The following is a 56,743-nucleotide window of genomic DNA, read 5'->3' as shown; positions in this document are numbered from 1 at the left end:
ATCGGCCGCGGCCGCTTCACCGTCAGCCCGCTGGAGTACCTCACCCCGCCCGAGGGGTACCTGGTCCTCCAGACCATCCGCAGCCACGACCAGTACAACACCACGTTCTATGGCCTGGATGACCGCTACCGGGGCATTTCCGGCGGCCGCCGCGTGATCCTGATCCACCCCGAAGACCTGGAAGAACTCGGGTTCAAGGACCGGGACCTCGTGGACGTGGTCAGCACCTTCCGCGGCCACGACCGCCAAGCGGACAAATTCCGCCTGGTGGCCTACCCCACCGCAAAAGGCTGCGCCGCCGCGTACTTCCCGGAAGCCAACGCCCTGGTCCACAAGGAAAACGTGGCCCGCGAATCCAACACCCCCGGGTTCAAGGCGATGTTCGTCCGGTTTGTCCCCCACCTGGCCGAGACCGGTGAGACGGAAACGGGAAGGGTGCCGGAGCCGGCGACGGCGGGCTAGGGCGGCTGCCGCGGCCCTGGTTCCGGGGTGTCCAATTATGCTCGCTGATTGGCATCACTGGGCTGGTCTCAGAACTTGTATGCAAGCAGGTCGCACCAACGCTTGTAAGCTACCCGGCCTCGGTTCACTATGATCAAGATATGCCATCAAATTCCGCCCGAAGCAGCCGACGAACCGTCTTTGAGGAGCTACGACGTCGAGTCGTGACTCTCGAGTTGGCTCCCGGGACACCACTGTCAGAGAACGAACTGTCAGCTGAACTGGGCACCTCCCGGACCCCAGTCCGGGAGAGCCTGATCCTGCTGGCTCAGGAGGACCTGGTTCAGATTTTTCCCAAGGTGGGCTCCTTTGTCTCACGGGTGGACCCCGAACGCGTGGCCGACGCACAATTCCTGCGTGAAGCTGTGGAGTTGGCCTCCCTTGATGACATTCCAGCCAAACCGGATCCGGCTCAGGTCGAGACCTTGCGTGAAAATCTGGTTAAGCAGCAGCTCGCAGATGACGATCCTGAGGCGTTTTTCCGGTTGGATGAGGAGTTCCACCACGGCCTGCTCCGGCTCGCTGGCCACGAGCGCATCTGGCCGACCGTGGTGGCAGCCAAAGGCCACCTTGACCGTGCACGGCGTCTCGGCTTGACCGAGAATCCCTCGATGAAGGTTTTTCGGGACCAGCATACTGACGTGCTGGAGGCCCTGTTACGAGGAGACCGGGACCAGGCCCGGAGCTTGATGCGCGCTCATCTACGTACCGTCTTTGCCGATATAGAGCGTGTACGCCGCCGGTCGCCGGAGCTGTTTTCATCCAACTCGGGCGCCGTGCCGATCCGGCGGAGCGTCGCTGTGTGGGATTGATCCCTCGGTGATTGGGTGCCAAAGGTAGACCTCCGACCTGGTTTCTAGTCGGGGGTCTTATCGCGCACCAGTCGAATCCCTGATCGCCCGCCGGGTCGCGGGCAGCAGGCACCGCATGGTGGCTGTTCCCTGCCGTATGGGACAGGGCAACACATTCCTTGTGCCACTTGACGATAGCTCAGTCCTTCTGCCAAACTCTCCTTACATACAAGTGCTGTACTTCACAGTTTGAACTGTTTTCTTCGCAAAGGAGCGTCATGGATTCAAGGACACAGCCGCCTTCCCTTCCCCCCGGCAGCATGGCTGGCAGCCAGCTACGTGCGTTGGGGGCAGGTTCTTGAAGGCAGTTGTCGTTCATGGCGTGGCCGACCTTCGGGTGGATGACCTGCCGGAGCCTAAGCCTGATTCCGGTGAGGTGCTGATAGCCGTGGACTGGGGCGGCATCTGCGGCTCGGACCTGGCCTACGTGGCCAAGGGAGCTTCCGGGACCGCCATGCTGAAGCACCCGTTGATCCTCGGGCACGAATTCGCGGGCCGCGTCGTCAGTCTTGGCGATGGGGTGGAAGGCATCGAGATCGGGCAGCGTGCCGCCCTATCGCCCCCGACCCTGGTCGGCGACGGGAGGTTACCCGATCGGATCCGCGGCCGGATCAATCTCTACCCGAACGTTCGCTACTTCGGATCGGCCGCGCTCGATCCGCACACGGACGGCGGTTTTGTCGGACTCAAAGTTGTTCGTGCCGACCAGGTATTGCCACTGCCTGACAATGTAAGCACCCGGCTCGGAGCCGTCGTCGAGCCGCTGGCGGTTGCCTTGCACGCTGTACGGCGGGCAGGAGCGCTGCTGCCAGGGGGCGTGGCCGGGCGGGACATCCTCGTGAACGGCGCCGGGCCTATTGGCCTGCTCACTATGGCGGTGGCGAAGCACCTCGGAGCAACCTCTGTCACAGCAGCCGACCTGTCAGCCGCCGCCCTGGAGATCGCAACCAAGATCGGGGCGGACCGGACGGTGGACGTCTCCACGACCCCGCTGGAAGGCGAATTCGAACTGGTGATCGAAGCGTCCGGGGCTGCGGGGGCGCTGGGCTCAGTCCTGCATTCCACCGCTCGGGGCGGAGCCGTTGTTCAAGTCGGTAACCTCCCGGCCACGTCGGTCACAGCCGTACTGGGTGATTTGGTGACACGGGAAATCCTCTGGGGCGGCTCATTCCGATTTGTCCATGAGATGCCGGAAGCAATCGACCTGCTCGCCGCCGGCCTTCTGGTCGACCCGATACTCACCCATGAGTTCACCATCGACGAAGCCCACAAAGCGTTCGACGTGGCGGCTGATCGATCTTCCGGATCAAGCAAAGTGTTGCTGCGAATTAGCGGATGACACCCGCGTCACAAGACGCCGAACAAACACCAGCCAGTAAGGCAGCGGTTAAGGCCTAAGGCGTCAAACCGCTTAGAGACAAACCCGCCCATGCGCAAACAAAGGAGTTAACATGAAGCGTTTGGTAACTATCCTCACGGCAACTGCCCTGGCAGCATCACTTGCTGCCTGTGGTTCATCCGGGGCCGGTGATGCAGGTGAGACAAAGACCATCCGCATCGCCGACACCTGGGACGCAGGCCACCCGATGGCGGCCGCTATTGATGAGGTTTTCAAGCAGGAGATAGAAGCGGCCTCCGACGGCGCACTCAGCGTCGAGGTACACCACGGCGGCACGTTGGGCAACGAGGCTGACCTGTGGGACAGCGTGCGCAATGGCACCCTTGAGGTCGCCGTCGTCGGCACGCCTATGAACAAAGAGTTCTCCAAGATGCTGATCTCCGACTGGCCCTTCCTGTACCGCGACCTGGAGCACGCTCAGGCCGTGTGGACCGGCGAAATAGCCGATGAACTCAGCGAAGAGTTCCACGAGCAGTTCCCGTCAACGTACCTCCTGGGCTGGGGGCCGAACAGCGCGCGTACCTTCACCAGTTCCAAGCCACTGGAGTCCGTGGACGACTTCGAAGGACAGAAGTTCCGCATGCCCGGCAACCCCATCCACATCGGGCTCGCCGAAAACCTGGGCGCCAGCGCCCAGGTCATTCCGCTGGGAGAGCTTTTCACCGCACTCGAGACGGGCGTCGTCGACGGCCAGGACAACGGCATGGTGACAGTCATCAGCCAGTCCTTCCATGAGGTGCAGGACTACCTTCTTGAAACCAACCACATCATCGCGACGCTGGAGCTTGTGGTGAGCGCCCCGTTCATGGATGGCCTCAGCGAAGAGCACCAGCAAATTGTGCGCGACGCCGCCAAGAAAACCTCCGAAAAGGCGTGGAGCAACTACATCGCAAACGTGGATAAGGACCGCGCTCTCCTCAAGGAGAAGGGCGTGACCGTCACTTCGCTCTCGGAAGCCGACCGGCAGAAGATGATCGAGCGCATCGAGCCGTTGACCGAGACGCTCCTCAAGGACAACGAATGGGCCGAGGACCTCACCTCGCGGATTCGCGAAGTCAAGTAACCAAACAACGGTGAGGGCATCGGCAACAGTGCCCTCACCACTTCAAACAAGGAACGAAATTGACAAGATTCTTAGATTTCCTCTTCCGGGGGGTGGAGATCTTGATGGCCGTACTGCTGGCCCTCATGGTTCTCCTGATGTTCCTCAACGTGGTCCTGCGCTTCGCGTTCTCAACCGGCTTTGTGTGGTCGGAAGAGGTCACACGCTTGTCTTTCATCTACCTCGTTTACCTGGGCACTGTCGCCGCCTTCCGTGATAATCGGCACCTTGGTGTGGACACGCTGCTTGAACATGTCCCGCCGATGGTCCAGAAGGTTCTCTACGCGGTCGTCCAACTCATCATCATCTGGGTGATGTGGCTGCTCGTGCAGGGAAGCTGGGATCTTGCCGTGCAGAGCCGGAACGACGCGTGGGTTGCCACCCAATACCCGCGAGCGCTCATTATGGGGGCCGGTGTCGTCACCGGCATGGCCATCGTGCTCATCGCGCTGGGGAACCTGTACCGCTTGCTGATAATGAAAAGCCCTGTCGCTGAACTGCTTGCAATTAAAGACGACGAAACCAGTGCCGCCGGCACAAGAACCTCGATCGACTAGGAGTATCTGACATGAAGGTTCTTGCGCCCTTGTTCGGGTATCTCATCGGTTCCATTGCGATCGGTGTACCGATCGCGTTCGCGCTGCTTTTTGCCTCTGCCGCTACCGGCATGCAGATGGGCGGAAGTTCAGGCAACCCGCAGATCATGGCCGCGCAACTACTGCGCGGCACTGATTCAGTCGCCATGATGGCACTCCCGTTCTTCATCCTCACAGGTGAGTTGATGAACCGTGGCGGCCTCACACACCGCATCATTGCCCTTGCCAGCGCCACCGTCGGTCGGGTACGTGGTGGTCTCGGCTACGTCGCTATCCTCTCGGCCCTGTTGTTCGGCAGCCTGGTAGGTTCGGCTGTGGCGAGCACGGCAGCATTGGGGGCAATCCTCATCCCCATGATGGTCAAAGACGGCTACAACCGGGAACGATCTGCCGCGCTGATCGCCTCCTCAAACCTCGTCTCGCCGATCATGCCGCCATCGGTGCCGTTGATCATTTACGGTGCCGCCGCGGGCGTTTCCATCAAGTCGCTGTTCCTTGCCGGTATCGCTCCCGCTCTCTACCTGACGATTGTGATGTTTATCGTTTGGTACTTCATTGCGCGCTCGAAAGAGAACATCAGGTCCGAAATTCCCCGCGTAGGGGTCCGGGGACTGGCCAAGCTGGCTTACCAGGCGGTTTGGGCGCTGTTGCTCCCGGTCATTATCCTGTTCGGCCTGCGAAGCGGGGTGTTCACGGCAACGGAAGCCGGCGTGGTGTCCGTCGTATATGCGCTTATCATCGGCGTGTTCGTCTACCGGGAAATCAACATCAAGGAAGCTTTCGCAGCCTTGAGGTCCGCTGCCAAGGTGTCGGCCGTCGTCATGTTCCTCGCCGCTGCAGCGCAGGTTGCGGCTTACTACATGGCGATTTCCGGTGTACCGGCAGTGCTCACCCGTTCCCTGGGCGGGCTCGTCGACAACCCGACACTTCTGATGATCGTCCTCCTGATGTTCATTATTCTTCTGGGATTGGTACTGGACGTCGTGCCGACCATCCTGATCGTCACCCCGATCGTCCTGCCACTACTCAACGCCGCTGGAATCGACCTGATCTATTTCGGCATCGTCTTCACCCTGGCTAACGTCATCGGCCTGAACACACCCCCCGTTGGGCCCTCCTTGAATGTGGCTGCTGCCGTAGGAAACGTCAAGGTCGGTGCGATCATCCGTCCCACGCTGCCCTACCTCCTGGCACAAACGGCACTCGTCATAGTCATGGCGCTGATCCCTGAGCTGATCCTGACACCGCTCGGCTGGCTCGATCCCAAGTAACCCGTTCTCCGCCAAGACCGGGCCGGAAGCTGGCGACAGCAGCAACACGTCGGCCCGGGGCTTCAGTTGAGGCCTGGACCAGCAGCCTGTTTAGTTCCACTTCTCCATCCTCAATATCCGAAGGACCAACCAGTGAAGATCACCGACGCACGGGTCGTGGTTTCGTCACCCGGACGAAACTACGTCACGCTCATCATCGAAACCGAGGACGGCACCACAGGCATCGGCGACGCTACGCTGAACGGCCGTGAGCTGTCCGTGGCCTCATACCTGTCCGAGCACCTCTGCCCACTGCTGATCGGCCGAGATGCCCGACGCATAGAAGACGCCTGGCAGTACTTCTACAAGGGCGCCTACTGGCGCCGTGGACCGGTGACCATGACGGCGATCGCCGCGATCGACGTCGCGCTTTGGGACATCAAGGGCAAGGCTGCCGGTATGCCTGTTTATGAGCTCCTCGGCGGGGCTGCACGCGAGGGCGTTATGGTTTACGGCCACGCCAGCGGGTCCACCCTGGAGGACCTCAGTGCGGACTTCCAGCACCACCTGGACCTTGGCTACAAGGCCATCCGTGCCCAGGCAGCGGTTCCCGGCCTGGAGAAGACCTACGGCATCGCTCCCGTGGACGGCAAGCTCTACGAGCCTGCCAGCGGCAACGTCCCCCAGGAGGATACCTGGGAGACGACGGCATATCTGGACTTCGCACCCAGGATGATGGCCCACATCCGCGAAGAGTTCGGCTACGGGACCCACGTCCTGCATGACGTCCACCACCGCCTATCACCCATTGAAGCAGGCAGACTGGGCGCCTCCTTGGAGGAGTACCGGCCGTTCTGGATCGAAGATCCCACACCGGCCGAGGACCAGTCGGCGTTCCGCCTCATCCGCCAGCACACCACCACACCCGTCGCGGTGGGCGAGGTGTTCAACTCCATCTGGGACTGCCAGCAGCTGATTACGGAACGGCTCATCGACTACATCCGCACCTCCGTATCGCACGCCGGCGGCATCACCCACTTGCGCCGGATCTTCTCCCTTGCTGACCTGTACGGTGTGCGCTCCGGGTCGCACGGCGCCGGTGACCTGTCGCCGGCCTCCTTCGCTGCCGCGCTGCACGTGGACATGAGCATCCCCAACTTCGGGATCCAGGAGTACATGGGCCACCGGGAGCCGGCCAATGAAGTGTTCACCACGTCCTACACCTTCAACGACGGGTACATGCACCCCGGGGACACTCCCGGCATCGGCGTGGAGTTCAACGAGGAAGCCGCCGCACGCTTCCCGTTCGACCCGAAATACCTTCCCATCAACCGGCGGCTCGACGGATCGGTGCATGACTGGTGAGCAATACAGCGCAGCACCACTCCAAGCAAGAACCTTTCGATGTCGTCGTCATGGGGGAGATCCTGGTCGAGGTGGCCACTGACGTGGCCCTCGCCCATGGCGTACCCGCCCAGCTCGGCATCTCCGGTGACGCCCTCAACGTCGCCGCTGCAGCTGCTGCGGCCGGCGCCCGGGTGGGGCTCCTGTCCGTCCTGACCGATGATGACCTCGGCAAGGCGATCGCCGACCGGATCGTTGAACTCGGCATTTCACCGGACCTCCTGAAGTTCCGGACCGGTCAGCAGGGCGTCTACCTGGTACACAGCGACCCTGACGGACAGCGTGAGTTCTCCTACGCCCGCAGCGGCAGCGTGGGATCCAGCCTGAGCCCCGAAGACGTAGACCCTGCAGTTTTCTCGGCCGCCGGCGCAGTAGTTGCCGGCGGCATTGCCTGCGCCATCTCGGACTCTTCCCGGGCTGCAGTGCTTAAGGCCGCGGCGGTTGCCAAACGCTTTGTGTTTGACCCGAACTTCCGCCCCCGGCTGACTTCCGTTAAAAATGCGACGGCGGTGCTCCTGCAGCTGGCACCGCGAACGTTCCTGGTAACCCCGTCGTTTCCAGGTGAAACGTCAGCACTCCTGGGCTGCTCCACGGCAGCCGGGGCCGCCGCCAGATTGCGGGACCTCGGGGCAGTGAATGTGGCCGTAACCTGTGGAGCGAAGGGAGTCCAACTCGAAGGCGAAGGCCTGGACAGTATGTGGATCGATTCGATACCGGCCCCCGCGGTCGTGGACCAGACCGGGGCAGGCGATGCCTTCGTCGGCACGCTGACCGCACGTATTGTCCTTGGCGACACCCTTCCGGCTGCTGCCCGGTACGGTGCAGCAGCAGCGTCCCTGGCAGTAGGCGGCAAGGGCGGGACAGGGTTTATCCCCACCTTCGAACAGACCCGCGGCCATGCTGCCGGCCCGGCCGAGGGAGCAAAGTCATCACACGCCTAAGCGCAGCCTCTCTTGCCACGATCGGCAACCACCGTCCGCTGCTGACCCCCGGCACTCTCCGTCCCGGCATTGTTCACCTCGGCCTGGGGGCCTTCGCCCGCGCGCACACCGCGGTGTTCACCGAGAATGCCATGCTCGCGACCGGCTCCTCGGAGTGGGGGATCGTTGGGGTGACTCAGCGTTCGGACACGGTGGCACGCCAACTGGCACCGCAGGACGGGCTCTTCACCGTGGCTGAGCGGGGCAGCGGAGCCGCGCCTCACCGAGTGGTCTCCAGCCTTGTGGAGGCCATCTCCGGCAAAGACCACCCGGAGATAGTGGTGGACCGGATCGCCGCCGCCACGACGCAGGTAGTGACGTTAACGGTCACAGAAAAGGGCTACCGGATTGATCCCCACACGGGGTCGCTCAACACCGGTGATCCGCAGGTGCAGGCAGACCTCGCCGGCCACCCGCCGCAGACCGCCATCGGGCAGCTCACCCGAGGCATCCAACAGCGGGAGCGCACCGGTACTGGTCCGCTCACCGTCGTCTCCTGCGACAACTTGCCCGCCAACGGGGAGCTGACCGAAAACCTTGTCCGGGCCTTTGCCGCCGCCCTTCCTGCAGAAGAAGCAGGGCCACTGCTCGCCTGGCTGGACGCACACGTGACATTCCCAAACACCATGGTGGACCGCATGGTCCCGGCCACCACCAACGCCGACCTCGACACCATCGAACGCGAACTCGGCCTGCGCGACGAAGCCGCCGTGGTGGCAGAACCCTTCATGCAGTGGGTCATCGAGGACAACTTCGCCGGGGACCGCCCGGCCTGGGAGAAAGCCGGCGCGCTGTTCAGCAACGACGTCGCGGCGTGGGAGGCAGCCAAGTTGCGCCTGCTCAATGCCAGCCACTCCCTGCTCGCCTACCTCGGCCTTGCCACGGGCAAGGACACCATCAGCGACGCCGTCGCTGAGGACTCCTTCCGCACGGCATGCAGGCTGATGCTGTTCGAGGATGCACTTCCCACCATAAGCCTGCCTGACGGCCTGGACGGCGAAACCTACTGCAGCCAAGTCCTGGAACGTTTTGCCAACCCGGCCCTGGGCCATACCACCACCAAGGTGGGCAGTGACGGATCCCAAAAGATCGGCCTGCGGCTGCTGACCACAGTCCGCGCAAACCTCGACGCCGGACGGGAACCGCGGTGGGCTACGCTCGCCGTGGCCGCCTGGATGCACCACGTCGCCACCACTCCCCTAGAGGAACTAAACGACCCCCTCGCGGCGGAACTTCAGGCAATCCTGCCAGATGAGCGCTCTACCGCGACGGTCGTCCCCGCGCTTCTCACCATGCGAAGCATCTTCGACGAAGGGCTTGCGGCCAACACCACCTTCGCCGGGCTGCTCACTCACTGGTACCTCATCATCGAAACCTACGGCCTGGACGGGCTGAGAAACGAGATCAACAATGGCTAATGCCACCAGCGTCCTTCACGTATCACCCGTCATCCCGGTAGTGACCATTGACGAACCCCAGCACGCCGTTCCCCTTGCAAGGGCACTGGCCGACGGCGGCGTCGGCATCATCGAGCTCACGCTCCGCACTCAAAGCGCGCTGGAGTCACTGAAGCGCATTGCCAATGAAGTGCCGGACATCCTGTTGGGCGCCGGCACCATCCTCACGCCCGGCCAGGCAGACGCAGCGGTAGCCGCCGGAGCGCAGTTTCTGGTCAGCCCTGGGATGACCCCATCCCTGCTGGACCACATGCTGGACCTCGACGTCCCCATCCTGCCCGGTGTGGCAACAGTGGGCGAGGTCATGGCTGTGCTGGAACGCGGGCTGGACACCATGAAATTCTTCCCGGCAGGACCCGCTGGCGGCCCAGACTACCTCGCCGCCATCGGAGCGCCCATCCCCCAGGTGCAGTTCTGCCCAACAGGAGGTATCAGCCTGAACTCCGCACCGGGATATCTGAAACTGCCGAACGTATCCTGCGTGGGAGGCAGCTGGCTCACCCCCCGCAGCGCCATCGAAAACCAGGACTGGCAGCAAATTACCAAGCTCGCGCAGGGAACCGCCTCCCTCAGAATGGCGTGACGAGGGCTATCCGTGTAAGTGGCAGGTCGCAGCAGATCATAATGCCCTTACCGGCCAGGCTGATCAATGCGCTAGAATAGTAAGCACGCTGATGAATATCGGTTGGCAGGATCAAGACTTAAGGAGTTTCACATGAACTTGGGAAGCATGATCAGGAATGCCGCTGGAAAATTCGCAGGCAGGTCCGGCACCGGCGGTACGGTCCGCGGCACCGGAACGAACGCCACCGGGCGCACGCCCAACACCACAGGCGCCATGGGCGGACGCTCCGGCACTGGCGGCGTGGCCGGCAGAATCATGGCCATGCTCAATAGGCGGCGCTGACCCGGCAGTATCAGGACCGACTGCTCCTAGGCTGACAGCCGCTTAGACAACGAAGCCCCGTACGGCGTTGATGCTTTACGGGGCTTCCTTGTGTGTGAAGTCGGGTCGACTTTGATGGGCCACTCTTGGCCCGCCCGATGAAACCACCCGCGGCGACGCCTTCGCTGCGGGGTTATGGCTTTACACCCAGGGGAAATCTCACTCCGGTGAGATCTTCGGAAACGGTCCATAGGCGCTGCTGGGCGATCTGGTCGTGTGAGTCATGACTGGAGGTGACCAGCTTCGGGTATCCGCGAATTTCACCCCAGTTGCCGGGCCCGTAATACTGGCCGCCAGTGACGGCGGTGTCGGTGGCGGCGCGCAGAGTGGGGAGGGCGCCCATCTCGGCCTTTTGAGTGAGCAGCGGTGCGAGCCAGGTGACGGGTATCCGAATCGAGGCGGGCACGTTGCGGGTGAGTTCGGTGTTGGACACGCCAGGATGGGCGGCGACGGCAACCGTGGTGCCGTGTGGAGCGAGCCGGCGCTGCAGTTCGTATGTGAACATCAGGTTGGCGAGCTTGGCCTGGCCATACGCGGCGGCGCGGCTGTACGAACGCTCCCACTGCAGGTCGTCGAAGTGGATGGCGGCGCGGATGCGGTGCCCGGTGCTGCTGACCGTGACGATGCGGGAGCCGGGGACGGCCAGGAGCCGGTCCAGGAGCAGTCCGGTGAGCGCGAAGTGGCCGAGGTGGTTGGTGCCGAACTGCAGCTCGAAGCCGTCGGCGGTGGTCTGTTTCGGCGTGTACATCACGCCGGCGTTGTTGATCAGGAGGTCGATGCGCGGGTAGGCGGCGCGCAGGTCGGCCGCCGCGGAGCGGATTGAATGAAGAGAGGTCAGGTCGAGGGCCTGAACGGCGACGTCGCCGTTGATGCGGGAGGCTGCCTGCTTGCCCTTCCTGACGTCGCGTACGGCCAGGACCACCGATGCCCCGTGCTCGGCGAGCATCCGGGCGGTCTCGAAACCCAGTCCGGTGTTCGCGCCGGTTACGACCGCCACCCGGCCGTGCTGGTCGGGTATGTGCTGCTCGTTCCAGTCATTACTCATGATGCTCCTAAAGAACTGTCGGTCTGTTATTTAGGGCTACTCTAAGAGACTGCCGGTCTGAAGTCAAGGGACCGGTGGTCTTTAGGTAGACTCGAGGAGTGACATTCCAGCGGGCGCGAAGCGAGGAGCAACGGGAGATCCGCCGTCGGGCGATCTTGGAGACGGCCACAACGATGCTCCGCGAGATGCCCGTGGCCGAGGTGAGCCTCAATGAGCTCAGCCGGCGGGTGGGACTGGCCAAGTCCAACGTCCTGCGGTACTTCGAGTCCCGCGAGGCGGTGCTGCTCGAACTGCTGGACGACTTCCTGGGAAGCTGGCTCACCGAGCTGGCGGAGGAGCTGGACGCGGGCATCCAGGCGGGTGCTGCGCCGGAGGTCCGGGTGGTCCAGCTGGCCGAGATCCTGAGCGATTCACTGGCGGACCGGGTGGTGCTGTGTGACCTCTTCGGCGCGCAGGGTGGTGTCCTGGAGCACAACGTGTCGGTCGAAGTGGTCAAGCGGCACAAGCGTTCTTCACTCGCCAAACTTGCAACCATGACCGATCTCGTACTCCGCCATGTTCCCGAACTCGGCGACGGGGCACAACTGTTCTGCCTGATGAGCCTTGTCTCGGCGGGGGCACTGTCGGCTTACGTACCTCCGCCGCCCAGCCTCCTCGCCGCGTACGCGGACGAGCCTGAGCTCGGTGTGTTGCACCTCGATCTCCGTGATGCTCTACGGGAGGCCTTCACGTCGACGCTCATAGGTGCACTGCCTCGTACCTGAACCAAGCTAGATACACCCCGCCGTCAGCTCAGGGCGCGGGGAATGGTAGTGATCTGGATGGACCCCTCATCCTGCAGGCAGTTTTTCGGAAACTGCGTTGTTGCCGCTGAACGAAGCTCAACCCCGATCTTGGAACCAGTTTTGGTGTTGGACACGCTGAGCTGACCGCCGCTCGTCGGCGGAATAATGGTTTCAGCATCCGGAGTAGTAACCGTCACCTCCGCAGCAGAAGTGACGGTTTGGCTTGCGTTTGCAATGTTGTCGAGAGCCTGGGGCGCGGTTAGCGCCCCGTAGTAGCGGCAACAACGTCGTGACAGTTCCGTGCCCACATAGCAAAGCGACGGCGACACCCCGCTCTGAGCGGAGTGTCGCCGTCGTGGTTTCGACAGGCTCAACCACCGGAACCACCGGAGCTAAGTGTCAGCCCCGCAGCCGTTCCATACCCGGATCGAACAGCGGCTCCGCCGTCACGGTGGCGGCAACCCGCTTGCCGAAGTACTCAATTTCCACGGCGTCTCCGACGTCGACAGTGGTTGGCAGCCAGGCGTACGCAATCGGCTTGTGCACCGAGTAGCCGTACGCTGCACTGGTGACGTAGCCGGACGCGACGCCGCCGACGTACACCGGTTCCTTGCCCAATACGATGGAGGTTCCGTCGTCGACCGTCAGGCACCGCAGCGCCCGGGACGCCGGCTGCTCCTTGCGCTCGGCCAGGGCTTCGGCCCCCACAAAGCCTGTCTTGTCCTTGGCGATGGAGAAGCCCAACCCGGATTCGTACGGGTGGTGTTCGGAGGTCATGTCCGTGCCCCACAACCGGTAGCCCTTTTCCAGGCGCATGCTGTTGAAGGCGCCACGTCCGGCGGCGACGATGCCGTGCTCCCGGCCGGCCTCGTAGAGCAGATCCCAGAGCTTCAGGCCGTATTCGGCAGTGGTGTACAGCTCCCAGCCGAGTTCGCCCACGTAGGAGAGCCGCATGGCCGTCACCGGAATGCCGCCGACGAAGATCTGCTTGGTGCGGAAGTACTTCAGGCCGTCATTGCTGAGGTCGTCGTCGCTGACCTTGCCGATGACTTCCCGTGCCAGCGGTCCCCACAGCCCGATGCAGCAGGTGCTGCCGGTGATGTCGCTGACGTGCACCCACTGGGCCGGATCCTCGGCGGTTTGCTTCCGGGCCTCGACCCGCAGGTAGTCGTAGTCCACGTTGCTGTTGACGCCGAGCTGGAACGTTTCCTCCTCCAGCCGGGCGACGGTCACGTCGCTGCGGATGCCGCCGTCGTGCTCCAACAGGAGGCAGTAGGTGACGGCTCCGGGCTTCTTGGCGATGTTGCCGGTGCTGAGCCGGTGCAGCAGCGCCTGCGCGCCGGGGCCAACAACGGAGAGCCGCTTGAGCGGAGTCATGTCATAGAGCCCGACGGCGGTGCGCGTCTTCCACGCTTCGGCGGCGGAGATGGGGGATGAGAACATGGCGGACCACTCGTCACGCTCCGGCGTCTGCCAGTCGGCCGGCAGTTCCTCCAGCAGCGGCCGGTTGGCCTCGAACCAGTGCGGGCGCTCCCAACCGGCAGACTCCAGGAAGAACGCGCCGAGCTCTTTCTGCCGGACGTTGAAAGGACTCACCCGGAGGTCCCGCGGGGACTCCTTGGGCTGCAGCGGGTGGAGGATGTCGTAGATCTCCACGAAGTTCTGCTGCGACGTTTCGCTGACGTACGCGTCCGAGGTCTGGACCTCTTCGAACCGGGTCAGCTCGCAGCCGTGCAGGTCAGTGCGGGAGTGGCCCTCGGTCAGCATCTCAGCCATCGCCTTGGCGACGCCTGCAGAGTGCGTGACCCAAACGGCTTCAGCCACGAACAGGCCCGCAACATCCGGGGCCTCGCCCATCAGCGGTCCGCCGTCGGGGGTGAAGGAGAAGATGCCGTTGAAGCCGTCATTGATCTCGGTCTGGCGCAGGGCCGGCAGCAGGTCCTGGCAGTCCTCCCAGGACGGGGCGAAGTCCTCCAGGGTGAAGTCCAGCCGGGATGGCATGTTGTGGTCGGACATCTCCTCCGCACCAACGCGGGGCAGCTTGCCCATGTCCACCGGCATGGGCTTGTGCGCGTAGCTGCCGATGCCGATCCGGTTGCCGTGTTCACGGAAGTACAGGTCCCGGTCCTGGTACCGCAGGATCGGCTTTGTGGCCCCGTTGGGGAGATCGTTGACGCCGCGCAGTTCATCGAGCGGAGTGGTCTTGACGTACTGGTGCGCCAGCGGCAGCAGGGGCACCTTGAGGCCGGCCAGCTTGCCCAGCTCGCGGCCCCAGAAACCGGCGCAGGAGACGACGATGTCTGCCGGGATCACGCCGTCGGACGTTTCGACGCCGGTGACCTTGCCGCCGGCCTGTTCGATCCCCGTCACGGTGGTGGAGCCACGGTAGGTGACGCCGGCTTCGCGGGTCTTGGCAATCAGCAGCTGCACGGCGCGTGCGGCCGAGGCCAGGCCGTCGGTGGGCACCAGGAGACCACCCAGGACGCGGCGGCCGTCCGCCAGCGCACCCTTGTTCAGGAGCGGGTAGTGCTTTTCGCATTCGTCGGAATCAATCAGCCTGCCCTCAATGCCCCACGACGTCGCGTAGCCCAGCTTGCGCGAGAGGTCCTGCAGGCGGGTTTCGGTGGTGGCCAGCTCGAGTCCGCCCACCTGGTTGAAGCAGGAGATGCCGTCCGCGCTCAGGGCGAGGAGCTTCTCCACGGTGTAGCGGGCGAACTCGGTCATGGTCTTGGAGGGGTTGGTCTGGAACACCAGGCCGGGGGCGTGGGACGTCGAGCCGCCGGCAAGTTCAAGCGGCCCCTGTTCCACCACGGTGATGTTGTTCCAGCCGCGGTTGGCAAGTTCATCCGCGAGGTTGGTGCCGACGATGCCGGCGCCAATGATGACGACGCGAGGTGATGCGCTCATGAAATGTTTCTCCTGGTCTCGCGTTAGCGGAATACGACGGTGCGGGTTTTGTTGAGCAGGACCCGGTGCTGGCAGTGCCACTTCACGGCCCGTGCCAAAGCCTGGGTTTCGGCGTCCCTGCCGACAGTTACCAGGGCATCGGCGTCCAGGCTGTGGTCAACCCGGAAGACTTCCTGCTCGATGATCGGCCCTTCGTCCAGGTCGGCAGTTACGTAGTGGGCGGTAGCGCCCACCAGTTTGACGCCGCGGTCGTAGGCCTGGTGGTAGGGCTTGGCGCCCTTGAAGCCGGGCAGGAACGAGTGGTGGATGTTGATGGCACGGCCGCGCAGGTTTCCGCAGAGCTCGTTGGACAGCACCTGCATGTAGCGGGCCAGGACCACCAGGTCCGCGTCGTATTCCTCCACAAGTTCCAGCAGCTTGGCCTCGGCCTGGGGCTTGGTTTCTGCGGTGACCGGGACGTGGATGAAGGTCAGTCCGGCAGCCTCAGCCATGGGACGAAGGGTCTCATGATTGGAAACCACGACGGCGATTTCGGCACCCAGGCTGCCGGCCTGCCAGCGGAAGATCAGGTCGTTGAGGCAGTGGCCGAACTTCGAGACCATCACCAGCAGCCGCTGGGGCCTGCCGTCATGAATGGTGAAGTTCATCCCGAAGTCCTCGCCGATGGGCTGGAACGCTTCGGTCAGGACCTCCACGGTGTCCTCGACGTCGGGCTCTGCCGGCATTCCTGCTGTGAAGGCGGTGCGGAGGTAGAGGTTACCGCTGACGTGGTCGTCAAACTGCTGGTGCTCCACGATGTCGAAGCCGCGGTCAGCCAGGAACGTCGTTACTGCCCTGACGATGCCTGGCTTGTCCGGGCAGGACAGGGTGAGGACGAACTGGGCAATGCGGGTTGTGGCCGTTGCGGACGCGGCGCCCGCGGCGGCAGTGGCATTGCCGGGCGGGACGCTCTCAAGAAGTATGGTCACGGGGAGCTCCTAAGGTGCAGATGTGGTTTTGGTGGAAACAGCAGGCGTTTGGCCTGGGGTGGAATCGCCGGGGCAACGCTTGTCTTCGACGCAGTGTTCGTCGCATTCATGTTTGGTCACGAGATCGAACTGCACGCCGCCGTGTTCATCGACGCCGGCCCGGATAGCGCGATCAACAACAGATTCCGCCAGGCGATGACGCAGGGAAATGGGGTCGCGGCGCAGATCCCGAACCAAAGCGAAGCACAGCAGGAACATGACGACGGCGAAGGGCAGCGCTGAAACAATGGTGATGTTCTTCAGACCGTTCAATGCCGCACTCGGGTCGTCCCCGCCGGCCAGCAGCATGACAGCCGCAATGGCACCGGTCAGGACTCCCCAGAAGATAAGTACCCGCCTTGACGGCTCCAACCGCCCGTTGGAACTAAGTGAGCCCATGACGATGGAGGCCGAGTCAGCACTGGTGACGAAGAAGATACCGATGAGGACCATGGCCAGCAGCGCGATTCCGACGCCTGCCGCCACCGGGACGTCAAGGTTCCGAATCAAGTCAAACAACGCGCCCTGGAAGGAGATGCTCGGTGCGCCATCAACGATGTCGACCAGGCCGTCGCCAGTGTCGGAGGTGGCATCAGCCCGCTGCTGGATATCGAAAGCGGTGCCGCCAAAGATGGAGAACCAGATGACGCTGACGACGCTGGGCACCAGCAGGACTCCGGTGACAAACTGGCGGATGGTACGCCCGCGGCTGATGCGCGCGATGAAGATACCAACAAACGGTGCCCACGACACCCACCATGCCCAGTAGAAAATGGTCCAGCCGGACATCCATTCACGAAGCGCCTCGTCCCCGACGGCTTCCGTCCGGGAAGCCATGGACGGCAGATCGCGTACGTAATCGCCGACGGCGGAGGGAATCAGGTTGAGGATGAACAGAGTGGGCCCCACAAGGAAGACGATTGCCGCCAGCGCCAGGGCGAGCACCATGTTGATGTTGGAAAGCCACTGGATACCGCGGGCGATGCCCGAAGCTGCCGAGATCACAAAGAGCACGGTCAGCGCGGTAATGATCAAAACCAGCACCGGGGATCCGATTTCACCGACCCATCCGTTGAACTGCAGGCCGCTGGCGATCTGCAGGGCGCCGAGGCCCAGGGAAGCGGCCGTTCCGAAGAGGGTGGCGAAGATGGCCAGCATGTTGATGACCTTGCCCGCCGGCCCTTCCGCCCGCTTCCCAAAGAGAGAAGTGAACGCCGAGGAAATGAGCTGGCGCCGGCCAAGCCGGAAAGTGCTGTACGCCATGGCGATGCCAACCACCGCGAACATCGCCCAGGGATGGATGCTCCAATGGAATATCGAGGTTGCCATGGCAGTCTGGATCGCCTCCGGGCTGACTCCCTGGACTGTTCCGGGTGGCGGTGCGACGTAATGGTAGAGCGGCTCGGCAACGCCGTAGAAGACCAGGCCGATACCCATGCCTGCACTGAACATCATTGCGATCCAGGACAGAGTCCGGAACTCGGGCTTTTCACCGTCCCTGCCGAGCGGGATATTGCCGAAGCGCCCCAGCGCCAGCCACAGGACGAAGATAACAAAAAGGGATGCCAGGCTGACGAAGATCCAGCCGGTGTTCTCGATGACCCACCCCAGCGCGGCGGTGGAGGCTGTGTTCAAGGAAGCGGAACCCGCGAAGCCCCAGATGACAAAGGCCAGGGCCAGGGCACCTGTTACACCGAAAGTGACCTTGTCCAGGCCCTCGAGGGAGCGGCGGGGACGCCTTCCTGCTGAGAGATCCGTTTCGCTCTCGCGCAGTTCCTGCAGTAGCTGTTCGTCATTTTCGTGCACTTCGGGTTGTTCGGCGTCCTTATCGACGCCGGGAGTTGGGTCATCCACGCCGTCGTGGATAGCGGTACCGGTATTTATTGCCATGTCTAAGTCCTTAGTTCGGATTCATGGGCTGGTGCTGTGAGGTCTCGGCTGCGCCTTTGCAGCCGGAACGGGGGTCAGGCATCGATCATCAGGTCCGTCTGCGCGGTGGAGCAGCAGGGCAGGAACTTGCCTGCAGAGATTTCCCGTGCGCGGATCCCGCCCTGGTGGTTCATCTCGACCTCCCCGGAAAGCTTGACGACCTTACAGGAGCCGCACATGCCTTCCTTGCAGTTCGCGCCAATCCTGACGCCCGCCCGTTGGGCAACCTCGAGAATGCGCTCGGTGGGGTCGATCCGCACATTGATGCCGGTACGCATGAAGGACATGGTGAGGCTGCCTGTTCCCACCGTGTCGAAGCTCGAAGCATCAGGGGAACCGGCTTCCGGCTCTACGCCCGGGCTGTTGACGGAGGGCTCGGAGCCGGGTGTTTCCGGGCCGCTGATTTCCAGCGGCAGCCCCGAGGCCTGCAGAGTTCCACTGGCATCGTAGCCAGGCTCGTAGAGCCCGAACGCGGCGGGCTGGCTTTCAAAGTAGTCCTCGGCGGATTCAGCGATTTCCTCGGCGATTTCCTCCGCTACGTCGGCTGCAAGCGCCACCTCTGCCTGGTATTCAAGGAGCGTCTGGCGATCTCCCGAGAAAAACTCCATGTGTATGGAAGTTTCGTCGACACCGACCTTCTGCAGGAGCTCGGTGGCGGTATTCAGGTAACCCTCCGGACCACAGGCGTAGACCTGACGGCCATTGGCGTCGGGGGCTACTTCCTCGAGCATGGCCGCCGTCAGCCTTCCACTGAGCCCTTCCCACCCCTCCGGTACGCTGCGGCTGCCCAAGGAGTAGTAGACCTTGATGCGCGAGTCCACGGAGGCGATGTAGGCCAATTCCCGGTGGAAGGCAAAGCCTCCAGCGTCCGAGCCGTGGTAAAGCATCACAACATCGGCGCGCCCGGGCAGGGAGTGGATGGTCCGCACCATGGACATGATGGGAGTGATGCCTGCGCCGGCAGCAAGCAGGAGGTACCGTGCCCGCCGGTCGACGTCGGGCAGGTGAAATGCTCCCACCGGTCCCAGCATCTCAAGAACAGCGCCGGGTTTGACGTTCTCATGCACCCACGGCGAGACCAGTCCCGTGGGGTCGGACTTGACCGTGATGTTGAAGGTCCACGGCTGGGTGGGCGAACTGGACAGCGAGTAACTGCGGTCCACCGGTTCCCGGTCCTCACCGTTCACGGGGAATGCGACGTTCACGTACTGGCCCGCACGGAACGCCAGCGGCGCACCATCGCAGCGGCGGAACACGCAGGTCATCATGCCGCCGGCCTCTGGAACGGTCTCGACGCATTCGGCCATGAACTCCTGTGGACGCCACGGGCCCAACGCACGGGCTGCCCGGGCGGGCGTCTCGGTGCTTCCCATGACCCTGTTCCACGGCATCTCCAAACCACGAATACGCTGTGGTTCCTGGATTGCCGTTTCAGGAAGGAGCTCAATCATGCCAAGTGCTCCTGCACGCGCTGCACGTACCAGTTGATGAATGCCTCGACCTGGTATTCGCTCTTCATGTAGGGACCGGGCTCGTAAGCCGGGCTGCCGGCGCCCTGCTGGCACAGCTCCACGAACGCCTTGTCCTGCAGGTTCGTCTGCTTCCAGGTGTAGGTGAGCTTCTCCAGGTCGTAGTCGACGCCTTCCACGGCGTCATCGGCCACCAGCCACGTGGTGCGTACGAGGCTCTGGTGTTCATTGATGGGGAAAACACCGAACGTGATGACGTGGTCGCCGAGGAAATGGAACCAGCTGTTGGGCTGCAGGTGCATTGAGCAGCGGCCCAGGCGGAAGTCGGGCAGGTCGCCGAGCAGCTTCTTGGAAAGCCTGCGCCCGTCCGCGGAGAATGACTCACCCTCTCCATCGAGAGATTCCCGTGAGATGCGGATTCCCGCGATGCGCGTGTCAAGCTCCTCGACAATTTCGTAGGGAAGGCCGTAGCGGCGGCAACGCTCCTCGAGGGAGGACTGGGCCTCCTTGTTGCGGTCCCACACTTCCTCCAGGTGAGTCGGGATCAGGCCCTCCGTGAGGCCCCAGGTGGGGAAGAGGGAGCAGGCGAGCTCAGGGTGGCCGTCGCAGTGGTAGCACTCACGGTTGTTCTCCATGACGAGCTTCCAGTTGCCCTCCTCGATGATGTTTTGCTGGTACGCGATTTTCGTCGTCGAGAGATCGTGGGGCGCCAGGTAGGGTTCGAAGATTTTGGCGGTTTCGTCGAAGTCCGTCGGCGGTTCATCCGCAATGCAGACGAAGATGAGGCCGGCGACCTCGCGGCCGTGGGCGCGCTTGAGGGCGAAGCAGTTCTTGTCGAACTTCGCTTCCCCGGGGGCGGAGGCGTGGATCAGGTTGCCCTCGGGGGAATAAGTCCAGGAGTGGTAGCCGCAGACCAGGTTTCCGGTTGAGCCGGCAGCTTCGGTCAGGACGCGGGCGCCGCGGTGCCGGCAGACGTTGTGCAGGACGTTCACGCCGCCGTCGTCGTTGCGAAGCACAATCAGGGAGTAGGGTCCGTAGTCGACGGTGACGTAGTCGCCCGGTTCCGGCAGTTCGGCGGTGCTGGCGGCAAATATCCAGTGCTGGCCAAAGATTGCCTCCATGTCGATGGTGAAGATCGAACGATCCGTGTAGAAGGGGGCATCGAGGGAGTAGCCGGCGCGCCGGAACTCAAACAGCGCGGTGATTTCCGCCAGCTGCTCGGCCGGCAATGATGCAGCGAGCTTTCCGCGTGGTTTGAGGGGCACGTTCACTGAAGCAGTCATGGGTTTCCTCCCGAGAGGCGGGGTAAATGGGTGTTGCGTGTCAACCACGGGTGCGTTGGGTGCGAGCGGCGTGGTGGAAGAGCTGGTACTTATGAGATTAGGGTCACATCGGCTGCAAAAATAGCGCAAGTTATTGACGATAATCATGCAGAATAGGTGCATGATCGATGCGAGGCTCATCACTCTTCGCGTGTTTGCCCGGTGCGGCACCATAGGCGCGACCGCGGAGCTCACGGGCTATTCCCCCTCCGCCGTCTCCGCGCAGTTGCGGGAACTCCAGCGCGTGCTTGGCATGGAACTGCTGACGAAAGACGGCCGGGGCGTGCGGCTCACCTCCACCGGTCGTTTTATAGTGGCGGGCCTGGATCCCCTCATTGCCCAATGGGAGGGCCTGCGCGCCGCAGCCATGGAGGCCGGGGACCAGGTGCAGCCCCATTTTGGCCTCGGCGGATTCTCTACTGCAGCCGCCCAGCTGCTCGCACCGCTGGCGGCTACCCTGCGCTCAACACGCCCCCTCCTGGAGGTGCAGGTCCTTGAGGCTGATCCGGCCCGTTGCTTCGACTTGTTGATCGCGGAACGTATCGACCTCGCGGTGATTGTCGCCATGCAGTCCGACACCTATGGTGAGGATGATCCGCGATTCGAGCAGACAGTACTGCTGGACGACCCGCTGGACGTGATTGTTCCCGGTGACCATCCGCTGGCCTCACAGGAAACAGCGACGCTCGAAGAACTGGCATCCGAACCCTGGATCACGGAGGCGGCAGGTTCCACCTACCATTCCCTCTTCACCGCGGCGTTCACGGCAGTCGGGGTGACACCGCGAATCGCCCACGAGGCCGTTGAATGGGAAACCCAGATCGCGTTCGTGGGGGCGGGGCTGGGTGTCGGCCTGCTGCCGCGGTTGGCGCCTCTGCATGGTGCCGAGAACGTGGTCCGGCTACGTATCACCGGAAATGCAAAACCCACGCGGCGCATTATCGCCGCGGCGCGCAGGGGCAGCATCGCCTCACCCCTGATTCAGGAGTCGCTCCGCATCCTGCACGCTAACGCCAATCGAATCCTCACTTCCCGACTCGAAGAGGAGGATCTCTGAGCGCACTAGTGGCGGGCGTAGCCCAGCCGCGCGCTGATTTTCAGCCCGGCTTCCTTCAGTCCGATTAGGAGCCCCGGTTCGTTTTCCGGATCGAAGCGGAAGGCGGGTCCGGAGATGCTGACGGCCCCTACTACGGCGCCCACGTGGTTGTGGACCGGCACCGAGATCGAGTTGAGCCCGATTTCGAATTCCTCCCGCACTACGGCGTAACCCTGGCGGGCGACGTCAAGTAACTGGGTTTCAAGCTCTTTCCTGTCTGTGATGGTGCGGGGCGTGCGGACCGGCAGCCCGGTTTCCTTCAGGATTCGTGCACGGTCGTCCGCTGGCAGCCCCGCAAGCAGGACCTTGCCGCTGCTGGTCGCGTGCAACGGCGTCAAACTGCCCACCCAGTCATAGGTGGCGAGGGTGGAAGGGCCCATGGCCTGGTCCACGTTCACGGCGAAATTGGATTGCAGCACCGCAAGGTTGACGGTTTCCTTGAACTCCTCTGCCAAGGTCTCGAGCACCGGGCGTGCTTCCCTCACCAGGCTGAGCCTGCCGGGGATGGAACTGGCCAGCCGCAGGACGCCGAAGCCCAGCTGGTACTTGCCGCGGTCACTGTTCTGGTGGACCATCTCCCTGTTAACCAGCGAGCCCAGGAGCCGCGACACCGTGGACTTGTGGATGCCCATTTCCTCGGCGATTTCGCTCACTCCGGCATGGCCGTCCCGGGCCAGGATCTCAAGGACCGTCAGTGCCCGGTCTACTGACTGAACACCTCCGTGCTGGCCGGACTCTGCATCGACCTCGGGTTCACGATCATTGTTTGTTGCCATGACTAATACTCTCAAGGCGTTAGTGGCGGGTGAAATCAGTACAGGCCCTTGCTGGGCGAGCGCAGTCGCTTCCGTCCGCGACGACGCGCCGATCTTCCGGGGTAACATTTCCACCATCGAGGCCATCCTGCGCGCCGGCGAAGAGGTCGCCGTCGCCGGCGGAGCCATCTACAGCGCCGGAACCCCCATGAATGGAGGTTTCTTGTGATCAATGACGGGCGGTTTCTCCCCAAGATCAGTGCCCGCTTACTGCGGCAGCCGACGGTCTTCAAGGCATTCAGTTGAAGCGCGACATCCGTGGACCCTATCGAAAACCCGGGCGTAGTTCAACCGCAGGCGCCTCCCTGGACTTCAGCGATCCTGGTGCAGGTCCTCTTTTAACCATGTGTGTGGCCCCTCGACTCGATCGAGCTCATCCGACACAACGTAGGCGTGGCCTGCAAGCAAACCGGATTTGTTTCGGATTTCAAAGCTGTCGTCTGGGAGCTGGAGGAAGCTGATGCCTTCCAGGCCCGACCCGACAAGATGGTGAGTTCATCGCCGAAGAGCTCGTAGTGCAAGTCTTTACCCAGGCTGAGGATGAATTCACCTCCTACTCTTGCTTCCTGGTCCGCTCACGGAAAACCCGTGAGAAGGACGGCCACGCCTACTGCATTGCCTGCGATGGCTTCTTCTGCCCCCCAAAACTGCGGGGAAGCTCGAGTGAAAGAAAGCCCCGTCAGGGTTTCCTGACGGAGCTTTCTTTCACTCGCTGTTGCTGGCTATGGGCGGGGCTGCCTGCGCTGTCTGTGACGCTGAAGCCGAAGCTGCTGCACGTATCCCACAGTAATGACCCCGGTCAGCCAGATCTGCCACAAGGGACCAGAACCAAGGTCACTCCATGGGATCGTGCCCAGGCACAGGCCTATGACCAAGCCCAGGCCGAGCCATAGAACCGCTTGGACGGCCTTTGTGTTGGTTTGAAGTGCCGGTGCTGCGGCAGCGCCGGCCAACATGAGGCCGCACGCGGCCCAGCCGATCAGAAACACTCTTAGCTGCTGGTCTGCCGGCACACTGCCGCTGGGCCACAGGATCAGTGTGACCGCAACCGTGGCCAAAACGAAGGCCGCACCGAGAACGACATCCTTGCGCTTGGCCGGCTGTGTTGCCTGTTGGGCTGACAGTGACATGATCACTCCTTAGTAGGGGCCGCACCTGACGATCGGGTAGCAGGAAGAACGGTTGCAGCAGTTCAGGCTGACACACCACGGGCAACCCACTGTTGCACAGGCAATGCAGGTAGCCAGAAGGCCGCAAGCGAATGCACACCCGTAGCAGCACGATTGAACACATCCCCAGTTCTGCTCATCACACCTCCGGTACATGCAGTCGGGGCACCCGTTTGCCATCGGTGACATCTCATCGTTCCTGAGGGCGGAGACATCAGTGGCCACGCCGTCGTCAGCTTCTGCGATCAGCCGTGAGGTATCTTCCCCGGTGACCCGGAAGACCCTGGTAAGACGCCTGGTGGTACCCGCCTTCGTGGTGACATCGTATGTTGCAACGACGGTGTCACCATTGACGTACGAGACTGCCAGCATGCTGCCACCGCCCGCAAGTGCGTGACGGGCACCTTTGACGGTGGGAAGATCATTCATTTGCTCCGAGACCGCGATGCCCGCCACTTTTCCGCTGCGCATTGCCGAGGCCTCGGACCGGACCGAGGCAACCTGCATCAGCTGCGACATGTGCTGCGAGTTTGAAGCACTCTTCCATGCCGCAAGCGCCTGGCTCGCAGTCAGGTCTTCCTTGGAGACGCCTGAGAGCTGATCAAACCAGTGTTCGTTGCGCTGTTTCTTTCCGGGTGCGGCCACAGCAGCAGTGCCGTTGCCCGCCAGAATCGAAATGCCCAGCGCGACACCTGCTGCACTTTGCAGGAACACGTTCCTGCTCACTCCGTGTTCGGGGCCGCGGTTGTTCGCGGCGCTGCGCTGACGCAGTGATCCAAGTTTCTGCAGAATCCGCCAACTGCCGCGCAAGCCAAGCTGGGTTGTCAGCGAAATTCCCATGGCCGCGCCCGTCCTGGCCGTGACGTCACCCCTAGGGCTGATCTTAATCAGCGTTGGTGTCCAAGGCGCATTGGCGCCCAAGGCAGCTACACGCCAGGCGACCATCTCCGGCGAGGAGAGGCTCATGACTTCAAGTTTTCCACCCGTTGCCGTAGCGACGTCATCGGCAATTTTGCTGCAGGCCATACATCCGGCGTCAAAGCCAAGTATGAGTCTCATGCGTGTATCTTTCACAGTTCCCCCAATTCACTGTCAGGACCGCGCCAGTGCGGACCTGTTTTCAACACCATTTCGAATTATTACTAACTTGTCAAACGTCTTGACTGCCGACGCCTATGCCAACCGTGTGTAAGACCCTGCCTGGCCGTGACCGCGTAACCCATACGAGTGCCTCCAAGTTCGCGCTTGTTACATCGGCCGTGACGTACGCTCGAACCTGACTTCGGGCAATCATCGAAATGCCGTCAGAATAGGGTCAGGAATTCCGCTTCCTGCACTCCACTGGCGAACAGCATTAGATACCAATCTGACACCGGGCCGTAGACAGGCGGCGCGATCACCTGAGGCTCCACCCGGTGATTGAGCCTGTCGAAACCAGCCCGAAGGGATCTCGAAAAGCTCGATCACCGGGGGTTCGACGGGCTAACCACCGGCTGCCTACAGCACCGTGCGGATCGTTTCCTCGAACCCGGTGACGTGGTGCAGGGCCAGCTCCCCGGCTTTCTCGGCATCGCCGGCCGCCACGGCCCTGAGCAGGTCCACGTGTTCGGTGATGTGGCCGGTCACCGAGGGGACTTTATCCAGGACCAGGCACCAAATGCGGGTGGCCAGGTTGTCGTACCGGATCAGCGTGTCTTCCAGGTGCGGGTTGGCTGCTGCCTTGTAGATCAGCCGGTGCACCATGAGGTCGTAACGCATGAGCTCACGCGACTCCCCCATTCCGGGATCGAGTCCGGCGATGGCGTCTGCCACCTGCAGCAGCTCCCGGCGGATGGCATCACTGGCCCTGGTGGCGGCCCGCCGGGCAGCCAGCGGTTCCAGCAGTTCCCGGATCTCCGAAACGTCAGCCAATTCCGTGAAGTCGACGTTGGTGGCAAAAGTTCCGCGGCGGGGGTAGGAAACCACCAGGTGGTCCACCTCCAGCCGCTTGATTGCTTCTCGGACTGGAGTCCGTCCGAACCCGAACTCTGCTGCCAACTGCCCGTCGTTGAGGGGCTCGCCGGGGCGGATGTCCAGCATGATCAGCTTGTCGCGCAGTTGTCGGTAGGCAGCCTCCGCCTGCGACGGAGCTTCCTCCTCCGCGGGGGCCAGGGCAAGAAGTGCATTCACGGCGCTGCTCCGTTTCCTCGGTTCCCGTTCCTACTGCCTGCCGTCATCCGGTGGTCAGTTTGGCCGGGCTATTGACTCAACTGTGATCTCGATCATACCATTGAACCCAGACTGATATATCAGTTATCTGCAAAGTGGTATTTCAAAAGGAGCATCTGTGGTTGAGCAGCTGAACGAGAAACTTTCCGTGGTCGATCCCGAGGTCAGCCAGGCCATCGACAGGGAACTGGACCGCCAGCAGTCCACGCTGGAAATGATCGCCTCGGAGAACTTCGCTCCGTCAGCCGTGATGGAAGCCCAGGGATCTGTCCTCACTAACAAGTACGCCGAGGGTTACCCTGGCAAGCGCTACTACGGCGGCTGCGAACACGTCGATGTCGTCGAGCAGCTGGCCATCGACCGGGTGAAGGCACTGTTCGGCGCAGAGTTCGCCAACGTCCAGCCGCACTCCGGCGCACAGGCCAACGCCGCCGCCATGTTCGCCCTGCTGAACCCGGGCGACACCATCATGGGCCTGGACCTGGCGCACGGCGGCCACCTCACCCACGGCATGCGCATCAACTTCTCCGGCAAGCTGTACAACGTCATCCCGTACCACGTGCGTGAATCGGACCTCCGGGTGGACATGGCAGAGGTCGAGGCGCTGGCCCTGAAGCACCGCCCCAAACTGATCGTGGCCGGCTGGTCCGCCTATTCGCGGCAGCTGGACTTCGCCGAATTCCGCCGGATCGCGGACCTGGTGGATGCCTACCTCATGGTGGACATGGCCCACTTCGCCGGCCTGGTGGCTGCCGGGCTGCACCCCAACCCGGTGCCGTACGCCGACGTCGTCACCACCACTACCCACAAGACCCTGGGCGGCCCGCGCGGCGGCGTGATCCTGGCCAAGGAACAGTACGCCAAGAAGATCAACAGCGCCGTGTTCCCGGGCCAGCAGGGCGGTCCGTTGGAGCACGTCATTGCGGCCAAGGCCGTGGCCTTCAAGCTCGCAGGTTCGCCTGAATTCAAGGAACGCCAGGAACGCGTCCTGGAGGGATCGAAGCTCCTGGCCGAGAGGCTTCTCCGCGAGGACGTGGCCGCCGCAGGCATCTCCGTCGTCAACGGCGGTACGGACGTCCACCTGGTCCTGGTGGACCTGCGCAACTCGGAACTGGACGGGCAGCAGGCCGAAGACGCCCTGCACCGGATTGGCATCACCGTCAACCGCAACGCCGTCCCCTTTGATCCCCGCCCGCCCATGGTGTCCTCCGGCCTCCGCATCGGCACCCCCGCCTTGGCTACCCGCGGATTCGGTGCCGCCGAATTCGCAGAGGTTGCGGACATCATCGCGACGGCGTTGATCGCCGCTGCAGGCAACTCCACCAACGGCGGTGGCACCAACAGCAGCGGCACCACTGGCATCGGCACCCTTGACGGGGACACCGCCGTCGAACTTGGCGCCCGCGTGACCGCCCTTGCAGACCGGTTCCCCCTCTACGCCCACCTCTCCCGGGACCTCGACGACGCTGCGGCGTTGGGCGAGCTCGAAGACGCAATGATCGGAACAGCCCAGTGAGCACCGAACAGCTTCCGGAGCACCCGGACTTCCTCTGGCGCAACCCGGAGCCCAAGTCCTCCTACGACGCCGTGATTGTGGGCGGCGGCGGGCACGGCCTGGCCACCGCCTACTTCCTGGCCAAGAACCATGGGATGACCAACATCGCAGTCCTGGAAAAGGGCTGGCTGGCTGGCGGCAACATGGCCCGGAACACCACCATCATCCGGTCCAACTACCTCTGGGACGAGAGCGCGGCAATTTACGAGCACGCCCTCAAGCTCTGGGAAATCCTGCCCGAGGAACTCGAATACGACTTCCTGTTCAGCCAGCGCGGCGTGATGAACCTCGCCCACACCCTGGGCGACGTCCGCGAAAGCATGCGGCGCGTGGGTGCCAACAAACTCAACGGCGTGGACGCGGAGTGGCTGGACCCCCAGCAGGTCAAGGAACTATGCCCCATCCTGAACATCAGCGACAACATCCGCTACCCCGTGATGGGGGCGACCTACCAGCCTCGCGCAGGCATCGCCAAGCACGACCACGTGGCCTGGGCCTTCGCCCGCAAGTGTGACGAACTGGGCGTGGACATCATCCAGAACTGCGAAGTCACCGGCTTCGTCAAGGACGGCAACAAGGTGGTGGGCGTCAAGACCAACCAGGGCACCATCAACACCGAAAAGGTGGGCCTCTGCGCTGCCGGGCACAGTTCCGTGCTGGCTGAAATGGCCGGCTTCCGGCTTCCTATCCAGTCCCACCCGCTCCAGGCCTTGGTCTCCGAACTCCATGAGCCCGTACACCCCACGGTGGTCATGTCCAACCACGTGCACGTCTACGTCTCCCAGGCCCATAAAGGTGAACTGGTCATGGGCGCCGGCGTCGACTCCTACAACGGCTACGGCCAGCGCGGGTCTTTCCACGTGATCGAGCACCAGATGGCAGCCGCCGTCGAACTGTTCCCGATCTTTGCCAGGGCGCACGTGCTGCGGACCTGGGGCGGGATCGTGGACACCACCCTGGACGCCAGCCCCATCGTGGGTACCACTCCGGTGGAGAACATGTTCGTGAACTGCGGCTGGGGCACCGGCGGGTTCAAGGGGACCCCCGCTGCCGGACTGACCTTCGCGCACACCATTGCCACGGGCGCCCCGCACAAGCTGAACGCGCCTTTCGCGCTGGAACGGTTTGAAACCGGCGCCCTGATCGACGAACACGGCGCCGCCGCTGTGGCCCACTAGCCGCCGGCGCTATAGAAAGGCAAAGCACATGCTGCTCATCTCCTGCCCCAACTGCGGCTCGCGTGACGAGACCGAATTCCATTACGGCGGCCAGGCCCACGTCCCGTACCCGGAAAACCCGAACAACCTGAACGACGCCGAATGGGCGCAGTACCTGTTCTACCGGGACAACACCAAGGGCGCCTTCGCTGAACGCTGGCTGCACAGCACCGGGTGCCGGCAATGGTTCAACATGCTCCGCGACACCGTCACCTACGACATCCAGGCGATCTACCCGATGGGCGCACCCCGCCCGGACGCGGCCGGAACCGTCACTGCCGAAACCGGTACCGCCAGCACCGCCCCGGACAGCACCACCACCGGCACCGCCGCGCCCGACGTCTCCGGCACCAGTATCTCCGCAACCAGCACCAGCGCCAGCGCCACTGCCCCGGAAGGAGCAACCAAGTGACTTCCCAGAACGCCCGCCTCGCCGCCGGCGGACGCATCGACCGCACCATCTCGTGGCGATTCACCGTGGACGGCGAGGAGTTCACGGGTCACCCCGGGGACACCCTTGCCTCGGCCCTGCTGGCCAATGGCCGCGTTGCCGCAGGGAACTCCCTGTACGAGGACCGAGCCCGCGGCATCATGTCCGCCGGCGTGGAGGAAGCCAACGCGCTGGTCCGTGTTGAGCCCCGGTTCCCCGGACACGTGGCCGAGTCCATGCTCCCCGCCACCACCGTCACCCTCGTGGACGGCCTCAAGGCGGAGTGGCTCAATGGCCTGGGCCGCCTGGATCCCGAAGAAGACAAGGCGGAGTATGACAAAAAGTACGTCCACACCGACGTACTGATCATCGGCGGCGGCCCGGCCGGCCTGGCCGCCGCCCGCGAAGCCGTCCGCACCGGGGCCCGCGTCATGTTGCTGGACGACCAGCCCGAACTGGGCGGTTCGCTGCTGTCCGGGTCAACAACGCCGGAGCTAGCAGAGCAGATCGAAGGCAAGCCCGCCCTGGAATGGGTAGCCGATGTGGAAGCTGAACTGGTCTCCGGAGCAGAATCCACCGTCCTGAACCGGACCACGGCCTTTGGTGCCTACGATGCTAACTACGTCATCGCAGTCCAGAACCGCACCGACCACCTCTCCTCCCCCGCTGCCCCCGGCGTGTCCCGCCAGCGCATCTGGCACATCCGGGCCAACCAGGTGGTCCTCGCACCCGGGGCGCACGAACGCCCGCTGGTGTTCGAGAACAACGACCGTCCCGGCATCATGCTTGCCTCCGCCGTGCGCAGCTACCTCAACCGCTACGCCGTGGCGGCAGGCCAGCGCGTCGTCATCGCCACCACCAATGACAGTGCCTACGCCGTGGCAGCCGACCTGCGGTCCGCAGGAGTCAAGGTCGCCGCCGTCGTGGACGCCCGGCCGCAGCTAACCGCTACGGCCGCTGCCGCCGTCGAGAGCGGAACCCGGGTACTGATCGGCAGCGCCGTGGCCAACACGTCGGCCGGCTCCGCCGGAACAAGCACAGGCCGGCTGGACGGCGTGACCGTCCGCAGCATTAACGACGCCGGTGAACTCACCTCCGGTGTCGAGGACATCGCCTGCGACCTGCTGGCGGTTTCCGGTGGCTGGAGCCCGCTGGTCCACCTGCACTCCCAGCGGCAGGGCAAGCTGCGCTGGGACGATGAGCTGGCCGCCTTCATCCCCAGCACCGTGGTGCCGAACCAGCAGATTGTGGGTTCCGGCCGCGGGAGCTTCGAGCTTCAGGACTGCCTGGCCGAAGGTACCTCCGCAGGGGCCTCGGCAGCCATCGCCGCCGGGTTCACCTCCGGCACGCAGCCGACCCCGCTGGCCACACCGAAAACTTCTGCCCCCACCCGCCAGCTCTGGCTGGTCCCGGGTGAGTCCGGCACGCCCGATGACTGGCACCACCACTTCGTTGACTTCCAGCGCGACCAGTCGGTTGCGGACGTACTGCGGTCCACGGGCGCCGGCATGCGCTCGGTGGAACACATCAAGCGGTACACCTCCATCAGCACGGCCAACGACCAGGGCAAGACCTCCGGCGTCAACGCAATCGGCGTCATCGCCGCTGCACTGCGCCAGGCCGGTGAAGCCTCCCGCGGCATCGGCGAGATCGGCACCACCACCTACCGGGCACCGTTCACCCCGGTGGCTTTCGCAGCACTGGCCGGACGCCAGCGCGGCGAGCTGTTCGACCCCGCCCGCGTCACGTCCATCCATCCCTGGCACGTCGCCAAGGGCGCCCTCTTCGAGGACGTCGGGCAGTGGAAGCGGCCCTGGTACTACCCGCAGGACGGCGAAGATATGGATGCGGCCGTGCTCCGGGAGTGCGCCGCGGTCCGCGAATCCGTCGGCTTCATGGATGCCACCACACTGGGCAAGATCGAAATCCGCGGCAAGGATGCCGGCGAGTTCCTCAACCGGATCTACACCAACGCCTTCAAGAAGCTCGCCCCGGGCTCCGCACGCTACGGCGTGATGTGCACCCCTGACGGCATGATCTTCGACGACGGCGTGACCCTGCGCCTGGACGAGGACCGCTTCTTCATGACCACCACTACCGGCGGCGCCGGGAAGGTGCTGGACTGGCTGGAGGAGTGGTTGCAGACCGAGTGGCCGGAGCTCGACGTCCAGTGCACCTCGGTGACCGAGCAATGGACCACCATCGCCGTCGTCGGGCCGAAGTCCCGCGACGTTGTGGCGAAGGTGGCCCCGGAACTGGCAGCGGACGGCGGGCTGGATCCCGAGGCCTTCCCGTTCATGACCTTCCGCGAGACCACCCTGGCCTCCGGGGTCCGGGCGCGGGTCTGCCGGATCTCCTTCTCCGGCGAGCTGGCCTACGAAATCAACGTGCCGGCCTGGTACGGGCTGAACACCTGGGAAGCGGTGGCCGCAGCGGGGGCAGAGTTCAACATCACCCCTTACGGCACCGAGACCATGCACGTGCTCCGCGCCGAAAAGGGCTACCCGATCGTGGGCCAGGACACCGACGGTACCGTCACCCCGCAGGACGCCGGCATGGAATGGGTGGTCTCCAAGGCCAAGGACTTCATTGGCAAGCGCTCCTACGCCCGGGCCGACGCCCGGCGCGAAGACCGCAGGCACCTGGTGAGCGTGCTGCCGGTAGACCGGACTCTGAGGTTGCCGGAGGGCACTCAGCTGGTTGAAAAGGGCCGCTCCACCAACCCTGCTTACGGGCCGGTACCGATGGAAGGCTTTGTGACCTCCAGCTACCACAGTGCAGCAATGGGCAGGTCGTTCGGCCTGGCGCTGATCAAGAACGGCAGGAACCGCATCGGTGAGACCCTGGTGGCTGCCGCCGGGGACCAGCTGGTGGATGTGGTTGTCGGAGAAACCGTACTTTTTGACCCCGAAGGGACCCGCAAAGATGGCTGAAACAGCAGCTCCTGCAACCACCTATACCAAGAACCTCTCGCTCCGGACCAGTCCGGCGGCACCCCTGAAAGGCGCGTTTGAAGCCGGCTCGGTCAAGGGCGTCGTGGAACTGTCCGAGGTCCCCTTCCTGACCATGGTTGGCCTTCGGGTAGGACCTGGCACCGAGGCCGGACAGCGCATCGCTTCCGTCACGGGAGGACTTCCTTCCACGTGCGGCGGCGTAGCCGGCACCGATGAAGTGTCCGTGCTGTGGCTGGGGCCGGCGGAATTCCTGGTGGTAGCGCCCATGGAAGCCCACGAGTCCCTTGGCGGTGACCTGATCCGGGCCCTCGTCGAAGGACTCCTTGACGGCGCGGGCCAGGTGGTGGACCTTTCGGCCAACCGGACCACGTTTGAGCTGACCGGGCCAAAGTCCCTTGCCGTCCTGGAGAAGGGCTGCTCGCTGGACCTGCACCCGCGGAGTTTCATTACGGGTACGGCGCTGTCCACTGAGATCGGAAACATCCCGGTGGTGCTTTGGAAAACCGGCGATGAGAGCTTCCGGCTTTTCCCCCGCGCGTCGTTCGCTGATTTCCTGGGCCGCTGGCTCCTGGACTCCATGCGTGAGTATGCCTCCCCGGAAGTCCCCTAGATGGCACTCAGTGTCCTGGACCTGTTTTCGGTGGGTATCGGGCCGTCGTCGTCACACACAGTGGGTCCCATGCGGGCAGCAAAGCTGTTCGTTGACGGGCTCAAGGGCGACGGCCTCCTGAGTTCCACCAAGCGGGTCCAGGCCGAGTTGTTCGGGTCACTGGGCGCCACCGGGCGGGGGCATGGTTCGGACAAGGCCGTGGTGTTGGGCTTTACCGGCCTGGATCCGGAAACGGTAAACACCTTCACGGCCGATGACCAGGTGGCCGCGGCTGCCCTCGATGCTGAACTGTGGCTGGGCGGGGTTCACAGGGTTGACTTCAACTGGGACGAAGACGTGGTGCTGCACCGCCGCAAATCGCTTCCGGCCCACCCGAACGGCATGACCTTTCGGGCCCTGGATTACCGAGGGGCGGTGCTGAGCGAACGAAGCTTCTATTCCGTTGGGGGCGGCTTCGTAGTCGACGGGGACGCCGACGCCGATGATCGTGTGGTGGCTGACTCCACCGTCCTCCCCTATCCCTTTACCACCGCCGATCAGCTCCTGGAGATTTGCCGCACGGAGGGGATGTCCATCTCTGACGTCATGCTGGCCAACGAACTTTCCTGGCGGAGCGAAGCCGAGCTCAGGGAGAAGCTGCTGGCCCTGTGGGCGGTGATGCGCAAATGCGTGGACAACGGCTGTGCCGCGGAAGGAATTCTTCCCGGCGGGCTGAACGTCAGGCGACGGGCGCCCGCGTTGTTCCAGACCCTGACCGCGGACACCGGCGTCACCGATCCGCTGCGGGCCATGGAGTGGGTGAACCTCTTCGCGCTGGCGGTTAACGAGGAGAACGCTGCAGGCGGACGCATTGTGACCGCCCCTACCAACGGCGCCGCTGGGATCGTCCCGGCCGTCCTGCACTACTACGTAAAGTTCGTTCCGGGTGCCAACGACGACGGGGTGGTCCGCTTCCTGCTGGCCGCGGCCGCCGTCGGGATCCTGTTCAAGATCAACGCCTCAATCTCCGGCGCCGAAGTGGGCTGCCAGGGTGAGGTGGGCTCCGCCTGCTCCATGGCTGCTGCCGGGCTGTGCGAGGTTCTGGGCGGGACGCCTGCCCAGGTGGAAAACGCTGCCGAAGTGGGCATCGAACACAACCTGGGCCTGACCTGCGATCCTGTGGGCGGGCTGGTGCAGATTCCCTGCATCGAACGCAACGCCATCGCCAGCGTCAAGGCTATCAACGCTGCTCGCCTGGCCCTGCACGGGGACGGCAGCCACAAGGTGTCCCTGGACAAGGCCATCAAAACGATGCGTGAAACCGGTGCGGACATGAAGACCAAATACAAGGAAACTTCACGTGGAGGCCTGGCGGTAAACGTCATCGAGTGCTGAGGCCCAGTGCTGGTCAGCCTACAAAGTGGGGCATCAAGCACCTGCGTCAAGGGTGTGGCCGTGCGCGTTTCCCGTGCCGGCCCTCCACCAAGGGAACCTCGAGGCGTCACTGGTGTCAGTCCCCGGCCGTAAGCTGGGGATATGGCTAGCAACTGGGAACGCCTGGACCCCGCCCTGCGCCCGTCCGTCCAGGAAAACGTGGAACTCTACGAGCGGGTCCGCCCTGCCCTGAAGCTGGTTACGCGTGATGTCCTGCTGACCTTGCGGGGCATGCTGAAGGACACCGAGGTGACCCCGCTGTTCGTCACCGGCCGTACCAAAACAGTGGAGTCGTTCCGCGAGAAGATCTCCCGGACTGAAGAGCCCCTGGAGCCGGGCGGCCCGCCGGTGCTGAAGTTTCCGGATCCCTTCCGCACGCTTAATGACATGGTGGGCGTCCGCGTTATCACCAAGCTGCCCACGGAAAACGCCGTGGTGGCCAACCTGATCAAGCGGCAGCGCCAGCTGTTTGACTGCCGCGGTGACCGCGAGAAGGACATCGGTTCGATCGAGTCCGGCACCTACGGCTACTCCAGCCGGCACCTGATCCTGCGTACCATCCAGAACGAGACCGTCAAGGCGTACCAGCAGGTTTTCAATCCAGACATCGTGCCTAACGGCAGCTACTTCTTCGAGTGCCAGATCCGCACGGTTTTTGCGCACGCGTGGAGCGAAATCGAACACGACATCCGCTTCAAAGCGGAGGATCCCCGCGCCTGGACCCCGCACTTCGACCGCCAGTTCACCGCTACCGCCGCCATGCTGGAAACTGTGGAGGGTGCTTTCGCGGACCTTCACGAACGCTATGAAGAGGTCCGCAGCTACTGGGACATGGAAGGCGAGGGTGCCGCGCAGCTGACGCCCAACCGGATCCGGGATGTCTGGCGCACCCTATTGCCGCACGTGGACCGGAAGGTGGACGACGACTGGGGCTGGGCCGCCGAGCTCCTGGCAGCCCACGGACTCAACCAGACCGTGCAGCTGGCCGGCCTGCTCAGCGCCAACCGCATCACGGAAGTCCGCAGGGCCTTGGACCACCGCTACTCCCCCGGTCCGGACCGGCTGCTGGATGACCTCCTGCTGTGGCAGTACGGCACCAAGCACATTGAACTCACAGCGGAAGCTCCCGACGTCGTCCCCCACCCGCGGCGTGACAGTCTCCTGCGGCGGCTGAAGCAGATCGAGCGCTACAGGCTCACCAACGACTGATTTCCCGCTTCTTTGTCGCCAAGTTCCATTCCTTTACGGCCGCGGAGTTCTCAGGTGCGCCTGCGGCTCACCGACGCCGGCACAGCGAGCCCGAGCAGTCCCGCTGGGTGGTGGCTGACCGCGAGCGCACAGCAGTTGCACCCTGTCAGGGGAACTACCGGCTGCCGCGTCCGTCATCGTCGAGTTCGATTTCTTCCCTGCGAACTTCCTCGTTGACGGTGTGCTCCTCAGTTACGGCCTCCTTGCCCAGACGCACGCGCTCCACTGGAACGGTCTCCTTCTCAACGACGGGCCGTTCCTCGTGGAGGATGACCTCGTGTTCCTCCTCGCTGATGGCAGGTCCGTCCATGGCACGGCCCACGTTCGCGTCGGTAATCGGCTCGCGTTCCAGACGAACTTCTTCCCGCTGGACAGGAACGGTTTGGGTGACGTTCTCGGTGACCACATACTTGCGCAGCCGGGCACGTCCAACCTGCTCCTTGCGGGTCCCGACGTTGAGCCGCTCCTCCGAGCGAGTCATCGCATCATCGGTAGTAGGCCCAGAGGTGTCATGCCCCACCGTGCCCCTTGTGCCCGAGTAGTCCTCCGCTACGCCCTGGTCGGTGCCGGCGTAGGAGGTGTCGGCATAGGAGGTGCCGCCGGTGAGTCCGTAGTGGGTGTAAAGGCGGTCCTCCTCTTCAGGTTCCAGATGACCGTCCGGTGCAACGTTCGGTGCGTCCTTAACTTTGTCTTTGGTGTAGGGAACGACTATGTCGTTGCCGTCTTGAGTGGCGTCATCCAACGGGACGAAGGATTCGGAGGATCCGAAGAGCCCGGTTTTCACGGTGACCCACGTCGGTTCTGAGGTCGCGTCGTCGGCGTAGATCTGGCCGATGGAGCCGATCTTGCTTCCATCGGATCCAACGACGTCGCCGCCTGAGCTGCTCAGTGCGGAAAGGTTTTCAGTGTTGATCATGACGTTCTCCTTTGAACTTCGAAACATCGCTGGCTTGGAGGTGTGTCAGGCCAGCGGATTTTGTGGGTGAAAAGGGCACCCCCGGACGACGATGTCCCCGGAGCTTGCTCCGTCTCCGTCAGCTGTTAGCTGTTTCTACGCGCTGAGGGTGAGGATGATGCTTCGGCACTCATCATCGGGCCTAGGCTCCTGGTCTCGAAGCCATGCATAATGCCAATGAAACACGCTGAGACAGCCTAAAGCAAGCATGCTTACTAAATATGCTTACTGCCTCGCTCAGCGACACCCTTACGGTACGTAACCCACGCATTGAATTGGCTGCCATGCGCCAGTCGACCTGTGTTCTCAAATGTCATAGAGCCGTCATGTAACGGCAATGTCGGCAAGGGACACTGTCCATGTTGGACAATTGAAAGCCAACCTCCTAATGGCTCCAGCAAAACGGTCAGCGTCGACCCGCACCCACGCGGGCTAACACGAAGAGGCTCTATCCAATGGACATGAGAATAAAAGACCACTGGGACCGTCTCAGCCCTGCAACGCAGCAGTGGCTGACAGACAACCCCGGATGCGTGATCCTGCCGCGCACCATGGCCGAGAAGATCTCCCGAGAAGCCGGTATTAGCGTCGACACTGACCAGCACGGCCAGGTGACCCTCTCGCCGGCGGACAAAGACTTTATTCGGGCAAAGCAACGCATATGAGGGACGCTGCACTAGCGTCGTAATCCGGACCGACCCCTTCCCGCCGCCAGATAGGGAAGCCGGACCCCTGGCGCGACGCCTCCAGTGAGGCTAAAGTTGGAAACCGGTCCGGCCACCAGCCGCAGGAAAGCTGTGAAGTGCCCGGTAAGAATCTGGAGAGATCGGAGGTGGTTTTGATGAGTGGAGTTGCCGTGTGCCCCGTGAACAAAACGTCAACCACCCCCGTCCCCGGATTCCGCACCGCGTAGGGCACTGCCCGCGTACGCCTTGATGTGCCCAAGGTGTCCTGGTGCCAGGGGACTTGCCCCGAGGTATCACAGTGAAAAATTCTTCTGTCCAGCTTTCCTTCAACCCTGCCAATAACGCGCCTAAAACCGGCCTGGCGCTCTATGGCTACAACGCCGCCGTCGTACGGCTTTTTGACGATAACCCGCCACCTACTTGTGGAACCTCCGAAGAAACCCCGCGATGGGAAGCCGGCAGGGTGGTCCGCGTGGACCGCAGCCTGGTGCTGGTGGCGGCCGGCGACGACATCCTTCATCTGCCATACCCGCTGGATGCCGGCATTCCGGTGACCGGTGACTGGGTGTGGCTTGGGCCAAACCGGGCCGGCGAGCGCCAGATCGTTGACGTCCTGCCACGCCGCTCCCAGCTCACCCGGAAGCGTGCGTACGAGGACTCGTCCGAGGCGCAGGTGCTGGCGGCGAACATGGACGTTGTGGGCGTAGTGGTCCCCGTGGACCGCCCGCTCACGCATAACCGGCTCGAGCGGACGTTAGTAGCTGCCTGGGATTCCGGCGCCGTTCCGCTGGTGATCATCACCAAGGCGGACCTTGCGGACGTGGCCGATGACGTCGTCGGGAAGGTCATCCTGCAAGCTGCCGGGGTGGACGTGGTGACCACTTCCGCGGAACACGGCGACGGGATCGACGAGCTGCTGGCGCACGTTCCGGAGCACGGCACCCTGGTTCTTCTGGGGCCGTCCGGCGCCGGGAAGTCCACGCTGATCAATGCCCTGACCGGCTATGCGGTCCAGGACACCGGCACCGTCCGCTCCGGCGATTTCAAGGGCAAGCACACCACCACGTCCCGGGAACTGGTGCCGCTGGCCAACGGGACGGTGCTGATGGACACTCCCGGGGTGCGCGGCTTCGGACTGTACGACGCCGACCATGGGATGGAGGCCATGTTCAGTGATGTGGAGGAACTAGCAGCCCGCTGCCGCTTCTCCGATTGCGCCCATCAGTTGGAGCCGGGCTGCGCGGTGCGGGAAGCCATTGCCGACGGCGTCCTGGAGGAGCGCCGCTGGAACAGCTACCTGAAGATGCAGCGCGAACTGGCTGCCCTGGCCCGCCGGTCCGACGCGGCGGCGCAGCGGGCTTATCACCGGGAGTCGCACCAGAAGGTGGTTGTTGCAGGGAAGTCGCAGCGTGCCGCCGAACGTGGTGCAGCCGAACGGCAGGAGGAGCGCCGGGTCAAGCGGAAGCGCCGCTAGCTTTCTCCCCGTTGCACGGCCGGGAGCGGAGAATTCGGGGATTTCGATCAGGTAAGGCTATCCTAAAGATTCCCCAATTCTCTCCTCCCGCGCTGTCGGGTCAGTTCTAGGCGGTCCCCCGTGCTCCCAGTCAAAAGGTCCCGGCCCATCCTTGCCGTCGTCGCCCTCCTCACGTTGAGCGGCTGCGGCTTCAGCGCCGGGCAGCCGGCCCAGGAAGGCAGCACCGCCGCGGCCGACACCAGCCAACGCATTGTGGTGGACAACTTCCGGGCGCCGGTAGCTGATTGGGCCGTGGAATCGGACGCAGCGTACATTCTCTCGCTGTCCGGCTGCCTTGAAACCTTGACCAAGTTCGACCAGGCCAAGGGCGAGGTAGTGCCTTCGCTGGCCACCGGGTGGAAGCAGCACAGCCCCCTCGAATGGGACTTCACCATCCGTGAAGGCGTGAAATTCCAGGACGGCACCGCGCTCACCGCCGAATCCGTGGCCACGGCGTTGAACCACGTCCTTAAGGCAACCGTCCCGGCCCGTGCCTTCAACAGCAAGATCATCAGCTCGGTCTCCGTTCCGCAAGAGGGCACGGTGCGCGTCACCACGCCCACGGAAAGTCCGTTGGTCCCCTACCGGCTGGCCAGCGTCAATTCCGGGATCCTCTCCCCTGCCGCGTACCAGGGTGAGCGGACCAACCCGTTCGGGCACTGCACTGGGCCTTTTGTTCCCGTCTCCGAAGTTGCCCAGCAGTCCCTGACGCTGGACCGGAACGAAGACTACTGGGGTGGCGACGTGCAGCTGGCCGGGGCGGAAATCCGCTTCATCACCAACGGCGCCACCCGAGCGGCCCAGGTCCAGACCGGCGAGGCGGACATCTCCATGTCCATCCCGGCCGCCAGCCTGTCCTCCCTGGAAAATGCCGACGGCGTCAGCGTCCTGAAGGCCGATTCCCCGCGGACGGCCACTCTCTACATGAACAACGGCCGGGCGCCGCTGGACAACGTGGACGTGCGCACCGCAATCCGGGATGCGTTGGACCTGGAATCCCTCGCGGCCAGCGTCTACGAGGGCGCGGCGCTGCCCGCAACCGGAGTGTTCGCATCCTCGGAACCGTGGGCAGGCAAGACGGGCGGGGCCCCGAAGCAGGATCTCGACGGCGCCAAGAAGCTCCTTGCCGACGCCGGCTACACCGCAGACCGGCCCCTCGAAATCATCGCGATCGTGGAACGCGCCGAGTTCGCGGACGTCGCCGCCGTCATCCAGGACAACCTGAAGGCCGTAGGCATTCCGGTCTCCATCGTCACCAAGGAATACGCCGCGGCTGAACCTGACGTGCTGGCCGGCAACTATGACATGCTGCTCAGCCAGCGGAACCGCCTGATCGACATCGCCGATCCCGCGGGCTTCCTGACGGCGGACTACACCTGCTCGGGAAGCTACAACCTCAGCCACTTCTGCGACGCCGAATACGACCAGCTGCTGGCCAAGGCCGCCACCACCGTCGATCCGGACGAGCGCTACAGCCTCTACGCCCAGGCCGGGAAGATCCTGACCGACAAGGCAGTGAACGTGTGGCTGGTCAACGAACAGGCCACGGACGCGGTCCGCAGCAACGTGCTCGGCTATGTCCAGGATCCGTTGTCCCGCTATGTGCTGACGGCACAGACCGCGAAGACGGCTTCGTAACCGCCGCCTTCCGCGAGTATGTTCCCCTTCATCGCCAAACGGACGGCCACCCTGGTGGCCGCCGTTTTGGTGTCCTCTTTTGCGGTTTTCCTGATTCCGTATTTCACGCCCGGCGATCCGGTACGGACCATCATCAGGTCGCGGGTGTCCGGGAACATTATTGACGACGCCGATGTGCAGGCTTTGAGCCTCAGCCTGGGGCTGCAGGATCCGCTGGTTGTGCAGTATTTCCGCTGGCTGGGCAGGATCGGCGCGGGAGACATGGGACTGTCGCATGTTTCCCGCACGCCGGTGGCAGACCAGGTGCTTCCGGCGCTGACGGTGACCCTCAGCCTGGTGGCTGCCGCCCTTGCCCTTGCCGTCCTGGTTTCCCTCCCGCTGGGCATCGTGGCCGGTCTCCGGCACGGAAAGCCGGTGGACAGGGTGATCACCTCCGTCACTCAGTCCTTTATTGCCATGCCGGAATATTGGGTGGCTCCGCTGCTGGTCCTGGTCTTTGCCCTGAAGCTGTCCGTCCTGCCGTCGGCCGGCTGGAGCGGGCCCGAATCCATGGTGCTTCCGGCGCTGACCCTGGCGCTGCGGCCCATCAGCTACTTCACGTCCGCGGTCCGGGCGGGGATGATCGATGCGGCTTCGGCTGAACATGTTCCCGCGGCCCGAGCCCGGGGGTTGAGCCGGGCGCAGGCCGTGCTCCATCACGTGATTCCCAACGGGCTGGTACCGCTCTCCACGCTGGTTGCTGTCTGGTTCGCCGGGCTCCTGGGCGGTTCGGTGATCGTTGAGGTGATCTTCGCGGTGCCGGGCATGGGCAGGCTGTTGTTCGACGCCGTCGTGAACTCCGATATTCCGCTGGCGCAGGGCGGCGTGGTGGTGGTTGTGGCACTGGCCGTGCTGGTCACCACCCTGGCCGACTTTGTGCACCGGGCATTGACCCCCGCGGTGGAAGGCAGCTATGCGTAAGCCGTTCAGCACACACCACCTGGCCGCTGCGGTGCTGGCCGTGGTGGTCATCGCGGTGGCAATCGCGCCATGGATCTACCCCTATCCGCCTGCCCAGCAGAACCTGGCCGAACGGCTGGCCCCGGCTTCCGCCGAGCACTGGCTGGGAACGGACCACCTGGGCCGGGACACGCTAAGCAGACTGTTGGAGGGCGGGCGGTTCTCCATGACCGTGGCCGCGCTGGCAACCATGCTCACCTGCCTACTGGGCGTAGCCATCGGAGTGCTCAGCGCGCGGCGCCGCGGCTGGGTGGACGAGTTCCTGACCAGGACCAACGACGTCCTGCTCGCCGTCCCCGAGATGGTGGTGGCACTGTTCATCGTGGCGACGCTCGGCACCGGCTTCGGCCCGCTTTTGCTGGCGCTGACGGTCACCGGCTGGACGCCGTTCGCCAGGTTGAGCCGCACGCTGGCCTATGACGTCTCCAGCCGCGGCTTTGTGGAGGCGGCGCACGTGGTGGGCTGCTCGCCGTCGTTCATCATTTTCCGGCACGTCGTCCCGCACCTGGCCGGACCCATTTTGGGTCAGGCGACACTTCGGTTCGGCCACCTGCTGATCAGTGTGGGCGCCCTGTCCTACCTTGGACTGGGCGTGCAGCCGCCGCAGTCGGACTGGGGCTCCATGATGGCCGCCGCCCAGCCTTACACCGAGCGTGCGCCGCTGGGAATCCTGGCCCCCGGGCTCGCGATTTTCGTGGTGGCGCTCTGCGTCACCCTTATTGGCCAGCGCGCCGCTCGGATGGCTGCCGGGCCCCTCCTCCTGCCGACGGCGGACCGCACATGAAGCCGCTGCTGGAGATAACTGGCCTTAACATCGAAAATCTCCGGAACCTCCGGCCGGCCGCCGACGGTTCCGCACCGGCGTCGCTCATTCACGGGCTGTCCCTGTCCGTGGAGGCTGGCGAGTTTGTGGCGCTGGTGGGCGGATCCGGTTCCGGCAAGACCCTCACCGCACTCTCCGCCGTCCGCCTCCTGCCCCCGCAGCTGGCCATCACCGCCGGCACCGTCCGGCTGGGTGCCGTGGATGTCACGACGGCGGCGGAATCCGAACTGAACGCGGTGCGCGGCGGTGAGGCCGGAATGCTGTTCCAGCAGCCCAAGCGGGTCTTCAACCCGAACAGGACCATCGGGGCGCACCTGCTGGAACCGCTGCGGGTGCACCGCGGCCTGCGTGGGGCAGCTGCCAGGACTGCCGCCGTCGACCTGCTCCGGGAAGTGGGTTTCGCAGACGCACCCAAGGGCTTCCGATCCTATCCGCACCAGCTCTCCGGTGGGATGGCGCAGCGGGCCATGACCGCCGTCGCACTGGCAGGGCAGCCACGGCTGCTTCTGGCGGATGAGCCGACGTCGGCCCTGGACAAGGTGTTGGAACGGCAGGTATTGCAGCTGCTGGACAGGGAACGGCGGGACCGCGGCCTGGGCATCCTGTACATCACGCACAACATTGCCTCAGTGGCACTGTTTGCGGACCGGGTGCTGGTGATGGACTCGGGAGCCATTGTGGAGGAAGGCCCCACGGCGAGCGTCATTGCCGCGCCGAAGACCGCCTACACCCGCGAGCTCCTGGCCGCTTCGCAGTTGGCGCCCGAGACAGGCCGGAGGCCGAGGCCTGTTCCGCGGGAAGTCCTCACCCTCACCGGCACCCGCAAGCGGTTTGGCAGGGGTCGGCGCACCCATACGGCGTTGGACAACGTCAGCCTGAACCTGCAACACGGCGAGATACTGGGTGTATTGGGCCAGTCCGGCTCCGGCAAGAGCACCCTGGCCCGCGCCATCGTAGGGCTGGAGAAAACTGACGGCGGCTCCATCACCCGGCACCAGGACGCAGCCGGCAAAACGCCCCCGGCCACCGCCGTGCAGCTGGTTTTCCAGGAACCGCACGGTTCCTTCGACCCCAGGATGACGCTCCGGGCAAGCATGGAAGCGCCCTTACGACGGCAGCGTGACCTCACTCCCGCGGAACGAACCCGGCGGATCACCGAGGCGATGGCAGACGTGGAGCTGGACGAGTGCCTGCTGGACAGGCGTCCGGGCCAGTGCTCGGGCGGCCAGTTGCAACGGGCAACCATCGCCCGGGCCCTGCTGCTGGACCCCACCATCCTGATCTGCGACGAGGCAACCTCCGCACTGGATGCGCTGACCCAACGGACCGTCCTGAACCTGCTGCTGCGCCTGCAGCGCGAGCACAGCCTGTCCCTGGTGGTTATCTCGCACGACATGGACGTCATCCGGTACATGTGCGACCGCGTTGCCGTACTACTGGACGGCAAGGTGATCGAAGTGGCAGAAACCCAGGCGTTCTTCGCCGGGCCGTCCCATGAGCACAGCCGCGCACTGGTGGATGCAGCCATTCCCTGCCGCTGGGACCACCTGCGGACACTGATGCCTGACGCTTTGCGGACCTGACGTTTTCCGGTCCGCGCCGGGCTTTCGCCGGTGAGCTTAGGACGGACCAATGGACAAGCGCAGGAAAACAATACTCATTTCGTCACTGGCCGCAATTGCCTTCTCTGTTTTCGGCGTCATCTCAGCATTGACTGCAGACGGGCGCTGGTATTACATCGTCAGCGCCGTGGGCCTGCTGGCAGGCGGTGCCGCCTTCGCTGCCCAGGCAATCGTGGCATCACGCGGCGAGGGTAAGTCCGCCGTCGTCCCTATGGACGAGGCTACAAAACCGGACGCTTCGCGAACCTGACGTTTTCCCGGACACCATATAATCCAAACATGCCGATCACGCGTTTCGCCCGAAGCATCCACGCCCAGCCGTCAGCCCCTCAGCAGCGCGGAGGCCAGCGGTGAGCGGCGGCCTCGTAGCCCTGCTGGACGACGTCGCAGCCCTGGCCCGCATCGCGGCCGCCTCGGTGGATGACATCGCCGCCGGTGCCGCCAGGGCGGGCGTCAAAGCCGCCGGTGTTGTGATCGATGATGCTGCCGTAACCCCGCAGTACGTGTCCGGCGCGGACCCGTCCCGCGAACTGCCGATGATCAAGCGGATCTTCTGGGGCTCGCTCAGGAACAAGCTGCTGATCATCCTGCCGGCACTGCTGCTCATCAGCACTTTCATCCCGGGTGTGATTCCGTTCATCCTGATGCTGGGCGGAACCTACCTCTGCTATGAGGGTGCGGAAAAGGTCTGGCACAAGCTCCGGGGCCATCACGAAGCCGAGAAAGCGCCGGCCGTCGAGCGGGGCCCGCAGGCGGAAGCCAAGGTCATCAAGGGTGCCATCACCACGGACTTCATCCTGTCCTGCGAGATCATGGTGATCTCGATGAACGAGGTGGCCAGCGACTCCTTGTTGTCCCGGGCGCTCATCCTGGTGGTCGTGGCGATCATTATTACGGTACTCGTCTACGGCGCTGTGGGACTCATCGTCAAAATGGACGACATCGGCCTGCACTTGACCACCAAGGACTCCGCCGGTTCAAAGCGCTTCGGCGAACTGCTGGTCAAGGGGATGCCCGCCGTGCTGGCCGCCATCACCTTCATCGGAACCATCGCCATGCTCTGGGTTGGTGGCCACATCATGCTCCAGGGCGCCTACGACCTCGGCTGGCATGGCCCGTATGACCTGGTTCATGTCCTTGAACATCCATTCGTCGGGATTCCCGTGGTGGGCAGCTTCCTTGCCTGGCTGGTGAACACCCTGAGCTCGGCCGTCATCGGCATCATTTGGGGCAGCCTGGTCCTGGCAATTGTGCACCCGCTGCTGAAGGCACTTCCGTTCGGCAAGAAGGACGGCGAGCACGAGGAAGGCGCCGTCCGCGCCGCCATCGGAGGCTACCGGCCCAACAAGCCCGACGTCGACGCCGACTCCGCGCCCTAGCTCCGGACACTTCTCAAGAACTACAACCCAAGGTGCCCGTTAAGCTCCGCCAGTGACTTCACGGTGGTGTAGTTGTACCCCGTGCACTGCGGGTCAAAGCCACGGTCCAGCAGGACGGTGTTGGTGAAACCAAGATCGTGGGCCGGCATCAGGTCATAACGCGTGTGCGATGAGACGTGCAGGAACTGCTCCGGAGTGGCGTTCAGTTGCTGGAGCATGTACTCGAAGGCCTGGTAACGCGGCTTGTAGTACCCGGCCTGCTCGGCAGTGTAAACAGCGTGGAAGGCAGTTCCCAGCCGCGGCACATTGACGTCCAGGAAGCTGGTATCGGCATTGGAAAGGATCACCAGCTTGTAGTTCTCGCCCATGGTTTTCAGCGGTCCGGGGACATCCCCGTGCGCGCTCCAACCCAGCACCGCGGCACCAAATTGTGCGCCGGCGTCGGGGGTCAGCTCCAGGTTCCACTTCCGGCAGGTGCGATCAAAGGCGTCCTGCAGCACCTGCTCGTAGGCGTAGTACTCCCCGCATACCTGGTCATAGCGGTAGTTGCGAAAGTCCCGCAGGAACGCCGGCATAAGCTGCTCGGGGACCCGGCCGTTCAGGATGTTTCGAGTAGTCGGATCCTGCACCCAGTTGATCAGCGTGCCGTAGCAATCGAAGGAGATGTACTCCGGGCGGAAGGTCGTGGTTGCCATGGTCTGTCCTTGCCTGACGTGAGGGGTGTGCTGAACTGCATCAATTCTTCCCTACGTCCAACCACCTCCAGCCGATACGAGGCGGCACGCCAACGCCCGCACGGATGAAAGGGGCCGCCTGATGACCCCATCCCGCTGTCCTTCGGCATCGACCGGCTTCCGTTCAGCGGTCTCCGGTGATGCTGAACGTGAGGATGCAACGTTGTAGGGTTTAGTTGAGGGCTGCTTGGCCCGGTTTCATCGTCAGGGAGAGACATCATGGCAGCGACGCTTCACGACGTGGCGCGCGTCGCCGGTGTGTCGTTTAAGACCGTCTCCAACGTCATCAACAACCATCCGTACGTCCGGGACACTACCCGCGCCAAGGTTGAAGACGCCATCAAGGAGCTGGGATACCGTCCCAACCTGACGGCCCGGAGCCTGCGTTCCGGCCAGACCGGTGCCATCACGCTGGCGCTGCCCCAGCTGAAGCTGCCGTATTTTGCCGAGCTGGCCGACGCCGTGATTGAAGTGGCGGCGAAGCATGGCTTGGTGGTGCTGATCGAACAGACCGGCGCAGACCGTGACCGCGAGCTGGAAGTCATGGCCAGCCCGCGCCTGAAGATGTCTGACGGCCTGATCTTCAGCCCGCTCGCCCTTGGCCAGGAAGACGTGGACCTGATCAAGGCGGACGTGCCCATTGTCCTGCTGGGCGAGCGCATCTTCGACAGCAATTCAGACCACGTAACCATGCAGAACATCGCCGCCTCACGCGCCGCCACCGAACACCTGTTGGACCTTGGCCGGAAACGGATCGCCGTGGTGGGAGCCCATGAGGGTGAAGTGATCGGCTCGGCCGGCCTTCGCCTGCGCGGCTACCGCGAGGCCCTTGAGTCCCGCGGCATCCCGTACGACGACGCCATTGTGGCCTATGTGGTGGACTGGCACCGCTCAAACGGTGCTGCCGCCATGCACGAACTCCTGGACAGCGGCGTGGATTTCGATGCCGTCTTCGGACTTAACGACACCCTGGCGCAGGGCGCGGTGCGCGTGCTGCAGGAGGCCGGATTCCGGGTCCCGGACGATGTCGCCGTGATCGGCTTCGACGACCTCGACGAGACGCGCTACAGCTTGCCCACCTTGAGCACCGTGGATCCGGGACGGGTGGAGATCGCAGAGACCGCCATCCGGATGCTGCTGGAGCGCATCAAGAACAACGACGGCGGGCCGCCCCGGGAAATCGAGACGGCCTTCCGCGTGGTTGCCAGGGAATCTACGGGCGGCTAGCAACTCTCAAGTTTTCCGGCACCACCGTCTGAACGAACTCCAGGCTGGGGATCTCATGTGATTTCCGGATGCTTTGAAAGAGTTCGATGCAGCGCACCCCCGGCCAGTCGTCCGGAAGGCAGTGCCCGGGAAGACCCGGGTCAACATATGGGATCACCCGCCAACGGTCAATGCACTTCACATAAGTGGCGAATGTTCCAGCGCTGACAGGTACGGATCCGGTAGCCACGGAACTGTACTCAGCGATAAATTCACGGTGAAGGCTGGCAAGATGCTCCAGGTCCCACCACTGAGAGACTGTCTCCCTGAGGTCCCCCGTTACTTCCGGTGTCCTGGTCGTAAACAAAACTGCATGGCGCTGCAGGTCAAGCTCACGCAGTATCACATTGACTTCTTCCCGCAGGAAGTCCGGGCAGACCCAAAGGCCGGGAGCCACCGTACCGCAACCGATCCAACTAAGGTGGCGTCTGAGTTGATGCCGGCGCTCCCGCTGGGACTCCGGTACGGAAAATGAGATAAGGCACCAGGCGTCGTCAGGCTGCATGTTCCGGGGAAAATCAATCCGCCGATCCCCTCGGGAATACATCACGAGTGCTGAGTCTGTGAGGGCATAACCCTTCTGCCCGGCCCGTGCCTCCGCCGTTAAGACGCCCTTTTGTTTCAGCCGTGTCAGGGCAGTGCGGGTTAGTTCTACCGGGACGTCCAGAACCTCCATGAGATCAGTCAGGGACTTTGTTGGCATCCACCCACCGCACTGGCGAAGGTAAAGGCCGATGGTCGTACGAAGCAAGGAAACCACGCTCCCCGGCCGCGAGAAAGTGTCATCAAGAACCGGCACTACATAACCTCAGACAGGACCTCGCGGATGGCTGACATGCCCGCTTCGAGTTCGGTGTAGCTCGTGCTGAGAGGTGACAGGCCGATCCGCAACCCGTGCGGTGGACGGTAGTCAGGGATCACGCCCCTTTCCCAAAGCCGTGAAGTCACTTCAGCAAAAAGTGGGTGATTAACGGTGATGTGCGAGCCGCGCTCTTCAGGATCACGGGGACTGACCATCTCAGCCCCAAGGGGCGCCAGCCAATGGTCAGCCAGTGTGGCCGCGTGCTCAGTCAGCGCCACAGACTTCTCCCGGATTGCAGGCATGCCGGCCTCGGCAATCAGGTCCAGCATGTGTTTGAGCGGCTGCATGGCGAGGATAGGCGGCGTGCCGGTGATGAACCTGCGGATTCCCGCGGCTGGTTCATAGCTCGGTGACATGCCGAAGGGTTGGTCCGCGCCCATCCACCCCCAGATGGGCTGCTGCAGGCGGTCTTGCAGCCCGCTCCGGACGTAAGCAAACGCCGGTGCCCCGGGACCTCCGTTGAGGTACTTGTACGTACAACCCACTGCCAGGTCAACGCCCCAGTCATCGAGTTGCAGCGGGACAGAGCCGGCCGAGTGGCAGAGATCCCACAGCATCAGGGCACCTTCAGCCTTGACGAGTGCCGTGATGCTCCGGGCATCTGCCAGGAAGCCTGAACGGTACGCCACATGGCTGAGAACCACCGCTGCCGTCCGTGGTCCAAGGAGGCCCGCCAGGTCCTCCGCTCGGACGCCCGTGGCTGGATCCGGCTGAATCCAGCGGATTGTGGCTCCTCGTTCCGCCGCGATGCCTTCGGCGATGAACCGGTCCGTCGGAAAATTCTCCCGGTCCAGGATCAGCTCGTTCCGGCCCGACGGCAACGATGCATCCACGGCAGCCCGGATCAGCTTATAGAGCAGTACGGAGGTGGAGTCGCCGATGACAGTCTGGCCTGGGGCGGCGCCGAGCACGACTTCACCCAACTTGTCGCCGACGTTAGTCGGTTCGTCCATCCATCGCTCATCCCAGCTGCGAATGAGGCGCGATCCCCACTCCTTGTCGATGAATTCAGCCATGCGCTCCTGGGTGATGGCTAAGGGCCTGCCCAGGGAGTTTCCGTCGAGATAGGCCACCACTCGATCTTCTGCCGAGTCCAGAAAGTGGTCCCGGTAGCGCCTTAGGGGGTCGGACCTGTCCAACTCGGCTGCTGAGAGTTCGGTTGTGGAATTCATGCTTCATCTTTCATTTTCGTAGGTCGTTTCCGGCCGCTGTCAGTTGCCGATTTCGGTCCGCACAGCGTAGAGCTCGGGAAAAAATGTCAGGTCAAGAGCCCGCCTGAGGAAATCGACGCCAGAGGACCCCCCGGTGCCGGTCTTGAAGCCGATGGTGCGTTGAACCGTCCGCAGATGGCGGAAGCGCCAGGCCTGGAAGTTGTCCTCCAGGTCAACAAGGTCTTCGCATGCTTCGTAGTACCCCCACGGGGTCTCTTCCGATTCGTAGATCTCCTTGAAAACAGGGACCAACGACTCCTGGAAGACCCACGGCAACCTGACATCCCGGGTCAGGATGTCCTCACTTACCCCGTACCCTTCCCGGGCCAGTGCCCGCAGGAAGGCATCGTAGACGGTCGGTTCGTCCAGGAGGTCGGAAAGCATCTTGTGAGCTTCGGGCTCGTTCTCAAATACCTTGAGCATGTGGGCGTTCTTATTGCCGAGTATGAATTCGACAGCGCGGTATTGGAAGGATTGAAATCCAGACGCACTGCCCAGGCTTCCACGGAACTGGGCGTATTCGCGTGGCGTGAGGGTGCCCAGAACGGACCACTGTTCTGTGAGCGTGCGTTGAATGGCCTTGACCCGTGCCAGGCACTTCAATGCCTTACCCAAGTCGGACTCGTCCAAGAGTCGCCGTGACTCCCTCAGTTCATGCAGCATCAGCTTCAACCACAGTTCACTCGTCTGATGCTGAATGATGAACAGCAGCTCGTCATGGTGCTCCGGTTTGCTGAGCGGATGCTGGGACGTGAGTAGCCTGTCCAGGTCCAAGTACCGGCCGTAAGTCATTGTGTCGCGGAAATCGGTTCGTACGGACTCTTCGATATCCCGAACAGCAGTGCCAGGCACGTTTTTGGGGGTGGTCATGCAAAAAGAATATCACTAGTGTGACGGCCGTCAAAGGATTGAATTTGGAATTATCTGGCGATATCGTGTCTTCCAACGGTGCTGCCATTCTCGGCTTCTTTCCGGAAAGCACCGGCACAACCGGAAGCGGCGTGAGGATCGTGGGACATGATGGCACCAGTGCGAAGAGTAATTGCCTACGGACCCCACAAGGATCAATGGGGGGAACTGTTTTTGCCGGGACAACCCAGGCAACCCGGCCCGCCGGGCATTGTGGTTCTCATCCACGGCGGGTACTGGCGGGAGCGGTACACAGCTGAGCTTGGCGAGCCTGTGGCACTGGACCTTGCCGCCCGAGGCTTTGCGGTGTGGAATCTTGAGTACCGGCGCGCCGGTACCGATGGAGCCGTAGGGGCAGGCGGGTGGCCGGCAACGTTTGAGGACATCGCATCCGGAACAGACGCGCTCCAAGACATCGCTCAGGAGTACGGTCTGGACCAGGCCAGGGTAGCGGCCCTCGGACATTCCGCAGGTGGTCACTTGGCCGTGTGGGCAGCTGGCCGCCCTACTCTCCCGGACGGCGCTCCTGGGGCGAACCCCCGCGTACCCCTCATAGGCGTCGTCAGCCAGGCCGGGATTTTGGATCTCACTGCTGCCTGGCACATGGGCCTCAGCGCCGGTGCGGTTGAAAACCTGATGGAATCCACACCTCTGGAGAACGCAGAGCGGTACCTCGTTGCCGATCCGATCGCTCGTTTGCCCATCCACGTACCCGTCCACGCTGTCCACAGCCGTGAGGACGAGGCCGCCCCCTTCAGCCTCTCGGAGACGTACGTCGCAGCGGCCAAAGCCGCTGGGGACCCCGCAAGACTGCATGAGACCTCGGGTGACCACTTTGCGGTCATCACTCCGGGCGCGGCCGCCTATGAGGTCTGCCGGCAACTTGTCGAGGAAATGCTCCACCCCCTGACGACTCCCGCTTAGCTTCCTGCCCACGCTGCTTTCCACGTGGCGGGCAGGGAGTCTACGGTGGGCTTCCCGGCCAGACCAATACCGAACATGGCGGGCGCGGCGTGTACTTCAAGGACCCCGCGGGCCACGCCATTGAACTCATCACCAGGCCCTACCTGCAGTAAAGGCCCTGCTGACGGTACCTAGTTGACGGCGGGCGATCCGGGCTGGACATGGCGCCCCAATGCCTCCAGCGTCGTCTCAGGTGAGGTGTTGAAGCAGAAGGGGATTCCTGGGGCCATTGCGCTGCACGTGTTGATGATGCGCTCGAAGAGCTCGGTGTATTCAGGGATCATCCTGATGCCGCCGCCGATCATCACCAAGCCGAACTGATCTTGGGCGAACGCCGCACGTACCTGCGCTTCAGCTTCGTCCGGCGCGGTGCCAGTCAGGCATGAGACTGCGTCAAAACCGGCCGCGAGGGTGGCGCCGAAGCCGGCCTCTATCCGCTCGGTCATCGTGGCTTCATTGAGTTCAGGCGGCAGTTTGCTGTAGTCGAGGGCCTTGGCATGGATACCGATCATCAGGATTCGCGTCATGGTGCTCACTGTGCCACAGGTTCACATCGTCCGTGTGAAAGGAAGCAAGTCAGCGCGCTCTCACTGAGCGGTCAGCGCAGTGAGAATCTCGGACACGTTGGCCGGTAGCGGGCGGGTGCCGCTTCCCTCGCGGTAGAGCAACCCGCAGCCATCGAGTTCGGCAGTGAGCGTCATCCCGAGGTCGCGCCCGTCCTTGATCGGCCAGAGCTCCAGGAACGACGTCGATGAGGCATCACAGGAGCGCGGCACCGGGTCCGAGGCGGCAGCGTCGGCAACCAACTGAGCGATTTCGGCGTCGAGCATGCCGCCAGCGACGAATCGTCCCGTTCGAAGAGTGACGGACCCCGAAAGCGCCGGCGCCTCGCTCGGACCGGTCGCCCCCGATGAAGCAGGTTCAGACGCATAGCGGCACCACCGCATTGCGTCGAGGCTGGCCGGCACCGTGACAGTCAGCGGGCTGCTGGAAATCTGTGAAACTCCGTCAGGTCCGGCGAGCGGACCTTCCGACGGGATTGACAGGCGCGTGCCCTCAGCGAACGGAGCCTTCCACCCTGCAGGGCATCCGCTGTCGAGCGCTGCACGCGGTTCAACCAGTGTCCGCTTAAGTGTCACGGCCTCCAGCACGTTCAGTTTGGCGAGGGCTTCGCGCACGCCGGGCTTCGTCTTGCCGCAGCCGTCCCGAGGGTAGTGCGCATTGATCGCCCGCCCGCTTGCGTCCACGAGCCAGAGCGGGGGCACAAGCTCGGCGTCTGCCGTACACGGACCGGGCCAGGGCCCATCATCCGGCTCAGACAGGGCTGCAAGCAGGGCTGTCAGATCACCCTCCAGGGTCTCTTCGGTAGCACCAGTCCAGCGTCCCTCGGCGTCGTCGATGCTGGCCATCAGGTCACAACGCACAGCGGTGGTGGGCGTGAATTCCGCCGGCACCCGACCAGGATCCGGGGCATCAGGGTGTAGCGGGTCGGGCGAACTGGACGGATCGGGAGGGAGCATCCAGCCGCCCAGGTTCGGAGCAAGGCAGTCGTAGCCATCGACAACCTCCGCAGCATCAGCCAGGGGGGCGTTGCCGCCCGGAGCCGCGCATCCGCTCAGCAGGAGCGCCGTCGTTACGATGGCGACGGCTATCCGCCTGAAGGCCGCGAAGCTGACTGTGGATTCCAGAGGGTGCATGAGTCCATCATGGCGGGAGCCGTCAGGTAGGTCGATTGATAGGGCTCAATCGTTATGCGGCGACGGAAACCCCTGGCGCGTTCTGGTATCTCAGGAGACAGCTTCGATAGGGCTAAGCCTGTGAAAGGCCCGGTCCTGATAGACCAGCGAGTCTGAATCCGACGGGTTAGAGAGGACCTCCAGGACGCTGGCGGCCAGCAGCACCGAGCCGCCCAGTGCCACCCGGTGGACAATTTCGCAGCGGAGCGCCCACGGCGCCTCGCGAAGATAAGGCTCGCCGGTGGGCAGTAGCTCCCAGTCCATGCCTCCGGTGAACCGGGGTGTGCCGGGAATGGAGAAGATGCGGGCGAGTTCAAGCTGATCAGCACTGAGCAGATGGACCACCACGGTCTGCGCAGCCGCCACCTGCGAAGCTGACCGCCCGCCCGAAACCGAGAAGGCGAGAATCGGCGGAACGGCTGAAACTGATGCCACCGACGAAGCCGTCAGCCCAACGACTCCTTCCGTGCCCGTCGCAGTGATCACGGCCACCCCAGCAGGATGGGCGCGGAAGGCGGCCTTGAAGTGATCGGTGACAGGCAGAGACGAAGGAGAAGCGGAGAGCGGCATGGTGGACCTTAGTTCGATGGATCGACGCTCTTCACCCTAAAAGCTCAACCATGGTTGAGGTCAAATGCATCCATGCCGCGGGCCGCCAGGCGGTCGAGATAGGGTTCCCGAGAGCTCACGATGCATTCCCTCAGTCAGCCAGGATCGTGCCGTTACCCGAGTCGCTCGAACACCATTGTTGCCTGGATGCGGTCACCGCCGCCGATCATTCCCTTGCTCCCACTGCTCGCCGTGGTAATTGTGTGGAGCCGATAACCTTTCGCGGCCTGATCGTTGATGGCCTTCTCCAGGGAAGTCAGATTGCCCGAACCAGTTCCCCACATTTTCTCTTTGAGGATCACCTGCAAGACGACGTACTGCATCAAACGCCTCCTTCTGTTTTTCGAAGGAAACTATCACGCAATCTTTGCCTTGGACACCCAAAGAACTAAGCGACCAGAGGGCCTAGACGAAAGGGCCGCAACCCGCAGTAGTTCCCTGCGGATTGCGGCCCTGCCGCGCGTTCGCGGCCGTCCCCGTTCAGTCAGCCGAGCGCGACGGCGGACCAGGACACCGGGGGCAGTGTCACGGTGAGCGTGCCTTCCTGGAGGACGGCGCCGTCGAGTGTTTTCAGTCCTACGCGGTTCTGGTCCTGGAGGGTGTTCTTGGCGTAGACGTCCGCATCGTGCAGCGTCACAGCCTCGGTGATGACGGTGGCGTTGAGGTCCGCGACGTTGATGGTCACGTCGATGGCCTCGGTCTGGCTGCGGTTGACCAGGAACAGTGCAGATTCCCCGGTGGCGGCGTCGGTTGTGGCCACGGCGTCCACCAGCGGCGCCTCGCCGTAGACGGCGGTGGTGTAGGTGCCGGCGTCGATGCGGGGACGGAGGACTTCGCCTTTGGCCAGCCGGGACGTGACGGAGAACGGGAAGAACGTGGTCTGGCGCCAGGCGTCACCGCCCGGCTCGGTCATGATCGGGGCGATGACGTTGACCAGCTGGGCCAGCGAAGCGGCAGCTACCCGGTCGTGGTTCTTCAGCAGGGTGATCAGCAGGTTGCCGAACACCACGGCGTCGGCCACGGAGTAGGTGTCTTCCAGCTGCCGGGGCGCGTGGACCCACTCATCGTTGACTTCCTCGGAGGCCTGGTGCTCGTCCAGGTACCAGATGTTCCACTCATCGAAGGAAAGCTGGACCGTCTTTTTGCTCTTCAGCTTGTGCTTGACGTGGTCCGCAGTGGCCACCACGGTTTCGATGAAGTACTGCATGTCCAGGGACGATGCCAGGTAGGAGCCGAGGTCGCCGTTGCGCTCCTGGTAGTAGGCGTGGCAGGAAATGTAGTCCACGTGCTCGTAGGCGTGTTCCAGGACCACCCGCTCCCATTCACCGAACGTCGGCATCGAGGAACTCGAGGAGCCGCAGACCACCAGCTCCAGGTCTTTGTCCGCCGTCTTCATGGCGGACGCGGTGCGGGCGGCCAGCTTTCCGTAACTGTCAGCGGACATGTGCCCGATCTGCCACGGGCCGTCCATCTCGTTGCCCAAGCACCACATACGGATGTTGTACGGGTCCTTGGTGCCGTTGGCGATGCGCTGCTCGCTCAGGGCGGTCCCCGAGGGGTGGTTGGCGTACTCCAGCAGGTCAAGGGCGGCCTCGATGCCACGGGTACCCAGGTTGACGGCCATCATCAGCTCCGAGCCGGTGAGCTTGCACCAGCGGGCAAACTCATCCAGGCCCACCTGGTTGGATTCCAGCGAGTGCCAGGCCAGGTCGCGGCGGACCGGGCGCTGCTCCCGCGGGCCCACGCCGTCTTCCCACCGGTAGCCTGAGACGAAGTTGCCGCCGGGGTAGCGGATAGTGCTGGAGCCGAGTTCCTTGACGAGCTCAATGACATCCAGCCGGAAGCCGTCCTCATTGGCAGTGGGGTGGCCCGGCTCGTAGATGCCGTCATACACGCAGCGGCCCAGGTGCTCCACGAACGAGCCGAAAATGCGGCGGCTTACAGGTGCCACAACGGCAGAGCGGTCAATGGTAATGACAGTTGGTGCCACAACAGCCAAGGAGGCCTGTTCAGCGGTAGCGGAGGTGGTGGTCACGGTTCTTCCTATTCTGTATAACGTTGTAAAAATTGACGGGTTCTATGGCGATAGATTTCAGGCGGTTTAGGCGATGGCGGGCTCCGCAAGGGTCTGGTCCACGGAAACAATTCCGTCCAGCCTGCGGCCCACCAGCCAGCCGGACGCCAGCAGTGGTACCGACACCCCCACCAACGGGACCAGGACGGTCAGTCCCGAGGCGATGACGGCGAATGCCACCAGGCTCACCAGCAGCGAAAGGCTCATCACCGGCGAGACCAGCGGCAGCAGGAATGCCGTCCGCCAAGTCCGGATGACCGAGTCCCGGTATCGGCTGCAGAGGGTCACTGCAGCAAGGGCAGCCAGCAACGTAACCGCCCCGGCAACCGCTGCAAGCATCAGCAGCACGCCGTGCACCGGTGATGCAGAGCCGCCGCCCTGCATGGCGAAAACATTCAGGAACAGCACGACGCCGGCAATCCAGAAAATCCCGCCCACCCGGTTGGAGTGCCAAAACTGTGAGCGGTAGACGGTGATGAAGTCCCGCACCAGGTGATCCCCCGCCGCACCGGCACGAAGCCGTGCCAGCAGGGTGGTTGCTGCCACCGCGGCCGGGAAGAGACCGAATAACACCAGCCCTGCTACGGCTCCGGCCGCAAACAGAACGTTGATAAGGACCAGCCTGCTGGCGAAGCCAAGCCACTCCATGGCGCGCCCGGCCCAGCCCATCGGTGCGTCATTCATCCCAACGCTCCCTTGGTTCCGGACCAGACGGTGCCGTGCTGATCGATGCCGCTGAAGGACAGCGCGGCCTGTCCGCGGGCCCAGTCCCAGGAACCGAAAACCACGGCGTCCAACTCCACAGCCTGCCCGGAGCCGTCCGGAGCGCCCTTGATGATGAGAGTGGCAGCCGCGGCTGCTCCGTCGGATACCACCACTTCCGTTCCTCCACAGGAAACTTCAAGCTCCATGGCCTTCACCAGCTCAGTGGATTCAGGCGCAAACTTGAGCACCTGCCACGTACCTGCAATGGGCTCCGGGTTCGGCAAGACCTCGACGGCCTGGCCCGCATAAGGCTGCGGTGACACCACAGGCCAGCCGGCGGCAGTGAAAAACAGCCGCCGGACCTGGGCCATATGTTGGCTGGGGTCGTCGGCGA

54 protein-coding genes and 1 pseudogene (2 of these 55 only partly in view) are annotated in these 56,743 nt (G+C 63.6%); 32 read left to right on the top strand and 23 right to left on the bottom strand.

Annotation, left to right across the window (positions count from 1 at the left end; genetic code table 11):
• From ACWA13_RS00550 to ACWA13_RS00500, 11 genes are all read left to right on the top strand, one after another.
• Positions 1-462: the 3' portion of an FdhF/YdeP family oxidoreductase gene (locus ACWA13_RS00550; protein ID WP_463936024.1), read on the top strand. Its footprint begins 1,893 nt before the window's first position; the window shows 462 of its 2,355 coding nt (coding positions 1,894-2,355); its start codon lies beyond the left edge, outside the window; it ends in the stop codon at positions 460-462.
• Positions 463-602: 140 nt separating this feature from the next.
• Complete coding sequence (locus tag ACWA13_RS00545; RefSeq protein WP_463936022.1) at positions 603-1,313, top strand: GntR family transcriptional regulator; 711 nt, start codon at positions 603-605, stop codon at positions 1,311-1,313.
• Positions 1,314-1,650: 337 nt separating this feature from the next.
• Positions 1,651-2,691, top strand: a complete 1,041-nt coding sequence (locus ACWA13_RS00540; protein WP_463936021.1) for an L-idonate 5-dehydrogenase — start codon at positions 1,651-1,653, stop codon at positions 2,689-2,691.
• A 112-nt stretch (positions 2,692-2,803) separates the two neighbouring features.
• Positions 2,804-3,814, top strand: coding sequence for a TRAP transporter substrate-binding protein (locus tag ACWA13_RS00535; protein WP_463936020.1), 1,011 nt, complete (start codon positions 2,804-2,806; stop codon positions 3,812-3,814).
• Between the two features lie 104 nt (positions 3,815-3,918).
• On the top strand, positions 3,919-4,410 hold the full coding sequence (locus ACWA13_RS00530; RefSeq protein ID WP_463936018.1) for a TRAP transporter small permease: 492 nt from the start codon (positions 3,919-3,921) through the stop codon (positions 4,408-4,410).
• Between the two features lie 11 nt (positions 4,411-4,421).
• Positions 4,422-5,720 (top strand): TRAP transporter large permease, encoded by a 1,299-nt coding sequence (locus ACWA13_RS00525; RefSeq protein WP_463936017.1) that lies wholly within the window; start codon positions 4,422-4,424, stop codon positions 5,718-5,720.
• A 132-nt stretch (positions 5,721-5,852) separates the two neighbouring features.
• Positions 5,853-7,064 (top strand): D-mannonate dehydratase ManD, encoded by a 1,212-nt coding sequence (gene manD, locus ACWA13_RS00520; RefSeq protein ID WP_463936016.1) that lies wholly within the window; start codon positions 5,853-5,855, stop codon positions 7,062-7,064.
• A 50-nt stretch (positions 7,065-7,114) separates the two neighbouring features.
• Positions 7,115-8,044 (top strand): PfkB family carbohydrate kinase, encoded by a 930-nt coding sequence (locus ACWA13_RS00515; RefSeq protein WP_463937979.1) that lies wholly within the window; start codon positions 7,115-7,117, stop codon positions 8,042-8,044.
• The gene (locus tag ACWA13_RS00510) at positions 8,032-9,501 is read left to right on the top strand and encodes a mannitol dehydrogenase family protein (protein WP_463937978.1); all 1,470 of its coding nucleotides are present in this window, start codon (positions 8,032-8,034) and stop codon (positions 9,499-9,501) included. The genes ACWA13_RS00515 and ACWA13_RS00510 overlap by 13 nt, the downstream gene beginning before the upstream one ends.
• Positions 9,494-10,123, top strand: a complete 630-nt coding sequence (gene eda / locus ACWA13_RS00505) for a bifunctional 4-hydroxy-2-oxoglutarate aldolase/2-dehydro-3-deoxy-phosphogluconate aldolase (protein WP_463936014.1) — start codon at positions 9,494-9,496, stop codon at positions 10,121-10,123. The genes ACWA13_RS00510 and eda overlap by 8 nt, the downstream gene beginning before the upstream one ends.
• Before the next feature lie 132 nt (positions 10,124-10,255).
• Positions 10,256-10,447: a hypothetical protein gene (locus ACWA13_RS00500; protein WP_463936013.1), complete on the top strand. Its 192-nt coding sequence runs from the start codon at positions 10,256-10,258 to the stop codon at positions 10,445-10,447.
• A 172-nt stretch (positions 10,448-10,619) separates the two neighbouring features.
• On the opposite strand, the gene ACWA13_RS00495 is transcribed toward ACWA13_RS00500, so the two are convergent.
• Positions 10,620-11,531 carry an SDR family NAD(P)-dependent oxidoreductase gene (locus ACWA13_RS00495; protein ID WP_463936011.1) on the bottom strand — a complete coding sequence of 304 codons (912 nt, stop codon included), beginning with the start codon at positions 11,529-11,531 and terminating at the stop codon, positions 10,620-10,622.
• Between the two features lie 98 nt (positions 11,532-11,629).
• Between ACWA13_RS00495 and ACWA13_RS00490 the strand changes: the two genes are divergently transcribed.
• Complete coding sequence (locus ACWA13_RS00490) at positions 11,630-12,295, top strand: TetR/AcrR family transcriptional regulator (RefSeq protein WP_463936010.1); 666 nt, start codon at positions 11,630-11,632, stop codon at positions 12,293-12,295.
• A gap of 23 nt (positions 12,296-12,318) precedes the next feature.
• Here ACWA13_RS00490 and ACWA13_RS00485 read toward each other — a convergent pair whose 3' ends face one another.
• The 6 genes from ACWA13_RS00485 to ACWA13_RS00460 all read right to left on the bottom strand — a co-directional run bounded on the left by ACWA13_RS00485 (position 12,319) and on the right by ACWA13_RS00460 (position 20,911).
• On the bottom strand, positions 12,319-12,624 hold the full coding sequence (locus ACWA13_RS00485; protein ID WP_463936008.1) for a hypothetical protein: 306 nt from the start codon (positions 12,622-12,624) through the stop codon (positions 12,319-12,321).
• Between the two features lie 91 nt (positions 12,625-12,715).
• Complete coding sequence (locus ACWA13_RS00480) at positions 12,716-15,223, bottom strand: GcvT family protein (RefSeq protein WP_463936007.1); 2,508 nt, start codon at positions 15,221-15,223, stop codon at positions 12,716-12,718.
• A 23-nt stretch (positions 15,224-15,246) separates the two neighbouring features.
• Positions 15,247-16,191, bottom strand: a complete 945-nt coding sequence (purU, locus tag ACWA13_RS00475; RefSeq protein ID WP_463936005.1) for a formyltetrahydrofolate deformylase — start codon at positions 16,189-16,191, stop codon at positions 15,247-15,249.
• A gap of 9 nt (positions 16,192-16,200) precedes the next feature.
• A complete protein-coding gene (locus tag ACWA13_RS00470) occupies positions 16,201-18,120 on the bottom strand; it encodes a BCCT family transporter (protein WP_463936004.1) in 1,920 nt (639 codons plus the stop codon).
• Between the two features lie 74 nt (positions 18,121-18,194).
• On the bottom strand, positions 18,195-19,610 hold the full coding sequence (locus ACWA13_RS00465) for a ferredoxin reductase (RefSeq protein WP_463936003.1): 1,416 nt from the start codon (positions 19,608-19,610) through the stop codon (positions 18,195-18,197).
• Entirely contained in the window at positions 19,607-20,911 is a 1,305-nt protein-coding gene (locus tag ACWA13_RS00460) for an aromatic ring-hydroxylating oxygenase subunit alpha (protein WP_463936002.1), read from the bottom strand. The genes ACWA13_RS00465 and ACWA13_RS00460 overlap by 4 nt, the downstream gene beginning before the upstream one ends.
• A 160-nt stretch (positions 20,912-21,071) precedes the next feature.
• On the opposite strand from ACWA13_RS00460, the gene ACWA13_RS00455 reads away from it, so the two are divergent.
• Positions 21,072-22,007, top strand: a complete 936-nt coding sequence (locus tag ACWA13_RS00455; protein WP_463936001.1) for a LysR family transcriptional regulator — start codon at positions 21,072-21,074, stop codon at positions 22,005-22,007.
• A 5-nt stretch (positions 22,008-22,012) separates the two neighbouring features.
• Here ACWA13_RS00455 and ACWA13_RS00450 read toward each other — a convergent pair whose 3' ends face one another.
• The gene (locus ACWA13_RS00450; protein WP_463935999.1) at positions 22,013-22,822 is read right to left on the bottom strand and encodes an IclR family transcriptional regulator; all 810 of its coding nucleotides are present in this window, start codon (positions 22,820-22,822) and stop codon (positions 22,013-22,015) included.
• On the opposite strand from ACWA13_RS00450, the gene ACWA13_RS00445 reads away from it, so the two are divergent.
• Together ACWA13_RS00445 and ACWA13_RS00440 are read left to right on the top strand one after the other, a co-directional pair.
• Positions 22,821-23,030, top strand: a complete 210-nt coding sequence (locus tag ACWA13_RS00445; RefSeq protein ID WP_463935997.1) for a hypothetical protein — start codon at positions 22,821-22,823, stop codon at positions 23,028-23,030. The genes ACWA13_RS00450 and ACWA13_RS00445 overlap by 2 nt on opposite strands.
• Before the next feature lie 346 nt (positions 23,031-23,376).
• A pseudogene (locus ACWA13_RS00440) lies at positions 23,377-23,424 on the top strand (hypothetical protein); the annotation flags it as partial.
• Positions 23,425-23,583: 159 nt separating this feature from the next.
• Here the strand turns inward: ACWA13_RS00440 and ACWA13_RS00435 are convergent.
• The 3 genes from ACWA13_RS00435 to ACWA13_RS00425 all read right to left on the bottom strand — a co-directional run bounded on the left by ACWA13_RS00435 (position 23,584) and on the right by ACWA13_RS00425 (position 26,199).
• Positions 23,584-23,991: a hypothetical protein gene (locus ACWA13_RS00435; RefSeq protein WP_463938011.1), complete on the bottom strand. Its 408-nt coding sequence runs from the start codon at positions 23,989-23,991 to the stop codon at positions 23,584-23,586.
• Positions 23,992-24,000: 9 nt separating this feature from the next.
• A complete protein-coding gene (locus ACWA13_RS00430; RefSeq protein ID WP_463935996.1) occupies positions 24,001-25,089 on the bottom strand; it encodes a hypothetical protein in 1,089 nt (362 codons plus the stop codon).
• 438 nt (positions 25,090-25,527) lie between these two features.
• A complete protein-coding gene (locus ACWA13_RS00425; RefSeq protein WP_463935994.1) occupies positions 25,528-26,199 on the bottom strand; it encodes a GntR family transcriptional regulator in 672 nt (223 codons plus the stop codon).
• Between the two features lie 157 nt (positions 26,200-26,356).
• Between ACWA13_RS00425 and glyA the strand changes: the two genes are divergently transcribed.
• The 7 genes from glyA (at position 26,357) to ACWA13_RS00390 (ending at position 35,626) form a co-directional block, all read left to right on the top strand.
• Positions 26,357-27,754 (top strand): serine hydroxymethyltransferase, encoded by a 1,398-nt coding sequence (gene glyA / locus ACWA13_RS00420; RefSeq protein WP_463935992.1) that lies wholly within the window; start codon positions 26,357-26,359, stop codon positions 27,752-27,754.
• Positions 27,751-28,971: a sarcosine oxidase subunit beta family protein gene (locus tag ACWA13_RS00415; protein ID WP_463935990.1), complete on the top strand. Its 1,221-nt coding sequence runs from the start codon at positions 27,751-27,753 to the stop codon at positions 28,969-28,971. The genes glyA and ACWA13_RS00415 overlap by 4 nt, the downstream gene beginning before the upstream one ends.
• Before the next feature lie 28 nt (positions 28,972-28,999).
• On the top strand, positions 29,000-29,422 hold the full coding sequence (locus tag ACWA13_RS00410; protein ID WP_463935988.1) for a sarcosine oxidase subunit delta: 423 nt from the start codon (positions 29,000-29,002) through the stop codon (positions 29,420-29,422).
• A complete protein-coding gene (locus ACWA13_RS00405; RefSeq protein WP_463935986.1) occupies positions 29,419-32,373 on the top strand; it encodes a sarcosine oxidase subunit alpha family protein in 2,955 nt (984 codons plus the stop codon). Before ACWA13_RS00410 ends, ACWA13_RS00405 begins: the two co-directional genes overlap by 4 nt.
• Positions 32,366-33,004, top strand: coding sequence for a sarcosine oxidase subunit gamma (locus tag ACWA13_RS00400; protein ID WP_463935985.1), 639 nt, complete (start codon positions 32,366-32,368; stop codon positions 33,002-33,004). The genes ACWA13_RS00405 and ACWA13_RS00400 overlap by 8 nt, the downstream gene beginning before the upstream one ends.
• Positions 33,005-34,378, top strand: a complete 1,374-nt coding sequence (locus tag ACWA13_RS00395; protein WP_463935984.1) for an L-serine ammonia-lyase — start codon at positions 33,005-33,007, stop codon at positions 34,376-34,378. It begins immediately after the preceding gene.
• Positions 34,379-34,519: 141 nt separating this feature from the next.
• On the top strand, positions 34,520-35,626 hold the full coding sequence (locus tag ACWA13_RS00390; protein ID WP_463935983.1) for a GTP pyrophosphokinase: 1,107 nt from the start codon (positions 34,520-34,522) through the stop codon (positions 35,624-35,626).
• A gap of 154 nt (positions 35,627-35,780) precedes the next feature.
• On the opposite strand, the gene ACWA13_RS00385 is transcribed toward ACWA13_RS00390, so the two are convergent.
• The gene (locus ACWA13_RS00385) at positions 35,781-36,581 is read right to left on the bottom strand and encodes a DUF2382 domain-containing protein (RefSeq protein ID WP_463935982.1); all 801 of its coding nucleotides are present in this window, start codon (positions 36,579-36,581) and stop codon (positions 35,781-35,783) included.
• 500 nt (positions 36,582-37,081) lie between these two features.
• Between ACWA13_RS00385 and ACWA13_RS00380 the strand changes: the two genes are divergently transcribed.
• The 8 genes from ACWA13_RS00380 (at position 37,082) to ACWA13_RS00345 (ending at position 45,280) form a co-directional block, all read left to right on the top strand.
• Positions 37,082-37,285, top strand: coding sequence for a hypothetical protein (locus tag ACWA13_RS00380; RefSeq protein ID WP_463935981.1), 204 nt, complete (start codon positions 37,082-37,084; stop codon positions 37,283-37,285).
• Between the two features lie 319 nt (positions 37,286-37,604).
• Complete coding sequence (gene rsgA / locus ACWA13_RS00375) at positions 37,605-38,780, top strand: ribosome small subunit-dependent GTPase A (protein WP_463935979.1); 1,176 nt, start codon at positions 37,605-37,607, stop codon at positions 38,778-38,780.
• A gap of 120 nt (positions 38,781-38,900) precedes the next feature.
• On the top strand, positions 38,901-40,457 hold the full coding sequence (locus ACWA13_RS00370) for an ABC transporter substrate-binding protein (protein ID WP_463935977.1): 1,557 nt from the start codon (positions 38,901-38,903) through the stop codon (positions 40,455-40,457).
• Positions 40,458-40,475: 18 nt separating this feature from the next.
• Positions 40,476-41,417, top strand: a complete 942-nt coding sequence (locus tag ACWA13_RS00365; protein ID WP_463935976.1) for an ABC transporter permease — start codon at positions 40,476-40,478, stop codon at positions 41,415-41,417.
• The gene (locus tag ACWA13_RS00360) at positions 41,410-42,240 is read left to right on the top strand and encodes an ABC transporter permease (RefSeq protein ID WP_463935974.1); all 831 of its coding nucleotides are present in this window, start codon (positions 41,410-41,412) and stop codon (positions 42,238-42,240) included. Before ACWA13_RS00365 ends, ACWA13_RS00360 begins: the two co-directional genes overlap by 8 nt.
• Positions 42,237-43,862, top strand: coding sequence for an ATP-binding cassette domain-containing protein (locus ACWA13_RS00355; protein ID WP_463935972.1), 1,626 nt, complete (start codon positions 42,237-42,239; stop codon positions 43,860-43,862). Before ACWA13_RS00360 ends, ACWA13_RS00355 begins: the two co-directional genes overlap by 4 nt.
• Before the next feature lie 49 nt (positions 43,863-43,911).
• Positions 43,912-44,151 (top strand): hypothetical protein, encoded by a 240-nt coding sequence (locus tag ACWA13_RS00350; RefSeq protein WP_463935971.1) that lies wholly within the window; start codon positions 43,912-43,914, stop codon positions 44,149-44,151.
• A 100-nt stretch (positions 44,152-44,251) separates the two neighbouring features.
• Complete coding sequence (locus tag ACWA13_RS00345) at positions 44,252-45,280, top strand: DUF808 domain-containing protein (RefSeq protein ID WP_463935969.1); 1,029 nt, start codon at positions 44,252-44,254, stop codon at positions 45,278-45,280.
• A 20-nt stretch (positions 45,281-45,300) separates the two neighbouring features.
• Here ACWA13_RS00345 and ACWA13_RS00340 read toward each other — a convergent pair whose 3' ends face one another.
• Positions 45,301-45,975: a haloacid dehalogenase type II gene (locus ACWA13_RS00340; RefSeq protein ID WP_463935968.1), complete on the bottom strand. Its 675-nt coding sequence runs from the start codon at positions 45,973-45,975 to the stop codon at positions 45,301-45,303.
• 258 nt (positions 45,976-46,233) lie between these two features.
• Between ACWA13_RS00340 and ACWA13_RS00335 the strand changes: the two genes are divergently transcribed.
• Positions 46,234-47,241 carry a LacI family DNA-binding transcriptional regulator gene (locus ACWA13_RS00335; protein ID WP_463935966.1) on the top strand — a complete coding sequence of 336 codons (1,008 nt, stop codon included), beginning with the start codon at positions 46,234-46,236 and terminating at the stop codon, positions 47,239-47,241.
• On the opposite strand, the gene ACWA13_RS00330 is transcribed toward ACWA13_RS00335, so the two are convergent.
• The 3 genes from ACWA13_RS00330 to kynA form a co-directional block, all read right to left on the bottom strand.
• On the bottom strand, positions 47,228-47,983 hold the full coding sequence (locus tag ACWA13_RS00330; RefSeq protein ID WP_463935965.1) for a PaaX family transcriptional regulator: 756 nt from the start codon (positions 47,981-47,983) through the stop codon (positions 47,228-47,230). The two genes, ACWA13_RS00335 and ACWA13_RS00330, sit on opposite strands and share 14 nt — an antisense overlap.
• 95 nt (positions 47,984-48,078) lie before the next feature.
• The gene (locus ACWA13_RS00325) at positions 48,079-49,314 is read right to left on the bottom strand and encodes a kynureninase (protein ID WP_463935964.1); all 1,236 of its coding nucleotides are present in this window, start codon (positions 49,312-49,314) and stop codon (positions 48,079-48,081) included.
• 39 nt (positions 49,315-49,353) lie between these two features.
• A complete protein-coding gene (gene kynA / locus ACWA13_RS00320; protein WP_463935962.1) occupies positions 49,354-50,223 on the bottom strand; it encodes a tryptophan 2,3-dioxygenase in 870 nt (289 codons plus the stop codon).
• Between the two features lie 147 nt (positions 50,224-50,370).
• Between kynA and ACWA13_RS00315 the strand changes: the two genes are divergently transcribed.
• The gene (locus ACWA13_RS00315; RefSeq protein WP_463935961.1) at positions 50,371-51,186 is read left to right on the top strand and encodes an alpha/beta hydrolase; all 816 of its coding nucleotides are present in this window, start codon (positions 50,371-50,373) and stop codon (positions 51,184-51,186) included.
• A gap of 170 nt (positions 51,187-51,356) precedes the next feature.
• On the opposite strand, the gene ACWA13_RS00310 is transcribed toward ACWA13_RS00315, so the two are convergent.
• The 7 genes from ACWA13_RS00310 to ACWA13_RS00280 all read right to left on the bottom strand — a co-directional run.
• On the bottom strand, positions 51,357-51,752 hold the full coding sequence (locus ACWA13_RS00310; protein WP_463935960.1) for a hypothetical protein: 396 nt from the start codon (positions 51,750-51,752) through the stop codon (positions 51,357-51,359).
• A 60-nt stretch (positions 51,753-51,812) separates the two neighbouring features.
• Entirely contained in the window at positions 51,813-52,922 is a 1,110-nt protein-coding gene (locus ACWA13_RS00305) for a hypothetical protein (protein WP_463935959.1), read from the bottom strand.
• Between the two features lie 90 nt (positions 52,923-53,012).
• Positions 53,013-53,531, bottom strand: a complete 519-nt coding sequence (locus tag ACWA13_RS00300; RefSeq protein ID WP_463935958.1) for a flavin reductase family protein — start codon at positions 53,529-53,531, stop codon at positions 53,013-53,015.
• Between the two features lie 152 nt (positions 53,532-53,683).
• Positions 53,684-53,893 carry a DUF4177 domain-containing protein gene (locus ACWA13_RS00295; protein ID WP_463935956.1) on the bottom strand — a complete coding sequence of 70 codons (210 nt, stop codon included), beginning with the start codon at positions 53,891-53,893 and terminating at the stop codon, positions 53,684-53,686.
• Between the two features lie 161 nt (positions 53,894-54,054).
• Complete coding sequence (gene arfA / locus ACWA13_RS00290) at positions 54,055-55,605, bottom strand: arabinosylfuranosidase ArfA (RefSeq protein ID WP_463935955.1); 1,551 nt, start codon at positions 55,603-55,605, stop codon at positions 54,055-54,057.
• A 66-nt stretch (positions 55,606-55,671) separates the two neighbouring features.
• Positions 55,672-56,328 carry a YesL family protein gene (locus ACWA13_RS00285; protein WP_463935953.1) on the bottom strand — a complete coding sequence of 219 codons (657 nt, stop codon included), beginning with the start codon at positions 56,326-56,328 and terminating at the stop codon, positions 55,672-55,674.
• Positions 56,325-56,743, bottom strand: the end of a protein-coding gene (locus ACWA13_RS00280; protein WP_463935951.1) for an arabinan endo-1,5-alpha-L-arabinosidase. It continues 907 nt past the right edge of the window; 419 of the gene's 1,326 nt are visible here — the last part of the coding sequence; its start codon lies beyond the right edge, outside the window — the gene reads right to left on this strand; it ends in the stop codon at positions 56,325-56,327. Before ACWA13_RS00280 ends, ACWA13_RS00285 begins: the two co-directional genes overlap by 4 nt.

The organism is Pseudarthrobacter sp. TRD_SC_9 (assembly GCF_055361265.1).
The sequence above is the reverse complement of the archived record's forward strand: the minus strand, read 5'-3'. Positions and strand labels throughout refer to the sequence as shown.

Excerpts from the sequence above, each read along its gene's own strand:
- ACWA13_RS00545 (WP_463936022.1), top strand. The coding sequence starts at position 603 with ATGCCATCAAATTCCGCCCGAAGCAGCCGACGAACCGTCTTTGAGGAG.
- ACWA13_RS00535 (WP_463936020.1), top strand. The coding sequence starts at position 2,804 with ATGAAGCGTTTGGTAACTATCCTCACGGCAACTGCCCTGGCAGCATCA.
- ACWA13_RS00530 (WP_463936018.1), top strand. The coding sequence starts at position 3,919 with ATGGCCGTACTGCTGGCCCTCATGGTTCTCCTGATGTTCCTCAACGTG.
- ACWA13_RS00525 (WP_463936017.1), top strand. The coding sequence starts at position 4,422 with ATGAAGGTTCTTGCGCCCTTGTTCGGGTATCTCATCGGTTCCATTGCG.
- ACWA13_RS00515 (WP_463937979.1), top strand. The coding sequence starts at position 7,115 with ATGGGGGAGATCCTGGTCGAGGTGGCCACTGACGTGGCCCTCGCCCAT.
- eda (WP_463936014.1), top strand. The coding sequence starts at position 9,494 with ATGGCTAATGCCACCAGCGTCCTTCACGTATCACCCGTCATCCCGGTA.
- ACWA13_RS00500 (WP_463936013.1), top strand. The coding sequence starts at position 10,256 with ATGAACTTGGGAAGCATGATCAGGAATGCCGCTGGAAAATTCGCAGGC.
- ACWA13_RS00495 (WP_463936011.1), bottom strand. The coding sequence starts at position 11,531 with ATGAGTAATGACTGGAACGAGCAGCACATACCCGACCAGCACGGCCGG.
- ACWA13_RS00480 (WP_463936007.1), bottom strand. The coding sequence starts at position 15,223 with ATGAGCGCATCACCTCGCGTCGTCATCATTGGCGCCGGCATCGTCGGC.
- ACWA13_RS00470 (WP_463936004.1), bottom strand. The coding sequence starts at position 18,120 with ATGGCAATAAATACCGGTACCGCTATCCACGACGGCGTGGATGACCCA.
- ACWA13_RS00465 (WP_463936003.1), bottom strand. The coding sequence starts at position 19,610 with ATGATTGAGCTCCTTCCTGAAACGGCAATCCAGGAACCACAGCGTATT.
- ACWA13_RS00460 (WP_463936002.1), bottom strand. The coding sequence starts at position 20,911 with ATGACTGCTTCAGTGAACGTGCCCCTCAAACCACGCGGAAAGCTCGCT.
- ACWA13_RS00455 (WP_463936001.1), top strand. The coding sequence starts at position 21,072 with ATGATCGATGCGAGGCTCATCACTCTTCGCGTGTTTGCCCGGTGCGGC.
- ACWA13_RS00445 (WP_463935997.1), top strand. The coding sequence starts at position 22,821 with ATGACTAATACTCTCAAGGCGTTAGTGGCGGGTGAAATCAGTACAGGC.
- ACWA13_RS00450 (WP_463935999.1), bottom strand. The coding sequence starts at position 22,822 with ATGGCAACAAACAATGATCGTGAACCCGAGGTCGATGCAGAGTCCGGC.
- ACWA13_RS00435 (WP_463938011.1), bottom strand. The coding sequence starts at position 23,991 with ATGTCACTGTCAGCCCAACAGGCAACACAGCCGGCCAAGCGCAAGGAT.
- ACWA13_RS00430 (WP_463935996.1), bottom strand. The coding sequence starts at position 25,089 with ATGAGACTCATACTTGGCTTTGACGCCGGATGTATGGCCTGCAGCAAA.
- ACWA13_RS00410 (WP_463935988.1), top strand. The coding sequence starts at position 29,000 with ATGCTGCTCATCTCCTGCCCCAACTGCGGCTCGCGTGACGAGACCGAA.
- ACWA13_RS00400 (WP_463935985.1), top strand. The coding sequence starts at position 32,366 with ATGGCTGAAACAGCAGCTCCTGCAACCACCTATACCAAGAACCTCTCG.
- ACWA13_RS00395 (WP_463935984.1), top strand. The coding sequence starts at position 33,005 with ATGGCACTCAGTGTCCTGGACCTGTTTTCGGTGGGTATCGGGCCGTCG.
- ACWA13_RS00390 (WP_463935983.1), top strand. The coding sequence starts at position 34,520 with ATGGCTAGCAACTGGGAACGCCTGGACCCCGCCCTGCGCCCGTCCGTC.
- ACWA13_RS00385 (WP_463935982.1), bottom strand. The coding sequence starts at position 36,581 with ATGATCAACACTGAAAACCTTTCCGCACTGAGCAGCTCAGGCGGCGAC.
- ACWA13_RS00380 (WP_463935981.1), top strand. The coding sequence starts at position 37,082 with ATGAGAATAAAAGACCACTGGGACCGTCTCAGCCCTGCAACGCAGCAG.
- ACWA13_RS00365 (WP_463935976.1), top strand. The coding sequence starts at position 40,476 with ATGTTCCCCTTCATCGCCAAACGGACGGCCACCCTGGTGGCCGCCGTT.
- ACWA13_RS00360 (WP_463935974.1), top strand. The coding sequence starts at position 41,410 with ATGCGTAAGCCGTTCAGCACACACCACCTGGCCGCTGCGGTGCTGGCC.
- ACWA13_RS00355 (WP_463935972.1), top strand. The coding sequence starts at position 42,237 with ATGAAGCCGCTGCTGGAGATAACTGGCCTTAACATCGAAAATCTCCGG.
- ACWA13_RS00350 (WP_463935971.1), top strand. The coding sequence starts at position 43,912 with ATGGACAAGCGCAGGAAAACAATACTCATTTCGTCACTGGCCGCAATT.
- ACWA13_RS00340 (WP_463935968.1), bottom strand. The coding sequence starts at position 45,975 with ATGGCAACCACGACCTTCCGCCCGGAGTACATCTCCTTCGATTGCTAC.
- ACWA13_RS00335 (WP_463935966.1), top strand. The coding sequence starts at position 46,234 with ATGGCAGCGACGCTTCACGACGTGGCGCGCGTCGCCGGTGTGTCGTTT.
- ACWA13_RS00330 (WP_463935965.1), bottom strand. The coding sequence starts at position 47,983 with ATGCCAACAAAGTCCCTGACTGATCTCATGGAGGTTCTGGACGTCCCG.
- ACWA13_RS00325 (WP_463935964.1), bottom strand. The coding sequence starts at position 49,314 with ATGAATTCCACAACCGAACTCTCAGCAGCCGAGTTGGACAGGTCCGAC.
- kynA (WP_463935962.1), bottom strand. The coding sequence starts at position 50,223 with ATGACCACCCCCAAAAACGTGCCTGGCACTGCTGTTCGGGATATCGAA.
- ACWA13_RS00315 (WP_463935961.1), top strand. The coding sequence starts at position 50,371 with ATGATGGCACCAGTGCGAAGAGTAATTGCCTACGGACCCCACAAGGAT.
- ACWA13_RS00310 (WP_463935960.1), bottom strand. The coding sequence starts at position 51,752 with ATGACGCGAATCCTGATGATCGGTATCCATGCCAAGGCCCTCGACTAC.
- ACWA13_RS00305 (WP_463935959.1), bottom strand. The coding sequence starts at position 52,922 with ATGCACCCTCTGGAATCCACAGTCAGCTTCGCGGCCTTCAGGCGGATA.
- ACWA13_RS00300 (WP_463935958.1), bottom strand. The coding sequence starts at position 53,531 with ATGCCGCTCTCCGCTTCTCCTTCGTCTCTGCCTGTCACCGATCACTTC.
- ACWA13_RS00295 (WP_463935956.1), bottom strand. The coding sequence starts at position 53,893 with ATGCAGTACGTCGTCTTGCAGGTGATCCTCAAAGAGAAAATGTGGGGA.
- ACWA13_RS00285 (WP_463935953.1), bottom strand. The coding sequence starts at position 56,328 with ATGAATGACGCACCGATGGGCTGGGCCGGGCGCGCCATGGAGTGGCTT.